Below are 57,671 nucleotides of genomic sequence, written 5' to 3'. Positions count from 1 at the left end.
TGCTGCTACCGCGGTTACAGCAAAAGATATAGCGAAATTGCCTGTCAACGGTCGCAATTTTACTTCGTTGATGGATCTATCTCCTTTAAGCAAGGGAGATAATATAGGAGGCCAGCTGGGGTCATCTACCAATTTTACCATTGATGGTATGAATGCCAAAAATCCGACTTCTGCAGGTTCGACAACCAGCCGTAGTGGCGCTCCTTTCTCCATTTCAATAGAAGCCGTTCGTGAATTTAAAGTGGTTACCAATCAGTATGATGTGACTTATGGAAGAGCTGGAGGGGGAACAGTGAGTGCGGTGACTAAACAGGGGACAAATCAAACGCACGGAAGTGCATGGCTTTATTCGAGGGCGGATTGGTTATCCAGTCCATACGATATTAGAGGGAATAAACGGAGTAATGATTTTTCAACGTATCAATATGGGTTTACATTAGGCGGTCCGATCATTAAAGACAAATTGCATTATTTTGTAGCTTGGGATCATCAGCGCGATGCCCGCCCCTTGATTATTGCCGATATCAATTCTGAAGCCGATGAGAAGAGATTTAATGTGACAAACTCGACCTTGGATGAGTTTGTCTCTATGGGACGTAAAAAATACGGATTGGGGAATGAGCGTCAATACGGCGCATTTGATAAGAAGCGAGGGTCTGATGCGATTTTTGGACGAATTGACTGGCAGATCAATGAAAATAACCTATTGACGGTCCGAAATAACTTCACAAGTGACAACAATAAGTTGGGCTTGCAGGATAATAAACCAATAACCTTGTATGAGTCTTATGGGAATGACAAAAACATTGATAATAGTCTATTGGCAACTTTGCGTACGACCATTTCCCCTAAGGTAACTAATGAATTGAAAGTACAGCATCTCTATACATATCAGAAAAGTAGTCCGGGAGATCTTTTACCAAGTCAAAATATTCCCCGTGCAATTGTAGAAGATGCAGTCTCAAAAGTAGCTGGAGAAGATAAAAAGACCACATTGCAATTGGGTGGACATCGTTTTGCGCAGGAATCATTTAAAAACAATGTATTTCAGCTCGTTGATAATATTTATTATAGTACCGACAATATCAATTATACCTTCGGTGTCGATTTGATGTATACCCATGCAAACTCCATTTATGGAAGTGAGGTTAATGGTCGCTTTCACTTTAGACCGAGTGATGGAAAGACGGCCATGCAAAACTTTGACGACATGAAGCCATATGCTTACTATCGTGAGGTTCCTTTGGTAAGTGACCCAGCTGTGGCCGGTAAGATATTTAATGCCGGTGTATATGGGCAATTACAAACGAAGTTGGCGCAGGGATTGGATCTAGTTGCTGGCCTAAGGTTGGATTACGGACATTATCCGACTTCTCCACTAAACGAAGAATTGCTGAAAGAAGTGGGTATTCGTACAGATCATAAGTTAAAATCCTTTGTGGTACAGCCTCGTTTCCAGATGACTTGGGATGTTAATGAAGAGCGAAAGGACTTTTTCCGGGTAGGAGCAGGTGTCTTCGCGTCTGATATTAACAATTATATGACCATCAACAATTTGACTTTCGATGGGAAGCATTTTGCGACGGTGGATGTTCGTGGAAGTGATGTGCCCGCACCTGATTTTGTGGGGTATAGAAAAGATCCGTCAAAAACACCAACCTTAGCACAATTTCAGGTGCCTACGATCAATACCTATGGACCTGATGCTAAAATTCCAGTAGTATACAAGGCCAATGTATCTTATACACATTTCTTTACTGAAAAGTTGAAAGCGAGTCTTTCAGGGTATATGAATTTAGGGCGTAACAACTACATGTATGTGGATCGTAACATGGTTCAGGATCCGTTTTTCAGATTGACGAATGAAGATAATCGTGGTGTGTTTGTTCCCGCAGCATCGATTGTTGACGGAGCACCGGATTGGAAAAAAGGACGGATTTCCAATAAATTCGGACGTGTACTGGAATTAAACTCTGAAGGAAAAGTGAATCAGTTTGCGGTTGTATTGGATGCAAGTTATCAATATTTCAAAGATGGATCTATATCCGTGAGCTATACCTGGAATGATGCCAAAGACAATACTTCTTTCAACGGAAACGTGGCGAATACAGCGACCTTATCGTTGGCTGTGAAAGACGATCCGCGCGATCTGAGCAAGATGAGTTATTCGAATAATCAGTTCCGCAACAAGATTGTAATCTATGGTACCTTGCCAACATTCTATGGCGTTAGTGTGGGGGTACGTTACTCAGGTATTGGTGGTACACGATATAGTTTATTGGCCGGAGGAAATATCAATGGAGACTTTGTGGCGGGAGACAATGATCTGGCCTTTCTCTTTGATCCCAACAGTCCCAATACGTCAAAACAGTTGATTACAGGGCTGAATAATTTGTTGAATAATCCAGAAGCGAGTCAAAGCCTTAAAGATTATATCAAAAAATATGAAGGAAAAATAGCCGAACGTAATGGTGGCGTAAATGGTTTTTACGGTTTAATTGACCTGAGAATTGCGAAAAAATTCAGTTTATATAAAAACCACGCATTGGAGATATCGGGCGATCTTTTCAACGTTGCCAATTTATTCAAAAAGACTTGGGGCGTCAATGAGTCTTTGGGTAATCAAAATCTATATGCTTTGGGCGGAAAGGACGCCGCCGGAGAGAAATTGATTCCTTTTGACGTTACGAAGCAACAGTTTAATTATAATGTAAACAACTCTGGTATCGTATCACCTTCGGGTAACCCGTATCAATTCCAATTGGGATTAAGGTATTCGTTCTAAAAGAATGAAAAATAGGGAACACTATGTTTTAAAAATAAAACGCACCTAGGGGCCGCTGATTGCTCCTAAGGGGCGTTTTATTTGTTTATTAAATAATCCTGATCAGGCAACAAGGGATTACTTAAAACGATTTGCCTTGGTGCATCATTATGCTCGAGGGCTAGCTCAGGACTTTTTCTTTTGGAAGAAAAACTTCGGCCATCATGTGGCGTACACTTCCGCCACCACATGTTTCGATCACGTGGAGATCCTGGTGAATAATTTTACCATGCTTCTCTAACTGCGCGGTTTGGTACAACGTCAGTGAGGATAATGCCTGATTGCTCAGGACAATAAAGCGATTCCCATATTTATTTCTCACCTGGAGGCAGTTTGCCGCAAAAGATTCAAGCTGGTTTTCATTGATCTCGATAATCTCCTTGCCTGTGTCTTTTAAACTCTTCAAGAGGGTGTTTAGTTCAGACGGATCGTCAATTGCCTGTGGACATAAGATGGCAAAATCTTCACCTACCGCGAGCACTACATTGGTGTGATAGATCGGTCTGCGCTGTCCATTGACCGTTTGAAAAGCATGGAATACAACCGGTGTATAGTTTTCGGTCCGGCAATATTCATCGAGCATATCGCGATCTGCCCTTTCTGACAAAGCGCAGTAGGCTACACGGTTGGCTCGGTCGAGGACAAGTGCGCCGGTACCTTCCAAATATTGTTTATTGTTTTCGGCATCACTCAAATCTTTGGTCAGTTTTACATAATAACCGTTCTGTTTCAATGGACCTTCGAAATCCAATAAATGTTCTTTTCGGCGATTTGGAGCGAACATGGGATAGAAGATTATTTTTCCATCCTGATGAAAGGATACAATATTGTTGGGAAAGATACTGTCGGGACTTTCTGATTTTTCGTCGTCCTGAATGACTGTCACTAATATGCCGTGTGACTTCAACTCATTTACTAGCGCATCAAACTCTCCTTGGGCTTCTTTATTGACCTCTTCGATGCTGAGATTTTCAATATCCCTTTGGAAGAAATTGTTGACTGTAGTCTGTTCATTTTTGCGGAAGACAGAGGGCCTTACCAAAAGGACGCTGTCTGTTACCTGTTTTCTCATGATTTATAATCGTTACTTCGCTGTTTATAATTGTTAAATAGAAATGATATTCATTTTTTTTGATTATTTATCATTTGTCAAAAGAGGGGCTTCCCTCGCTGGATAATGGTTTCTTTGTTAAGATTTCTTGATAACGCAATACGTCGTAGATATCAGGATTTCTTGGCAAAAATTACCTATCGTTATTTCCAAGCCACTTTACAATTGGTACATATACTAATTTATTGAAAATTCATTGGCATTGCAAAAAAGAATAGGAATGTAGAGGAAAAAATTCATGGAGATTGCAGCAGATAATAGCACTTTTTTTAAAATTGTAGCAAGTGATCGGTCGGTTGTTTGTTATATTTATAATGATCAATCTTTATTGTTGTGTTTATTCTAAAAATAACGTATTAAACACAATCGATTGCATTTTAATAGTCGAGTAAAACTGACTTTTTATCCACTTTTTTGCTTCGTTTTCAGTCATTTATTTTGCTATCTTTGCTCATCCAAAAAACGACTGTTTATAAGAGAGTTAATTGCCTAATTATTATGTCGCTAACTATCATCTATAAGCGTTAACTTTTTGCACACATGAGCAATATACACTTCCAAGAAAAATTCGAAAATCGCCACAATGGCCCAAGTCCAGTTGAAGCGAATGAAATGTTGGCCAAATTAGGCGTTTCGTCAATTGACCAACTTATTGACCAAACGGTCCCTTCTCAAATTCGTGCTCCAAAACCTTTAAATCTTCCTAAAGCATTGTCTGAGGTCGCCTATTTAAAGCGTATTGCGGAAATCGCTGAGAAAAATAAAGTTTTTAAATCTTTTATTGGTCAAGGTTATTACGATGTAATCCTTCCGGGCGTAATTCAACGAAATGTATTTGAAAACCCGGGATGGTATACGCAGTATACTCCTTATCAGGCGGAGATTGCACAAGGTAGGTTGCAAGCATTGTTGAATTTCCAGACTGTAATTTGTGATTTCACTGGTTTAGAAATAGCAAACGCATCTTTGTTAGATGAAGCAACAGCTGCAGCTGAAGCTATGTTTATGCTGTATTCAGCCCGGAAAAATAAAGATGCAAATGTATTCTTGGTTTCTGATAATGCCTACACGCAGACGGTCGATGTATTGAAGACCCGTGCGTTGTCTTTTGGTATCGAGCTGAAAATTGCGGCTATTGCTGAATCAGAATTGACAGATGATGTATTTGCCGTATTTGTTCAATATCCTGCAGCTGACGGTTCCATTGTTGATTATAAGTCGTTTACAGCATCAGCTCACAGTAAAGACATTACCGTGTGTGCGGCGGCTGATTTGATGAGTTTAGCCTTATTGACGCCTCCGGGAGAATGGGGAGCAGATGTTGTTGTTGGTAATTCGCAGCGCTTTGGTGTGCCGATGGGATTTGGTGGTCCTCACGCAGCCTATTTTGCAACACGCGACAGCTTTAAACGTAACATCCCTGGTCGTATTATCGGTGTTACTTCCGATTCGAATGGCAAATATGCGTTGCGTATGGCTTTACAGACGCGTGAACAGCACATTCGCCGCGATAAAGCATCGTCAAATATTTGTACTGCACAAGCCCTTTTGGCCATTATGGCTTCTTTTTATGCCGTGTATCATGGACCTCAAGGAATTAAAAATATAGCATCACGCATCAATGCGTTGGCCAATCTGTTGGATCAAGCGTTACAATCATTGGGCTATAGCCAAATGAATACAGCTTATTTTGATACATTACGGGTAGACTTAGGTGCTCATGCAGGTGCACTGAAGTCAGAAGCGTTAAACAATGAATTGAACTTTTATTATAATGGTCCAGAAGTTTCAATTGCTATCGACGAAACAACGACTTATGAAGATATTAAAACGATCGTCAAAGTATTTGCTAAAATTCAAGGTAAAACATTGAATGATGTCGATTTCGATACATTGGAAGAAAACTTAGGTTCTTCAATCCCTGCCGATCTAGTACGTACTTCCGCCTACTTAACCCATCCAAACTTTAATAGCTATCACTCTGAACACGAGATGTTACGGTACATCAAATCGTTGGAAGCAAAAGATTTATCACTTTGTCATTCGATGATTCCTTTGGGTTCATGTACCATGAAATTAAATGCTACAGCGGAAATGGTACCCGTTACTTGGGCTAGATTCGGTGGTTTGCACCCATTTGCTCCAGCAGATCAAACTTCTGGATATATGCAAATGATTGGCGAATTGAATGATTGGTTAGCTGAGATTACAGGTTTTGCGAAGATGAGTTTCCAACCAAACTCAGGAGCGCAAGGGGAGTATGCAGGTTTGATGGTTATTCGCGCTTACCATGAGAGCCGCGGTGATCACGGACGTAATATCTGTTTGATCCCTGCTTCAGCGCACGGAACGAACCCTGCGTCTGCTTCTATGGCAGGCTTGAAAGTGGTTGTCGTAAAATGTGATGAATTTGGAAATATTGATATATCAGATTTAAGAGCGAAAGCAACTGAACACGCTGCAAACTTGAATTCACTGATGGTAACTTACCCATCTACACACGGTGTATTTGAAGAGTCTATTATTGAAGTCTGTGAAATTGTGCATGCCAATGGTGGACAGGTTTATATGGATGGAGCCAACATGAATGCACAGGTTGGATTGACAAGCCCAGGTCATATTGGGGCCGATGTTTGTCACTTAAACCTCCATAAAACATTCTGTATCCCTCACGGAGGTGGCGGCCCAGGTATGGGACCTATTGGTGTTGCAAAACATCTGGTTCCTTTCTTGCCTAACCACGAAGTGGTTTCTACTTCCGGTGAAGAAGGTATCTCTGCTGTTTCGGCAGCCCCATTTGGTTCGGCTTCGATCTTACTTATTTCGCATGCTTACATCTCCATGATGGGGGGCGAAGGTCTCACAAATGCAACTAGAACCGCGATATTAAACGCTAACTATATCAAAGCACGTTTGGAAAACGCCTATCCAGTACTTTATTCGGGTAAAAATGGACGTTGCGCACACGAAATGATCTTAGATTGTCGTGGGTTTAAAAACTTTGGTATTGAGGTTGCAGATATTGCAAAACGTTTGATGGACTATGGTTTCCACGCACCGACCGTTTCTTTCCCTGTTGCGGGAACATTGATGGTTGAACCTACCGAGTCAGAGTCTAAAGCTGAATTGGATCGTTTCTGTGACGCCTTAGTTGCTATTCGTGAAGAGATCGCTGCGGTTGAAACCGGGGCGGTAGACCGAGCGAATAATGTACTGAAACATGCACCACATACCGCTTCGGTTGTAACGGCAGATGAGTGGGATAGACCTTACAGTCGTCAAACAGCTGCATATCCGTTGGAGTATGTAAGAGAACGTAAATTCTGGCCTTCAGTGGGACGTGTAAACGATTCTCAAGGTGACCGTACATTGATCTGTTCGTGTCCCTCCATTGAAGAGTACGCCGAAGCATAATTTCGGATACTATAGAAAAAGGGCAGTCCAAAATTTTGTTGGACTGCCTTTTTTTATGTCATTTGATATGTAAGCTCAAATAACAGCCTTAACTTTTTACAACAAGCAACCATTTTTGTTCCTCAGGAGGAGAAGAAGGAGAAGGAGAAGGAGAAGGAGAATAAAATAAGATGTTGTGCGTCTGCAGTGCAACTGGATAAGGGGAATAAATTTGGTTTTGTTCGCAAATTTGTCTTAGTTTGTGCTGAAACATTTCAATATGAACATACTAAAGTTATCCCTAAATTTTTGTGTCACGGCAGTATTCTTGGCTTCCTGTGCAGGAGGAAAATACGCGAAGACTGAAAAGGTATATAAGAAGCAGGCAAAGGAGTTTTCAAAGCTGTACAAACAATCGCCTGTAACCGGTCAATTGGAGAAGGTGAATGTCAAAGATCAACAATGGATTGCATCGATTAATTTTGGTATCCGTAAACCCAATTTTGTCGTTATTCATCATACAGCTCAGGATTCATTAGGGCAGACCGTCCGCACATTTCATTCCGCGAAAGCAGGCGTAAGTTCCCATTATGTGGTCGGTAGAGATGGAAAAGTAGTGCAGATGGTCAATGATCTCTTTCGTGCGCATCATGCTGGATTAGGAAAATGGGGCAACGATACAGATCTTAATTCTTCTTCTATTGGCATTGAGCTGGACAATAATGGGACCACTGATCCTTGGACTGACGCACAGATAAATGCCTTGACGCAGTTGTTGACTTATTTAAAGACAACCTACAGAATTCCGCAGGCCAATTTCATAGGACATATGGATCTAGCACCAACTCGGAAAAACGATCCATCGCGTTTCCCATGGAAAAAGTTGGCCGATCAAGGCTTCGGTTTTTGGTATGAAGACTATTTAGAGACGCCACCAGCAGACTTTAATCCAAAAATGGCATTACGTATCATCGGATACGATGTGAGCAATGTCGATGCAGCAATTAAAGCATTTAAGATTCACTATGTCCAGCAGGATGTAAATACGGCGTTTTTGGGTGATAATGATCTTAAAATCCTTTATTCCATCTATAAAAAATTCTTATAGGCTGTGCCTATGCATTTTTCTGACTTTTAGCTCAGAGAGCAGCCATTTGTATAAAATCGGACCGAATGATGTTGCTATTATCTACTTTGTCCGTTGTTGTCCTCCAATGATACATTTATTAGCGTCATGAAGGTTCAAAATAAAATAGCCCAATTTATTCAATTGGGCTATTTTATAACTTGTAATTAGCAGAACACTTATTATACGGTTTTTACAAATTTCTCATCGTAATTTTCAATATCAATGATGTATCCATTTTTAATTAAAAATTCAAAAAGCGGTTTCGCTTCTTCAGAAACTGGCATATTATGCGTGGTAATAATCTTATTTTCTTTTTTAAGGAGGTAAGGATAGGCGTAGAGTTTCACATTTTTATTGAACATTCCTGAAATATAGGAAAGAAGTTCATTGGTGTATAGTTCTTTATTATAATTATCGGAATTGAAAATATTCTTTAAATTGTAAACGTTTGTTGCAATACCGATATTTTTGGGTTTAAAGTTACTTATAAACTCTGCCAAGTGATTGTTTCTTCTAAAGTTGCTGACGATAATATTGTTTCCTGTAGCACATAATTCATCCGCCCTAGATGCAAATTCTTGCAGATCTTCATCTGTAATTTCATGTGTATCTTCCAAAACATTTCCCATCAGTACCTCAATTAATACAATAGTATCGGTGTCTGTTGCGCCGGTATTTTTTTTGAACTGTTCAACGGCAAGATTGAATAGATCAAAGTTTGGAAGTGATTTTTGACGGTATTTGGTACGGAGTAAAATAATGTTCTTTTTGTACAGGTAATCTTTGATTTGTACTGCTTTGCCATCTGGTTGAAATATTGCAGCTTTGGCAAACCCTTTTGCAATCAGATATAAATTGATGAGACGTTGGTTGACATTTTCAAAGAGTGGGCCGTTGAGTTTAACCAGGTCAATTTCTACAGATCCAACAGAAAGATTGTCAACTAATGATTCAATCATCGTCTGCACATTCTCTGCGTAATAATAAGCAGCAAATAATAGATTGACACCAATAATGCCTAAAACTTTTTGTTGCAATTGGTTGTCGCTGTCTAGCAGTCTGACATGGACAATGATATCATTCGTAGGACCTCCAACTTCATGTTGGAAGCGAAGTCCGATCCAACCGTGAGGTTCATTTGTCTTCGTGAAATTGAGTGTTGTTACGGTATCTGCAAAGGCAAAGAACTTTTTGTTACAGTATTTGTCGCCATGAAGCCTTTGTGTAAGAAGATTGAACTCATGGGAGAGCATTTTTTTTACACGCGTTCTGCTGACATATCGGCCATCCGCTTCCTCACCATAAATTGCGTCACTAAATGCCATATCGTAAGCTGACATTGTCTTAGCAATTGTGCCTGAAGCGGCGCCTGCGTTGAAAAAGTTGCGTGCGACTTCCTGTCCAGCACCGATCTCTGCGAAAGTACCATAAATCTCTGGGTTTAGATTTATTTTCAGGGCTTTTCGCTTAGTTTCAAAAATTTCTCTTGCCATGATGCAAAGGTACAAAAATCAAAAGGCTAGTGAAAATTAAAGTATGAACGAAAAAAACAGAATAAAATTAGGCTTGTTTTATAACAAGCCTAATTTATTGAAAGCGTAGAATAAAGCACTAGCGTGTAATGCTTGACTGAATTTATTGTCCAGCAGCATTTCTTTTGCTTCTTCAAGCGGGATGAGGTAAACATCGATTTCTTCGTGTTCATCCAATGCCTGTTCCTGAACTTTTTTACCTCCTGTCATCAGATAGGTATAGGTAATATTGCCACTCGTTGCAGGGTTGGCATAAAGCGTGGCGATCTCTTCAATCTGGTCAAATGCATAGCCTGTTTCTTCAAGCATTTCACGCACAGCTGCATTTCTGGGGTCTTCTCCCGGCTCTGTAGTGCCCGCTGGAATCTCCACCGAAATGATGCCTGCTCCGTGTCGGTACTGTTTAATGACCAAGAGCTCATTCTCCTCAGTAACGCCAACCATATTTACCCAATCGGGGTATTCCAGTACATAATAATGGTCGTTGATTCTTCCATCAGGGAGCTCACATGCATCTCTTCGCAATGTCGCCCAAGGTTCTTTACAGATATATTCAGAAGATAATAGCTTCCACTTTTCCATTAGTTTACAATATCTTTCATCATACGGTCGACCTTCTCTTCTAAAGCTTTTTGTACATCGGCATAGTCTGCGGTGTCCTTTAAGCTTTCTTTCACAGAACAGTAAAATTTGATTTTAGGCTCAGTCCCCGATGGGCGTGCCGAAATGACATCACCATCGACTGTTATGAACTGCAGCACATCCGATTTAGGCAATGCGATCGCAGTTTTCTCGCCGGTACGCATATCAGTGGTTTGGGAAAGTTGATAATCACGGATCTCCTTGACCTGAACACCTCCAAGGCTAGTCGGTAAATTAGCGCGCAGCCCCGACATCATAGCCTGAATTTCCTCGGCTCCAGCTTTTCCTTTTTTTGTCAAAGAAATCAGTTTTTCCTGGTAGCAGCCAAATTCTTTGTAGATATCCATGAGCACCTCATAGACTGTTTTGCCTTTTGATTTGAAATAGGCGGTCATCTCGGCCAGAAAAGCACAGGCATTTGGTGCATCCTTGTCACGTACAAGATCACCGACAAGGTAACCATAGCTTTCTTCCCCGCCTGCCAGATAGTTTGCCGAATCGCCTAATTTGGTCATCAGTTCGCCAATATATTTAAAACCAGTGAGCGTTTCATAGCAGGGCACACCAAAATGTTCTGCAATGTCTGCCTCCAGGTTTGTTGTTACAATCGTTTTAACAATATATGGATTTGATCCCAGCTGCTTAAGATCACTTTTAGCGCTAAGGACGTAGTAGATCAATAAACTACCGATCTGATTACCATTGAGCAGCTGAAACTGTCCCTGGTTATTTTTTACGGCAATTCCCACACGGTCAGCATCCGGGTCTGTTGCCAATACAAGATCAGCATCAATTTCTTCCCCTTTTTTCTTCGCTAAGGCCATGGCATCTTCCTCTTCGGGGTTCGGATAAATTACCGTTGGAAAGTTGCCATCAGGAGTAGCCTGCTCAGAAACAACGGACACATTTTCAAAGCCCCAGGCTGCTAGCATTTTAGGAACAATGGTAATGCCGGTGCCGTGTATCGGAGAGAAAACAATTTTTAAGTCTTTTTGCGCTAATACAGCTTCAGGATGAATGCTTAGTTTTTTATTGGCGTCGATGTAGATCTGGTCGATTTCTTCCCCGGCGGGAATGATATTTTGTGTATTTCCGTCAAATTTGATATCATCGACTGAGCGGATTGCATTTACTTCCTCGATTACATTTTTGTCGTGCGGGGCAGTTAGCTGGCAGCCGTCATTCCAGTAGGCCTTATAACCATTGTATTCCTTTGGATTGTGCGAAGCCGTTAGCATCACACCGCTCTGACAGCCAAAATGACGGATGGCAAAGGACAACATGGGGGTTGGTCGTAAAGACGTGAACAGATGCACTTTGATGCCGTTGGCTGCAAACACGTTGGCAACGAGCTGCCCAAAAGCCTGTGAATTATTGCGGCTATCATAAGATACCGCTACCTTGATCTCCTGGTCTGGGAACTGTTTTTTAAGGTAGTTAGACAAGCCCTGCGTTGCTTTACCAATCGTGTACTTATTCATCCGATTGGAGCCTACGCCCATAATGCCCCTCAAGCCTCCGGTTCCAAACTCCAGATCTTTGTAAAAAGAATCGGTAAGTTCTGTCTCCTCATTACTATCGATTAAATCCTGAACTTCCTTTCGAGTTCTTTCATCATAACTGGGCGTTAACCAATCTTCGATTTTCTTTTGTATGTCTTTATCTAAATTTTTCATTATCGTTAAGTTTGGCTAAAATGTACAAGGTATTATGCATCGCAACCGGCATAGGCGCGGTCTATCACTGTAATAAACCATTTTTCTCCTTCTTTTGTCACATGAAAAACAAACGGTTCTTCGTGCTCATTAGAAGTCATTATGGCTCTATAACTTTTGGATTCTAAATTTCTTAGTCGCTGCATTTCAGTATTATTTATTTTGGCATCAAGAATTTCATTCATGAACTTTGCCGTTTGGGACAATTCATTAGGTCGAGATTTTCTATCATAATAGAATCCGAGTTTGTCCCACTTCATCGTACCACAATCAAAAATAGGTAGTTTTTCTGACTTCAATGGTCCCTTGTATATTAACTTTTCATAAGCATGGTATTCCGGTACGGGTTTAGAAAAATTGAAACTGTTTTGATGTACATAAGAGTCTAGTGCGCCTGGGCGATAGATAATGTAAATCCCCAGTTTGGGATGTATATACGAATTTATTGTTTTGCTATCTTGTTCTGAATAAGCCTTTGCAAGTTTCTCGAGCACTTCTTCCAATGTTTCTGAGTTCTGTTTCTTTACTTCTTTTTCAAGAGTATCGCGTTTTTGTATCGTATCCACAGGAACTGAATCCTGAATGATTTTTACAGCTTTATCTTCTTTTTTGTTATTTCTACAGGAGATAGTTGCTGCTGTGAGACAAATAAGAATAAAGAAAAAGACATTTCTCATGATGATTTTGTTTTAAATTACTTCTTTGAAGTCAAGTTTTCAATGATTGACTTTAAAATAGAGCGTGTTGACGGAAGCCACCACTGTTCGAGAATACGCTGGATTGTCTCTTCTCTATTCTCGCGCAATTTAAGGATTATTTCCTTTCGGAAGTTCAGTTTCGATGTTGTCCAGGTTTTTTGGTTGAACTGTGTGATCTGTTTTATTTTTTTTGTTGCTGTATTGAAGAGTATATTTGATGGAACAATATCGTCTACAAGGCCCTGATTTTTGGCTTCTACGGGAGAAAGCAATTTCCCTTCTAGCAAATTCTGATACGCAGTCCTTTTTCCGATCCAAAAAGCATATAGCTCAAATATACTTTCGGGGACGATAAGCCCGACAGGAATTTCATTGAGGCCAATTACAAAATTACCTTCGGCCATAATCCGGTAATCGCAGCAAAGGGCGAGTACGCACCCTCCAGCAGGGCTGTGGCCTGATATTGCAGCAACGAGCGGTTTTGGAAAAGCAGCTAAAAGTGATGTCGCTTCTAGGAATAAATTCCAGAACTCCCTAATTTGTTCTTCATCATATTGGAATAAAGTGATAAGATCGAGTCCTGCGCTGAAGAAGTTTTCCTTTCCAATCAATATGGTGCCATAGATAGCTTCATTTTGTTGGGATGCTTCCAATGTATCGATCAGTTCCTTCAGTAGTTGCGTGTCGATGGCGTTAGACTTTCCTCTGTCGAGGAAAATACTTAAAATATGATCGTCTATTGTGGTCTTAATATGTTGCATATTCTTGTTTTAATGATAACGATTTGTTTGCGCTGCTATTGTGGCTTTACCTCTATCAAATATTCGAAGTGTGCAATTTTTCCATCCATGCTTATTCCTTCCACAATTATTTTATAGTTCCCCAGTTCATCCGATGTGAAAAATTCAAACTGTGTTTTTCCATCTTTGGAAGTAATCAGATTGGGTTCCCAGGCGATTGTCGTTCTTAGATCACGTCGCAGTTCATTTTTGTTTGTCACATCGTATTGAGGTTTAAAAAAAGTTCGGTTTACATGTAATCCCTTGGGTACAATTGTGACGATTCCTGTAGGGGTATACGATGAAGAAAGCGCATCACCCGATTTGCTTGTTATCACAATCACACCATTGCCGCCATACATGCCATATATGGCCGTATTGCCGATACTACGAAGCACTTCTATACTTGCAATATCTGCCACATTAATCATATTAATTTGATCAGCTTCAATATACATGCCATCAAGGACAATTTGCATCGGGTTCCCACCATTTAATCCCATGGACCTCGTGCTATACGGAACACCATTTCGAAACATAACACCAACTAATCGTCCAGCAAGGCATTGTTCCAGTGTTGTACACGCGGAAAGATCTTCGGCGGATATGACTTGATCGGCGTTTCCCGGACCATTCAGGTTTCTGGAGTTCTTGTCCGCTTTAGTTGTTCTTACCCTATTGACCTGAACCTCTTCCAATCGAATGCTCTTCTGGATAATGCCCGCTGCTTCCAATTCGCCAAGAAATTGTTGACTATTTTTTAGTTGTGTAAGCAGATTGGTATTGATGTCATTAATCAACAGGGGTTGATCTTTACTTTTATTTAGTGAAGGGTTAAGCGGTTCGTCGATGATAATATCCACTCTTTTTTTCTCTTTGGGACCATCGCCTGTTACAATAAACTTGACACTATCAGCAAAGAATAGCTCGTCAAAAGCAAATCGACCATTACTATCGGTCAGTGTATCTAAACTTAGCAACATGTTGCTTGTGGGTATAATGGTTACTTTAGCGTTAGGTACAACAGCCTTACGCGCCGTTTTCTTGACGGTTCCAGATACCGTAAGCCCTTTTTCTGGAAGAAACGATGCGGCCGGGGTATTTTCATAGCTTTTCCAATCCAATTTACGCCAGCCCTGGATCAACATGAGATTGTCCAAATCGTTAATTTTGATATTGGTTAAATCCTCGAAGTAATAATTGGGGCGTTCGATAAAGCCGCGAAGATCAGCTTTCAGCAAAAGTTCAGAGACAATAGACGAATAATAGCGGTCTGTCGTAGAATCCACCTTACTCAGGTTGACAACCGAAGCCGAGAGTGCGGCAACTTTTGACGTGTCACGGTCGCCGTAGTGAACATTGAGGTTTGCGATTACCTTATCACGGATTGTGAAGCTGGATTTATTGAGTGCTATTGAAACAGGCAGTAAAGTTGACTCGGTATTGTAATTAAATACAAGTCTTTCTGCGAGGGGCGCCATTTGCGCGGTCAAAATGGTCAATTGTAATACACCGGAGGGAAGATTTTTCTTCGGAATATTAAATAAGACCTCTGCTGCATTGAATTTTTGTTTGGCAGCATGGAAGACAAGACCATTATATTGCGCGACTAAATAAATTTCTTGGCCATTGACTAAATCATCAGTCGCGGAGAACTGGGCAGCAATCTTATCCTTCAGTGCTGAATTTACCGTTAGCACATAACCCGAGTTCAATACAGCGGGCAATGAAGTGCTCGTTGAAGAGCCGTCTTCAAAAAATGCTGTTGCTATGTATTTTTTCCCTGTCTGCAGCAGAAGGGGGGTACTTCCCATTCCTAATGAATTGGTTTCAAATTCGGCAATGGAAGTTTGATTTTCCTCCTTTACGGTTATTTTTGCCTTTTTTCCTAAGCCAGTAGGAGTGAGTGTTTTGAAGCCTGTTTTGCATAAGATGTTATTGACAAAATCACCACTTTCGGGAAAAATCTGCAGGCTATTTTGGCTGTTTGGGTCAGGGATAATAAAACTTTTTAACACACGTCTTTTGTCTAGAGAAAGAAATTGTAACGATAGCGTTCCTCCCTTAAAGTCATCTTTCAATTCCAGTGCTATGGTGCCATTTTCATTTGATTTTAATCGCCCAGATTTTTCTTTGTTATTATTTTGTTGTAGGGTATAACTAATGTTGTTGTTGATTAGGGGCGCTCCTTGGATGGTTTTGAGATTGATCTGGAAGATGTTTTCAGTTCCGTTTTTAATGAGGCTACTTTTCGTCATTACATTATCCGATCGGCCATTTGTGACAGGAATGACACGCTCATAGAAATTAGCTGTCGAGTCATTTTGCATCCATCTGGTGAATGATCGAATTCGATAGGATCCTTCTTCCAGCGTATCCGGCAAGTTGAGGTCTCCTATGCCGAGGCCGATTGTGACCGGGATTTTGATGCTTTTAATAATTTTATTTGTGGGGGAGATCAATTCCACATTGGCTATTTTACTGATATTGCTCAAATAGTTAAAAGGAGCTGTGGTGCAGTATAATTTGAACCAGATCGTTTCTCCTGCCGAATAGTCATTTTTATCCACATGGAGATAGATTTTTTCCTTCACGTGTTGTTCGTGGTAGGTTTCTAGCTTTTGTAGCGTTTGGTCGATCTGAGCCGGTGCCAATAAAGCGAATAATAGGAAATTTATTAAAAGCAGTAATTTAGGATACATATGACTAATGTTTTATGAAAATTAGAAAATATTTTTCCTTTAATCAATTTATAAATTAAATATTAGTCTTATTTAAAACCACTGATACCTTAAATTAGCATAAAAAAAATATCTTTGTGTTATGAATATCCTAATAATCGGTTCAGGAGGTCGTGAATCGGCCTTTGCCTATAAATTGTCGAAAAGTCCACGTTTAGATCAATTGTTTATTGCTCCAGGCAATGCAGGAACGGGTGCGTATGGTCAGAATGTAAATATTAAGGTTACTGACTTTGCAGCACTTGCTACCTTCGTTCTGGAAAATAATGTGCACATGGTGCTGGTAGGTCCGGAGGAGCCCTTGGTTAAAGGTATTCATGATTACTTCTTAAACCGGGAAGACTTAAAGCATATCCCCGTTATAGGACCGCAACAGGAGGGTGCTCAGCTGGAAGGCTCAAAAGATTTTTCAAAGCAGTTTATGGATCGCCATGGTGTACCTACAGCAGCTTCGAGGTCCTTTGATGCGACATCCTTGGACGAAGGGCTGGCGTATCTTGAAACGCAAAAATTACCTATTGTGCTGAAGGCGGATGGTCTGGCTGCAGGTAAAGGGGTACTGATTTGCGAGACCCTAGAGGATGCTCAAGCTGAGTTAAAGGCGATGATTGCAGATTCTAAATTTGGGGAAGCGAGCCGGGTTGTGGTTGTTGAAGAATTTTTAAAAGGAATTGAATTGTCAGTTTTTGTTTTGACAGATGGCAATTCGTATAAAGTGCTTCCTTCTGCAAAAGATTATAAACGTATTGGGGAAGGCGATACAGGTCTAAACACTGGAGGCATGGGGTCGATATCTCCTGTTCCTTTCGCGGATGAGACTTTTTTGAATAAAGTTGAAGAGCGCATTATCAGACCAACAGTAGAGGGACTTAAAAAGGATGGTATTCCTTATAAAGGGTTTATCTTCATTGGACTGATGAATGTGGAGGGGGAACCTTATGTGATCGAATATAATGTTCGTATGGGGGATCCGGAAACTGAATCCGTATTGCCACGAATTGAATCGGATCTGTTGGATTTATTGGAAGGTGTTGCTCAAGGCAATTTGGATCAACGCTCTTATACAGTATCGCCTCAAACTGCAGTAACAGTGATGTTGGTTGCCGGCGGTTACCCCGGAGATTATGAATCTGGAAAAGAGATAACCAATATTGAAAATGTCAAAGAGTCCATCGTATTTCAAGCAGGTACGAAGGAAGTAGAGGGCAAGATCGTTACAGCAGGTGGGCGTGTCATTGCCGTGACCACATTACAGGATACTTTGTTTGAAGCCCTTCAACAGGCTACAGCAGATGCGGGAAGAATTTATTTTGAAGGAAAATACTTCCGAAGAGATATCGGTTTTGATCTTATTTAAAAAATATTAAAATTATTTTTGGAATACTGATTTTAAGGTCTATATTTGCAACTCCAAAAACAACAATGTTATTGGAATTGCCTAAAAGGCCCGTTCGTCTAGGGGTTAGGACGCAAGATTTTCATTCTTGAAACAGGGGTTCGATTCCCCTACGGGCTACAGATCTAAAAGTCAACACATAGAAAAGCCTGCAAATTAAATATTTGCAGGCTTTTTTGTTTTTCAGCTTTTTCTTACAGAGTATACGGGTAGAAATAGCGGCCCTTCTCTAATCTCTTGAAAAGACCATTATTACTTTGGAACGAAAGCTATCCTTGCCGCTATAGCTGATTTCCTGCTGCAATTTTAATGAATTTTCATCGACGGATATATCCCACCAATCTATATCTTTCCTGAGCTTTGGGTAATAATCTGCGAGGGAATCGACAATTCCTGTCGCAGGGTTTCCCCATTTCTCTACCCATGCGGATGGATTAAATGTCTTGTTTTCCTTAAGCAAGAGATGGTTTCCTGCGACCTGATAATAATATTTGCGGTAATAAATAGGTTCTCTGGTCTGGATTCTACCGTCTTTAATGCTTACATCTGCGCCTGGTAGATCCCATTTTCCGCCATCTTCGGTACTAATTGAACCGATAAAATACGGCTCCATCAACCGTAATGAAGCACTGTCACGACCATCAAAAATCAGATATTGGTAAGGTAGGTTGTCTGTCTGAACATTACTGTTTCCATTTTTATCACCCTTGGAAAGGGTAGTTTCATAACTTTTTAAGTGCCATTTTCCTTTCAGGAGGTTAGTCATATCCTGTCCAGAATTTTCTTTTTTGCAGGAAACAAACAATAGGGCAAAAACGAGCACAAGGATCAATCGGTTTCTCTTCATGGCATAATAACGGTTCTTGAATGGCTAAAATAAGAAACCTAAATATGAGTTCAAAATCTATGAAGACTTAGCTTTTGGGCTGCGGTAGTGGGGATAGAAGATTTTTTAATTGGGACGCTTTTGGTAGGTATAATTTTGAAATTTATTATTTAATTTATCGATTGAAAATGGAAGCCATGCCATATCTGCGATTAAAACCTACAGCCAACCAATACCAGACCAATTCCTGCTCTTTTCCCAGCATTGCTCGAACTTTCTTCGGGCGGGCTTCGGATCTGCCTCGGGTAAAATTCGAGGAAAAGCCGAGACCAATTCGATAAAAGTTAGAAGTTAATAGGGAGTTAGTGATGAAACAGTCCCCTGAAGATGATATCGCTACATCGTCGGATAGCCGTTGAAACCGCCTCTGGATTTCTTTGAGAAGCGTTCGAGACAAGGTTGGCTCACCTTGGACTGTCGAACTGCTCGTATATCAATGTTCTGGTTATAGGAGCTGATTTTGTTTGCAAAAAAAATGAGCAGAATCAAAATATGATAGATTTAGCCAAACTATTTGTACCGAAATGCAGTTTTTTACCTATCTAAATAGGGGTAGCTTTATGAAATGAGCATAATATAGTGACCATAAACTTGCACAAAACACACAGCCCTATTAAAAGAAAGGTAAAAATCTAAAATATACGTATGAGCACCCCAAAGCCGAGCTACCTGAACTTTGATAAAAAGCACTACCCTTGGAAGCCCGATATTGATTATCGTTTGAAACCAGCCGAATACCGAGTTGGTAAAGGAGAACAGGGAGTGTTGATCTGTGAACCGTATAAATCGGAAATTGGTCGTTATTGGCGCTTTAAAACTGAGGCCATTGCCGAGGAGAGCAGTGAGAAGATTTTCAATTTGTTCGAAGATTATCTAAAAGCGGATGACTTTGTTGGAGCAGACATGGCACGCAAGTATCTGCAGATGGGATACACGCGTGCACGTCGCTACGCCAACTATAAAGGAGGGAAAAAGTACGATAAGGAAGATGATTATGCGCTAATGGAACGTGGGACGGGTGATAGGGAGAAGGCTGCAGCGGCAGAAGTGTTCTATAAACGATGGAAGCAGGCAGAAGCCAATGTGCAATACGGTTCGATGAAAAAACAATGGAAAGATGAAAGGGGTTAAAAAGCAAGATCTACCGCAGAAGATTTGCGCGACCTGTGGAAGGTCATTTACCTGGCGTAAAAAATGGGAGAAAAATTGGGCAGATGTCAAATATTGTTCAGAGCGTTGCAAGAAAAAGAAGACATAATAACTTGTCTATTGACGCTACGACATACTTAAAAACGATACCTAAAGTGTTCAATTAAAAACTTCAAGAAGCTTTTCTCTGTTACTACACTATGAAGCAAGAGGCAATAATTGAAAGCATCTTATCAGCTGCCGAAGCCCGTGGTAGCGAAAAGACATTCTGTCCTTCTGAAATTGCCAGGGAACTTTTTCCAAAGGATTGGCGTGCACATATGCAAGAAGTTGTCAATGTAGCTATTTCATTGCAGAATCAGGGGAAAGTTTTGATCACCCAAAAGGGAAAGGCCATTGATCTCAATGATATCAAAGGCCCCATTCGTATTAAAGGCGTCTAAATGTGTATTAGAATACCAAGCATATAGATAATCACTAAGGTAATTAACGAATACCTATAAACGCTGAAGCAAAAAAGTTATTAGATGGCATACTATAACGTCACCATAAAATAATAAACGAAATAAGAGATGAAAAAAATGTGGATATGGGGCAGTGTTGTATTACTAATTGCTGTCGGATTTTATGTTTTTCTTTCAAGTAAAAAGTTAATAATAGATCATAATAGTCAACCTTTGGATGTTAAGTATTCTGATTTGCAGGAAATTAACGGGGATTACAATTCTGATATTTTTGAGGTAAGGTTGATTGCTGAGGTCGAAGTTACAAGTAGTGCCTCTCCAAATCCTATTCGTATCTTCCCCTCGGTTAATGGTCAATTGATCCTAGAATGTGATGCGAAGGTAGATGATGAAACGAGCTTTGATTACCGTTATTATAAAATAGATAGAACCGGGGTTGTAACAGATTCCATTTATTCATCTTACAGCGATTATCAGGTGCAGTTCATTGATGATTTTATGGTGTATACAAGTGACAAAGATGGGCATTATACGACCTGGCCGCTTAATGGCGACACTACTAAACGTCGTTTGGTTGAGCTAAATACTGATCTGATCTGGGCGGATGAAAAGGTTGAGGCCATGACAAGGGAGATAAATAAGAGTGCGAAATATTGGTTTTCTAGCTCATTTGGAAATGATAGCGTCTGGTATAGAAAGACCTACTTTTATGCCGATGGAAAATGGAAGCTGTTATGGCAGAAACTGCTAGGTTATACAAATGTATCGGATGAGGAGAGTGGAAATAGATATCGTAAAGATGTTTTCCGGAGTGGAGAGGTAGGTTTTGAAATGCCTAAAGATGTGAGGCTTCTATATTTCTATCCAGAAGATAAGATGAAATATCACCATATCATTGGCGGGGGAGCTGGAGGTTTTAGTGTGTACAATTGGCGTGGCCAAGGTTTTTTTGAAACCAATGTCGCTGGTAAAAATTTTAGATTTAAGGTTCCCCGATTGGTGGTGGAGAAAGAAAAGTATAATGGATTTAGACCCAGCCTCTATACTGTCAGTGAGGCCGGAGGCTCAGCAGAGATATACAATCCCGCTTTCTATCATTCGCCAAACGGTTTTTCTTTCTATTCACCCAACTCACAACAGATGTTTATCATCAAGATGAAGAGGAGACAATTAGATTGATCGTCTTAGGCGATACAAGTCGAAAGGCCTCAGGAATAACATCTGTTAACAGCTACTAGCCCCCTTTATGTAGTCATGATACAAATCCGCATATTATTGAGATAATTCTATCCTATCAGAATCGTTACAATCTCTAAATTTGATTAATCAATTATAGAAAGAAAAACCTTAGAGAAGCATTTAGAAAATCAAGTCAGAAATTAATCATCCATCTTCTTTGTGAAGAAGCTAGTGCAAATCTTGGGAAAGGTAATGTTGGAGGTCAATATGAATTGCGGGAATCAATTAGAAAATTATTAGAACTATAAATTTAAAAAACCAGAAGACTTTGAAACTATTGTCGTAAAGTCTTTTTTTAGCTTAGGATAGCTAATACCATTTAGCTTTAAAAAAAATAACCAATTATGTATACGTCAAAACTAAGCGTTCGCCCGATAATAGGGCGGGCATCAATCCGTTCGTCTTAAAATTACCCTAAAATAGCTGGTATGTATTGCTAAAAAATGAATGAATATGTACCAAATCGGTGAATCAAGGATTCATGGAAGGTGATATACTCATGTTTATAAAAATAAACTCTAATCAATTAAAAACCTTATGAGAACTAAACAGATAGCTGCTAATAATGGATTCCTAAATCGGTTGATTTGGGCCATTACAGTGCTTATTTTGGGCTTTGGAAGCTGTAAGAACGACAATATTGGCAGCATTTCAGAGGGTGTGCCATTTGATCCTTCACAACCTGTTGTTGTCTCGGACTTTGCGCCTAAATCAGGTGGTATGGGGCAACGACTGGTGATTTATGGGAAAAATTTTGGAAACGATCCAAAAAATGTACAGGTATTTATCGGGGGCAAAAAAGCTGTGGTAATCAACGCTTTGGGTGAATCCCTTTATTGTCTGGTACCAAAACAGGCATTTAAAGGGGATATAGAAGTGCGCGTTGGCGCTCAAGAAAAGCCTGTTATCGGTAAGGCGCAAGAGCCTTTTGACTATCAGCGTAAATTGGTGGTGTCGACCCTAGCAGGTTATCGAAATTCACGTGGCGATGAGCCTTGGAAAGACGGGAAGTTTAAAGATGCTGATCAGAACAAGATGGCAAGTGGTTTTTGGCTTTCTTCTTTTATGAAGTTTGATCCCCTAAACCCAAAGCATCTTTGGATGACCTTCGATAATAATAATGGCCTGTATCTGATCAATTTCGAGGATAGCACAATTACTAAAAAACGGTCGGATTTTGATCGCCCTCGTAGTGTCGACTTTTCTGTAGACGGCAATTATATGATTGTTTCGCAGGATCGTGGTGGCGAAAATGATGAATCTACCTTATTGTTTTCGCGAGCAAGGAATTTCCTCGATAAGGAAGTCCTGACAAGAAGTAAACAATGTAATGGAGCGTCAATTCATCCCGTAAATGGTGAAATGTACTTTAATAGCTACGCAAAAGGGGAATTTTACCGTTTTGACCTCAATCAATATTTCACAGATAAGACAACGAAGGCAGAGTTTCTATATGTTATTCAGGATCCACAATGGGAATACCGCGCGTTGATTCATCCAAGTGGTAACTATGCTTATATCTTGGTGATCAACCAGGGCTATATTATGCGTGCCGATTACAATTGGGAAAAGAAACGTTTTAATCAACCTTATCTGGTTTGCGGAAAAGTTAGGGAATCGGGGTACAAAGATGGTGTAGGTTCTTCCGCTCGTGTAAATGAACCATACCAAGGTGTATTCGTGAAAAACCAAACCTACGTAGAAGCGGGAAAACCTGATCAGTATGACTTTTATTTTACGGACCAGATGAATCATGCGATTCGTGTGCTTACACCAGAGGGAGCTGTAACCACATTTGCTGGTCGAGGAAGCTCAAGCCTCAATAGCAACCCTTATGGTTATGTCAATGGTGATTTGAGAGAAGAAGCGAGATTTGACCGTCCATCAGGTATCGCTTACAATGAGCAAGAGGGAGCTTTTTATATTGGCGACCGCGAGAATCGACGCATCCGTAAAATCGCGTTAGAGGAGATGGATGAAAATAACCAAGATTAACCTGTGATAAGATGATGAATAAAATAGTATTTACATGTATGTTACTCCTCTGTGCCACTTTCGGTGCGCTGGCACAGGATGTTTTGGAAGTAACGGGTGTCGTTGTCGACGCCCAAAAGGCACCAATTATTGGTGTCAGCATCTTTGTGAAGGATGCGCCGGGGTTAGGAACAACAACAGATAATAAAGGGAGTTATCGGATAAAAGTAGAGCGATACAAGACGCTGGTCTATTCATCTGTTGGTTACAAAAAGCAGGAAATACTGGTGAAAGATAATCGCGTTATCGATGTGACACTGAATGAATCGGAGACCAGTGTGCTCGATGAAGTTGTCGTAACCGGTACGGGTACACAAAGAACACTGACATCGACTGCAGCGACCAGTAGTGTTAACGTCAACGATATGAAAGGAAATCCAACATCGAGTATTAGTAACGCTTTAATTGGAAATGCGCCTGGAGTTTTAGGTATGATGCAGTCTGGTCAGCCAGGAAAAAATATTACCGAGTTTTGGATCCGCGGTATTTCGACCTTTGGTGGAGGTGCTTCTGCTCTTGTTTTGGTCGATAATATCGAGCGGAATATCAATGACATTAATATCGAAGATATTGAAACCATTAATATCCTGAAAGATGCCGCTGTGACCGCAATCTACGGTTCCAGAGGGGCAAATGGTGTCATTTTAATTACAACAAAGCGCGGTAAAGATGGTAAGATCAGTATTAATTTTAAAGATGAGAATATCTATAATAGCCGTACCATTACACCTGAATTTGAAGACGGCGTTACCTATGCAAATCTATTGAACGAGGCACGTATTACACGAAATTTTGCCCCGATTTATCAACCTGAAGAATTGGAAATACTACGTTTGGGATTGGATCCGGATCTCTATCCCAATGTAAATTGGAAAGATTTATTGCTCAAAGACGGAGCGATGACTTACCGGGCGAATCTGAATATGACAGGCGGTGGAGCCACAGCACGTTATTTTCTGTCGGGAAGTTATATCGATGAAGGTGGTATGTATAAGACCGACGAAACGCTACGGAATGATTACAATACCAACGCAAATTACAAAAGGTATAATTATCGGTTGAATACAGATATTAACGTAACTAAAAGTACCGTGTTAAAAATAGGTATTGCAGGCTCTCTCAATAAAAGAAATAGTCCAGGTTTAGGAGACGATGATTTTTGGGGAGTGTTATTTGGATATTCTCCCATTCGCACGCCGGTAATCTATTCAAATGGTTATGTTCCTGCCATTGGAACAGGAAATCAGACCAATCCTTGGGTAGTTGCTACGCAGACAGGATACAATGAAAATTGGCAAAACAATATACAGACCAATATCTCCATTGAACAAAATTTTGACTTTATAACTAGGGGGTTACGTTTTAGGGGAATTATTGGATATGATACCAATAACGATAATACAATATCGCGACGTAAATGGCCTGAACAATGGCGCGCAGAACGCGCCCGTGATGAGAATGGTAATTTGATCTTCACACATATTTCAAATCCGCGAGAGTTATATCAGGCCAGCAGTGCCAGTGGCGAGCGACGCGAATTCTATGATATGATGTTTAACTATGATCGTAGTATCGGGAATCATACTGTTGGTGCCGTGGCCCGTTTTACCCGTGATGCACTTATTCGCACAGTCAATCTTGGCGATGATATCAAAAATGGAATTGCAAGAAGAAATCAGGCCTTAGCTGGCCGGGTAACGTATAATTGGAAGTCACGTTACATCGCTGATTTTAATTTTGGCTATAATGGTTCGGAAAATTTTGCCCCGGGTCGACAATATGGTTTTTTTCCTGCGGTTTCTGCAGCCTGGAATATCGGCGAAGAGCCATTTGTGAAAGATAATATTTCGTGGATGAATATGTTCAAGATCCGGTACTCCTGGGGAAGAGTAGGTAACGATCAGTTATCCGGTGGCGCACGCTTCCCTTATCTATCGACAATTAGTGAAATCGGACGTTTTGAAGACCAGGTATGGATTCCCGAAGGGGGGTATCAGTGGGCAGACTATGGTTTCGACCGATACTATGGCGGAATGAAATATAGTCAGGTATCTTCCTCCAATGTGACCTGGGAGATGGCGACTAAAAAGAACCTGGGATTTGATCTGGCGCTTTTTAAAGATAAGATAGTTGCCAATTTAGATTTCTTCAATGAGGAACGTACGGGCATATATATGGCTCGAAATTATTTGCCTGCGCTAGTCGGATTAGAATCTATACCAAGCGCGAATGTGGGAGCGGTAAAATCAAGAGGTTTTGATGGACGCCTACTATATAACCAGAAAGTGGGCGAAGTCAATTTAACTGCCAGAAGTAATATTATCTATAGTAAGAATGAAATCACGGAGATCGATGAGGAATATAACGTGTATGGCTATCAAAACCAAAAAGGCTATCGGGTTGATCAGGCAAAAGGACTCATTGCTTTAGGCCTATTCCAAGATTATGATGACATACGCAATAGTCCTAAGCAAACATTTGGCAACTACCAACCAGGCGATATTAAATATAAGGATGTTAATGGTGATGGCATCATCGACGACGGTGATCGTGTCGCTATCGGAGCAACAAGACGTCCGAATCTAGTCTACGGTGTCGGGGCGTCAGCAAGCTGGAAGAACCTGGATATTAGTGTGCACTTTCAGGGATCTGGTAAATCGACGTTCTTTACCTATGGAAAAACAGTTTATGCGTTTAGTGAAGGTGAATGGGGACAAGTGTTGAAGGGGGTAATGGGCGATAACCGTTGGATTTCGGCTGATATATCCGGTGATCCATCGACAGAAAACCCGAATGCTTCTTATCCGAGGTTGAGTTATGGTCCTAATCCGAATAACTTTAGAGAGTCAACATTTTGGTTGAAGAATGGGCAATACCTTCGTTTGAAAACCTTGGACATCGGGTATACCCTGCCAAAGCAAATGACCAACCGGATAAAAATCAATAGCATCCGTTTGTTTTTAGTTGGTTCAAATCTGCTGACCTGGTCAAAGTTCAAGCTTTGGGATCCGGAGCTAGCGACGCCAAGGGGTGAAGATTATCCATTGCCTAAGTCGTTTACATTTGGTATCAATGTCAACCTATAAAATCAAGAAAGATGCAAAGAAATAAAATATGCGTAGCAATGCTGCTTGTGCTGGGAGCAAGTTTTGTCTCATCCTGCAAAAAGGATTATTTGAAATCCGATCAATATTTTAAGGATCGACTTAATATAGAGAAGACCTTTAAAAGTAAGGTATATTCGGAAGAATGGTTAGCGCATGTATTTGAGGAGTTTAAAGGAGAGAATGCTGATGTTGCCAGTAAAGGTTTGACGCCGCATTGTTTTGCTGATGACATGTATTACGGTGATCGAGATAGAGATTATGATCCCTCAAAAAATGAACTCTCTTACAACATGTTCAAAATGGGCCAATATACTGAAAGTGATAAACAGGGTACATGGACGCAATCCTACCGGGGCATTCGTAATGCGTCGACCTTCATTCAGAACATATACATGAACAGTGAGATGTCGGCAACTGAAATTTCGGATTATCGTGGGCAAGCACGATTTGCTCGGGCATACCTTTATTGGCTGTTGCTCCGTAAATATGGGCCCATTCCGCTGTTGCCGGATGAAGGACTGGATTATACGGATAGCTATGATGATCTGGCGATTCCGCGGAGCACCTATGAGGAGTGCGCAACCTATATCAGTGATGAACTGCTGCAGGCAGCTAGAGAAATGGAGTCTTTAGGGATGAAGCGCGGACAAGATGGCTCTGCTCGACCAACTGTGGGGGCGGCGTTGGCTGCCCGTGCCAAAGTCTTACTCTACGCCGCAAGTCCATTGGCCAATGGTAATAACTCCGGTTATGCAGCATTATTGGTCGATAAAAAGGGTAAACGCTTGCTTTCAGCAGAATTCAAGGAAGAGAAATGGGCGAAAGCTGCAGCTGCCGCACGAGACGTAATCGAGCTCGGCGTGTACAAGCTGTATACAGCGCCTTTTCAGGAGACTGGTGATGATGCTACCGTCAAACCTCCCGAAGATCACAATTTTTCAGCTAAAAGCTGGCCTGAAGGATGGGCAAATATTGACCCCATGAAATCGTATGCACAGGTCTTCGACGGTACGTTGTCTGCCTCAGGCAATCCGGAACTGATATTTACCCGTGGTAGCAACCAGCCCAATGAAGGGATTGACCAAATGGTTATTCATCAATTGCCACGCTCGGCGACAGGATGGAATACCCACGGACTGACACAGAAACTAGTCGATGCGTATTATATGAATGATGGTACAGATGTACCGGGTAAAGATAAGGAAATAGGTCGAGGTAACGGCTCAAACAGAAGTACGGGATATGTTACCCAGGACGATTATAATGCAAAAAAATACCGACCACTGCGCGCAGGTGCTTCTCTGCAATATGCGAATCGTGAACCCAGGTTTTACGCCTCAGTAGCTTACAGCGGAAGTTTTTGGACGCTGCTGAATGAGACAAAAGAGGAAAATCGTAATAAGCAAGTTTTTTATTACAGTGCAGATCCCAAAGGCAATGGCTTTAACTCCGCCAATGGGTATTGGTTGCGTACGGGTTTTGGTGTTAAAAAGTTTGTTCACCCGAGTGATACTTACGAAGGTGGTGTAGGGTCACGTGTGGTACCCAAGGCAGAGCCTGCAATCCGTTACGCAGACATATTATTGATGTATGCCGAAGCATTAAATGAATTAAGTGGTTCTTTTACAATTCCATCGTGGCGGGGGGGGAGTTACACTTTAAGTCGTGACATCGCTGAAATTAAAAAAGGTATTCAGCCTGTACGGATCCGGGCGGGAGTTCCGGATTATCCGGAAAGTGTATATGGCAGTAAAAACGAATTGCGTCGTACGATTAAGCGTGAACGTTTCATCGAGCTGATGGGCGAAGGACAACGTTATTATGATTTACGTCGCTGGATGGATGCTCCAGTGGAAGAAGCCCTGCCGGTTTATGGCTGTAATGTCTTAATGAATGAAAAAGAACGTGATCTCTTTTACCAACCCGTTGCGATTTGGACACTGAAAACGACCTTCGCAGACAAAATGTGGTTTTGGCCAATCAGCCATACAGAACTTAAACGCAACAAGAATTTAACACAAAATCCTGGTTGGACTTATAATGATTAATCAATTATAAAATTTATGAAAAAGTCATCGATACAGCTTTTTTTCCTGATGGTGTTATTCGTCTGCAACGCCTGCAACGACGAATGGAAAGAGGAGCAATTTGAACATTATGTCTCATTTAAGGCCCCTCTGGAAAGTGAGGGAGTCGCCAATATTTATGTCCGTTATAAAGACGGACAAAAAACTACATTTTTACAGCCGCTGGAAGTGAGTGGATCGACAACAAATGATATGAATCTTTCCGTACGCGTTGGTGTAGACGCTGATACATTGGGCATATTGAATTATGAACGTTTTCAGAACAGGCAAGATTTTTATTACAAACAGCTGGATAATAGCTATTTTTCTATTCCCGAAACGGTGAACATAAAAACAGGAGAGAATACAGCATTGATGGCTATTGATTTTTCGTTGAAAGGAATTGATATGGCCGAAAAATGGGTGCTTCCGCTGACGATTTTGGAAGATCCTGCTGCGCAATACAAAATCAATCCCAGAAAACATTACAAAAAAGCATTACTACGTGTCAATCCATTTAATAATTATTCAGGAACGTACAGCGGGACAGCCTTAAAAGTTGTGATGGATGGGCATGAAAGTGAAACACCGATTGTGAAAAGTCAAATAAGAAGTTACGTGGTTGATGAAAATACGATTTTCTTTTATGCGGGAAATATTGATGAAGATCGTAAAGACAGGAAGAATTATAAAATCTTTGCAACCTTTAGTGAAACCGGAGGGGTTACTTTTCGAGCCGAAAATCCAAATATGAAGTTTGCTGTTAAAAAAGACGCAAGTTATACGATTTCGGAACAAATGGATGCTGTCCGTCCTTATTTATTACATCGTTATATTACTTTAAATAATGTCGATTATGAATTTACCGATTATACCTTAGTTTCTACCACAGCAATTAAATTTAAAGTTTCAGGATCATTAATCTTAGAGCGGCAGTTAAATACACAAATTCCTGATGAAGATCAATCGATAGAATGGTAATTTCTCCAAACCATTTTTGATGCTATTGGTTATATCATCGATATAATAATAGCATTATGATTGGTATAGTCGGTGGACTTGGTCCTTACAGCGGCCTAGATATTACAAAAAAAATTATTGATGAAACAGCGGCAAGATCCGATCAGGAACACTTGCCGCTATTATTGTTCTCATGTCCTCATTTAATCCCGGATCGGAAAGCCTATTTATTGGATGCATCCAATGAAAATCCTGGAAAGGCCATCGCTTCGGTGCTACAAAAATTGGAAATGGCGGGCGCGACCATCGCAGCAATTCCGTCAAATATCGTACATGCAGAGCCTATTTTTTCTGTCGTTAAAGAGGAAATTGCACGCACCGGAAGCACGTTACAACTATTGCATATTGTTCATGAGACCGTGCGATTTGTGGACGAGAACTACCCTGATAACATGGTGGGTGTTATTTCTACTGCAGGCGAGCAGCTATATAGTTTATATCGGGAGGCTTTTATTGAAAAGGGCTTTGATGTCGTCACACCAGAAGGAACGGAACAGGAAAAGGTAAATAATGCAATCTATGATGCTGAATATGGAATAAAAGCGCAGCCTGTACCGATTGCGAATAAGGCGAGGGAGGATTTATTATCGGCCATGGATGACTTGAAGAAAAAGGGCGCACAAGTCATTATCTTGGGATGTGCGGAGTTACCTTTGGCTATTCCGGAACGAGATTACAATGGTATGATCGTCATAGACCCGAATAGAATTTTAGCGCGTGCACTCATTCATGCGGTTGCTCCCGATAAATCAAAGCCCTTGTAGTCTATTCTTTGCTTCGCAGAAAAGTGTACATCAAATGGTTGAAGGTCTTCTATAATCTTATATAATTTTGATGAAATTTCTTCTTTAATAGAGAGGTCATTTGATAGATCTCTCTATTCTTCTTCATTGGTCTCTTCTGCTGGTGATATTTTCTGTAATAAACTATTCACCTCTTCCTCTGTCGCCGTTAATTTGGCTTTACAGACCTGAATAAGGTCTGATGCTCTTTTAATCTTTTCGGCGAGTTCATCAATGTTTGTTGAACCATTCTCAATTTCCCTTACAATAGTTTGTAACTCGTTAAAGGCATCTGTATAGGTATAATTCTGTTCCATTATGATATGCTTTCTTTAAATTTTTTTGCCAATCGCTAAATTATGCATTGTCTTCGTCCAATTCCTGTTTTGGAAATTTATCCGTCACTGTGCTTAGCAATTCTCCATCTTCGAGTATGGTTTGTATGACATCGCCGGGTGATACTTGGGTAATCGACTGCAGCAGTTTTCCATTAACTTTTGTAATTGAAAATCCCTGTTTTAATAATCGAATTGGATCAGCCAGCTGAATAATTCGCTCGGTATGCGCCAGCGCTGTCTTATGCTCGTAAAAGCGCAATTTTATCAAGGCGCTAAGTTCATGCTGAAATTGCTGAATGGCCGTTCTGGCGCTTTGTATTTCTCTTTTTCCGACCCATTGAATATGCGTTGCGGTTTGAGATAGCATGTTGCGCTCTTCTTTAAACCGAGTAGCAATAAGTTGCTGTATTCGCTCCGCTGCCTTATCGACCGGAATAGCGAAATTGTGAAACTTTTGGATCAAAAAGTCGGCGAGCTCACTGGGGGTGATCGCATTCTTATAAGCGACCATTTCGCTGACCGTATAATTTGTTGAATGTCCAATACCGGTTAATACTGGAATTGGAAACATCGCGATAGCCCGCGCCAGTAAATAATTGTTATAACTAGAAAGACCGACTTCACCACCCCCGCCCCGGATAATGGCAACGACATCGTACAAGCTGATTTTTTCGGCAATAACGGCAAGTTGGTTGATAATGGAAGGCACTGACTTGTCACCCTGTAATAATGCGAGGAAGAGTGTGCATTCGATGCGGTAACCCCAAAGGTTTTGATTAATAATCTTGTAAAAATCAGAAAGCCCCTTACTTGTTTCTACCGAAATGATCGCTAGTCGTTTGGGAACGGCTGGAAAGGCCAACAACTTATTAGACTCATAAATGCCTTCTGCCTTCAGCTTTCGAATACTGTCCAACTTCTCCTTTTCAAGTTCGCCTAAGGTAAATGTCGGATCGATGTCAACAATGCGCAGGCTCAATCCGTACATCGGATCATAGGAGATACTTGCCTGAAATAACATCGTAATTCCTTCTCGTAACGGTTCTTGAGCAATCTTAAGAAAACTGTTGTTGATACGGTTGTAATCGGTTTTCCATAAGATAGACCGCATTTCAGCGACAATTTTACCGTCCTGTTTTTCGACTAGCTCGGGATAACAATGGCCAGAATGGGTATAATGATTGAGCTTGTTCATTTCCGCTTTAATCCAGTACAAACTCTTGTACCGCTCTGCAAGTGTCTTTTGGATACTGCGGCTAACTTCCAGTAAGGAAAATATGGTTTTATCTTGAATCAATTCTGGCATTAGTCAAACTTACAGAAAAAACCCTCAGGATGCAATCGGTACCCGGCTAATCAAAGGCTATTTGAAATTCGCTTAAAGATTGCTTGTACCTCTAAAGTTAAAGGAAAAAGACATTTTAATTCGAAGACAGTTTTAACGTAACAAAATTGATTTTTTTTAACCGTCCTGTATTCCTTGTGTATTTAATTCGTATTTTTATTTGATAGAACCTAAAAAACGATAAAAGCAGAATGAAAAAAGGACTTTTTGGGGTGTTATTTGCAGGTTTGTTCTGTATTAGCCCCCTGTTTGCTCAATATAAATCTAATGTTAAAAATGAAACAATACTGTTTAATAACCGCGATCAGTTGCTGCCTTTGAAAAATCTAGATCGGCTTCGCATCGCTGTTGTTGTTCCCAATGCAGTAAAATATAATGTGTTTACAGAGCAGTTGGCCCGTTATGCAGACACTAGAGTTTTTGATTTTAGTAAATTCGATGAAGATATAAAATACTATAATACAATTATTGTCGCTGGAAAGGAAGATGACTTGGATGCAGATTGTCTCGCCCAGTTGAAACAGGCCGTATTAAACAATAAGAAAGTCATCCTTTGTCATTTTTTCGAAAATGAAAAAAGCAAAAAGACACTAACTGAACACATATCGTCTGACTTGATCGAATTATTAGCCCCTTTTTCAGAAACTGGACAACGTCACGTCGCAATGTCAGTTTTTGGTGGAGTTCCCATCACTGCTGGTGATGTTAAAACTACACAGACAAGACTGCAGTACGGCTCTGCGTCAAGCGCTCATCTGAATCTGTCGAAATTGACCAAGAAAATTGATGCTATTGCCCAAGAAGCCATTGATAAGCAAGCAACGCCTGGAGCTGTTGTCATGATCGTAAAAGATGGACAGGTTCTGCTGGAGAAATCTTATGGATTCCACAGCTATTCCAAAGCTATTCCTACAAAAACAAATGATATTTTCGATCTGGCATCTGTCAGTAAGATAGCAGGCACAACACCTGTAATTATGCGCCTTACAGAGCGGAATGTGATCAATTTGGATAGTACCATGGGCCATTACTTATGGCAGGCCAAGTATACCAATAAAAAGGACATTAAACTGCGTTCCGTCATGTTGCACGAGGCCGGTTTTACACCCTTTATTCCCTTTTATAAATATCTGAAAGCTGGAGACGTCGTTTCAGTTCCGGATGCTAACCATCAAGTAAAAATGGCGGATAATAGTTATATTCTCAACGATTATTACCGTGATTTTATGTGGCCAGAGATGTTAAAATCTCCCGTAAAGCCCACAGGAAATTATGTATATAGCGATATCAGCATGTATGTGATGAAGGAAGTTGCAGAACATCAGACGGCTGAGCCAATGCAAGATTACGTGCAGGAGAACTTCTATAGGCCATTGGGCATGACGCGTGCTGGTTATCTTCCCAGAATACGTTTTGCAAAAGAAGAAATTGTTCCTACCGAACAAGATACCTCTTTTCGAAAAACATTGTTAGAAGGCTATGTACACGATCAAGGTGCGGCAATGGCTGGAGGTATTGCCGGGCATGCCGGACTATTTGCTACCGCAAACGATTTGGCGATCTATGGTCAGCTCTTACTCAATAGAGGAGAATACGGTGGAGAGCGCTACTTTAAAACGGAAACAATAGATTTATTTACATCCAGGCAATCGACAAGCAGTCGCCGGGGATTGGGTTTTGACCGTTGGGATCCCAATCCTAAAAATGAATATCCATCGAAGTTAGCAAATAGTTCCGTCTTTGGTCACACAGGCTATACTGGAACATGTATCTGGATTGATCCACAAAATCAATTGATCTATATCTTTTTGTCCAATCGGGTACACCCTCAAGTGACGACCAAGCTTTTGGATCTGAATATCAGAAGCAGAATTCAGGATGCTATTTATGAATCGATCAATGAAAGTCAACGATGATTAAGAGCCTCATATTACTAGGGCTAGCAATGACAGCAGGTACTTCTATTGGATATAGCCAAAACTATAAAAAAATCCACCAGAATATGGTCGTCGTCGATGGACACAATGATGTGATTTATGCATCCATTTTTCAGGGGAAAGATATTGGCCAACGGTTAAAAACAGGTGCTACTGATTTGCTGCGGCTACGGGAAGGTGGTGTCAATGTGCAGGTATTTGCGGTATGGTCCGATGATGCTAAATGGAAAACCGGTGCATTCAAGCACGCAAATGACCAGATAGATGCCTTGGAAAAAATGATTGCGGCAAATACCGATAAAATAAGTCTGGCAAAGTCTTCACAAGCTATCGATTCGATAGTAAAAACAGGAAAAATAGCCGCTTTGATCGGTGTGGAAGGTGGAAATATGATTGAAGAAAGTCTGGATAATCTTGAGCAACTGTATGCCCGTGGTGCCAAATATTTAACCTTGACCTGGAATTATAATTTGTCTTGGGCAAGTTGTGCCGCGATGGAATCAGACAACATGGATTCCAAGGATAAAGGGTTGACGGAGAAAGGTCGAACAATTATCCGGAAGATGAACGAACTGGGCATGATGGTTGATTTGTCCCATGGTGGCGAACAGACCTTTTATGACGTGTTGGCGGTATCGACAAAACCGATCTTGGTTTCCCATAGTAATGCCTTTGAATTATGTCCACATTTCCGAAACCTGAAAGACGCACAGTTGGAGGCGCTGAAAAGCAATGGGGGTGTGGTTGGTGTAAATTTTTATTCGGGTTTTTTGGATCCTGCCTATGAAGCGAGGCTTAAGGGTTTGTATCTAAGCAAATTTGGTGATGATGGGACATCAAAACTGAGTACTTGGTCTATGTATGAAAAGTTGCCAAAGAAACTTCAGCGACAGGCGGATGCTCCATTGTCGAAATTATTGGATCATATCGATTATCTGGTCAAAAAAGTTGGTATTGATCACGTTGCGGTAGGCTCAGACTTCGATGGCATAGAATCCTCACCGCAAGGTTTGGAAGATGTTTCTAAGTTTCCGCTATTGACTAAAGCACTGCTGGAGCGAGGGTATTCACATGTGGATATAGCGAAAATTATGGGACAAAATTTCTTGCGAATTTTGAAAGAAAATGAAGAATAAACACTTCTTTTTTTTTTAAGGCTTTTCAGTAACGTTCCGGTATACATGCCGCATTATTGAGGTATGTGTAATAGCTTGGGTAAGATGTAATGCGTGCGGCCATGTCATTACGCTTTTAACAGCTATAAATTTGTAAATTCGTAGCATGGCAAAATCAAAATCAGCATACTTCTGTCAAAATTGTGGCTATGAATCTCCCAAATGGATGGGACAATGTCCTTCCTGTAAGCAATGGAATAGCTTTGTTGAAGAAGTGGTCGAAAAAGGGAGTTCAAAAGTCCCCGAATGGCGTAGTTCTACAACTGGGGGCAATACGAAAAGGGCGAATAAAGCGGCTATTATTCACGAAATTGTTTACCAAGATGAGTCTCGTATATCCACGCCTGATCAGGAGTTTAATCGGGTTCTTGGTGGCGGGATTGTTCCGGGGTCACTGGTGCTTATCGGTGGAGAACCTGGGATTGGAAAGTCAACGTTAATGTTGCAGTTAGCTTTATCCATTCCACAAGTCAAGACACTTTATATTTCCGGGGAGGAAAGTGAGCAGCAGATCAAGATGCGGGCTGAACGACTGTCACAGTCATCCAAAGCTAATTGCTATATCCTGACGGAAACATCCACGCAAAATATTTTCAAGCAGATCGAGACGGTACAGCCCAATGTCATTGTTATTGACTCGATACAGACTTTACATTCCGCACAGATTGAATCCGCTCCGGGTTCGGTTTCTCAGGTTCGCGAATGTACCGCTGAATTGTTGCGGTTTGCCAAGGAGACGAGTACTCCCGTCTTTATTGTGGGGCATATCACCAAGGATGGATCGATTGCTGGGCCCAAGGTATTAGAGCATATGGTGGATACCGTACTCCAATTTGAAGGCGATCGTCACCATGTCTACCGCATTTTGCGGGCCGTAAAAAATCGCTTTGGATCGGCTTCAGAACTGGGCATTTACGAAATGCAGGGGTCAGGACTGCGGGAAGTGTCCAACCCTTCTGAGATTATGATTTCGCAACGTGACGAGCCAGTCAGTGGAGTTTCCATTGCGGCAATGCTGGAAGGGATGCGGCCAATGATGATCGAGGTGCAAGCGCTGGTGAGCAACTCAGCATTTGGTACAGCACAGCGTTCTTCTACGGGGTACGATACGAAACGGTTAAATATGCTTTTGGCCGTTTTGGAGAAACGCTTTGGCTTTAGACTGAGTGCACAAGATGTATTCCTGAATATCGCCGGTGGACTGCGCGTAGAAGATCCAGCAATCGATCTGGCCGTAGTGGTAGCGATTATTTCTTCACAGCAAGATATACCGATTCGCTCTAATCTGACTTTCGCAGGTGAAGTTGGATTATCGGGCGAGATAAGAGCTGTAAATCGGATTGAACAAAGAATACAAGAGGCTGAAAAGTTGGGGTTTGATGGTATATTTATTTCTAAATTCAATACCAAAGGCCTGGATGCGAAAAAATATACTATTGCAATTCGGCCTGTCGCCAAGTTAGAGGATATATTCAGTGCGTTATTTGGTTAGTAGAAGCGCCTTGTTTGGTTGGTAAATAAGCGTCTAGTAAGGATTACGGGATGTATTTTACGCATCAGTTTGTGCAGAAAACGTTTTGCTGTAGTTTGCGTTGAGAAACACCGTCGTCATTAAACCTAAAAAGACCATGCGCTCTTAAAGGCATGGTCTTTTTATTGGAATTGGTCATCTATAGGTTACTTTTTCAATACTTCTTTCAATTTTGCACGTAAAGCATCACCGTGTAAATTTTTCGCCACAATTTTTCCATTGGGATCAATCAGCACGTTCTGGGGAATAGATTTTACACCATATAGCGTTCCGACATCATTCTGCCAACGTTTTAGATCCGAAACATGTCTCCAGTGTAGTTTATCGGCATGAATGGCTTTAATCCAGGAGTTGCGGTCCTTATCAAAGGATATTCCCAATATTTCAAAGTTTTCACCTTTGAATTGTTGGTATGTTTTTACAAGATCTGGACTTTCTACGCGACAGTCCGGACACCAGGAGGCCCAAAAATCAAGAAGCACATATCTCCCTTTAAAATCCGAAAGTTTGACGGGGTTTCCGCTGGTGTCATTTTGGGTAAATGCTGGTGCTATTTTTCCAATTTGAACGGTTTCTAACGTATTTAAATAATCTTGAAACTCTTTCCCTTCACTTGAGTTTTTTACAGTATTACTCAAGGAATTATAAAGTGCCTGAAGCTCTGTGTAAACAGGATCATAACCTCCGACTCTACGCAAGTCAACCAACGTCGAGATAGAATCGGGAGCAGCCTTAACACGAGCAATATACTCTTCTTTGGTAAGTTCCTTTTTTTGCGCTGATCCGAAAAATGGCAGAATCAAAAAAAGTAGTGTGATGTATTTTATCATATTACTATTCTTATATATATTTACAAATATAAGAAAATCCACTAATTTAGTAGATTAATAAAATGTCAAAAAATGAACTTCAACCTAGCCTCTAAACTTCCGCATGTTGGTACGACGATTTTTACTAAGATGACCATGTTGGCCAATGTGCATCAGGCCTTAAATCTTTCCCAGGGTTTTCCCGATTTTGAAGCCGATCCGAGGTTGGTAAAATTGGTTACTGAGGCGATGCTAAAGGGATACAACCAATATGCACCAATGATCGGAGCACAGTCTCTACGGGATGCGATCGTCAAAAAATATGATCAGATTTATAACGTTGAGGTCGATGCAACGGAAGAATTAACCATTACCTCAGGGGGGACGCAAGCCATTTTTACAGCTATTGCTACCGTAATTAGACCGCAGGATGAGGTTATTATATTTGAACCTGCATACGATTGTTATGCGCCAACCATCGAACTGTTTGGCGGTAAGGTTGTGCCCGTCCGATTATTGGCGCCCGATTTTCAGATTGACTGGGATTACGTAGCAACATTAATGAACAGTAAAACGCGACTGATTATTATCAACAATCCGAATAATCCAACGGGGAAAGTATTGGGCAAGGAAGAACTGATTAAGTTGGGAGCGCTATTGGAGGGGACTAACATCCTGTTGCTGAGCGATGAGGTATACGAGCATATTGTGTTTGACGGGGCAGCGCCGCAGTCGGTACTGGAAATACCTACTCTGCGTGAACGAAGTTTTGTTGTCGCCTCCTTCGGTAAGTTGTTGCATACTACAGGCTGGAAAATTGGTTACTGTATTGCCCCGCCGAAATTAACCCACGAATTCAGAAAAGTACATCAGTTCAACGTATTTAGTGTCAATACCCCTATGCAATATGCTATAGCAGAGTATCTAGCCGATATAAGTTATGTAAAAAGTCTATCGGACTTTTTTGAGCGTAAAAGAAATCTACTGAAAGAAGGATTAAAAGGTTCACGTTTTACGATTCTTCCTTGTGAAGGGACTTATTTCTTGAATATAAATTATAGCGGCATTAGCAATGAAAAGGAATTTGAATTTGCCTGCTCCTTAACAACACAACATAAGATAGCAACAATTCCACTGTCCGCATTCTATAAAGAGGTTACAAATCAGCAGGTTTTACGCGTTTGCTTTGCGAAGAGGGATGAAACATTATCAAAAGCGATAGCGATTTTGAATCAAATTTAAAGGTATTTAGGCGCTAAAAATGTAGCTAAAAGGTTTTATTTAAAATATTGCTAAGAAAGAAGTACTTTATTAAAATTTTACTTCAACTTGAGTCACTAATTTTATAAATTTGTAATTCACGTTTATCAATATACCCATAAAAAAATGGCTAGATTAAATTTATTGGAAGAGACACGCTTCGAAAGAGTCCCCGTGAGCGTCTATCCAGATCAAAATTCAGCTTCGAAAAACGTTGCAAATCGTATAGCTGAAATTATTCGTGCAAAGCAAGAGAAAGGTGAGAAGGCTGTTCTAGGCCTTGCTACTGGCGCCACACCGGTAAAGGTCTATCAAGAACTGATTCGCTTGCATAAAGAAGAAGGTTTAAGCTTTAAGAACGTGATTACCTTCAATCTTGACGAATACTATCCTATGCAACCTGATGCGGATCAGAGCTATGTTACGTTTATGAACAAAAACTTGTTCGACCACGTAGATATCGATCCGGCAAATGTAAATATTCCAGATGGTACCTTAGCTCCTGATCAAGTAAATGCATTCTGTGCGGCTTACGAGCAGAAGATTACAGCGGCAGGAGGGTTAGATATTCAATTATTAGGTATCGGCCGTACAGGCCACATCGGGTTCAATGAACCAGGCTCTGCGCCTAATTCAGGCACACGTGTGGTCACCTTAGATGATTTGACTCGTCGTGATGCTTCCCGTGCTTTTGGTGGAAAAGAAAATGTACCAACAAAAGCAATTACCATGGGAGTGGGAACAATCTTCAAGGCAAGAGAAATCATTTTAATGGCATGGACTGAAACAAAAGCTGAGATTATTAAAAAAGCCGTTGAAGGCGAAATCTCCGCAGAGATTCCTGCAACTTATCTTCAATTGTCTGACCATGTTGAATTTGTATTGGATGAAGCCGCTGCTTCGTTGCTGACACGTTTTGATCTTCCTTGGTTGGCAGAAGACGTTACTTGGACACCTTCGCTCATTAAGAAAGCCGTTGTTTGGTTAGCGTTAGAAATCAAAAAACCAATCTTGAAACTTACCGATGAAGATTATAATGCACATGGTATGGCGAAGTTGGTTACAGAGACTGGCCCTGCATATAATATTAATATCCGTATATTTAATGAACTTCAGCATACGATCACTGGATGGCCCGGGGGCAAACCCAATGTCGACGACTCACAACGTCCTGAGCGTGCCAATCCAGCTAAGAAAAATGTGATTGTATTTTCTCCACACCCTGATGATGATGTGATCTCTATGGGGGGGACATTTATTCGTCTGGCAGATCAAGGGCACAATGTCCATGTTGCCTATCAGACGTGTGGTAACACGGCGGTTTGGGACGATGATGTGATACGTTATCTGGAGTTTGCCGAAGATCTCGCTAAACAGATCGGAGCGGACTCAGAGGCGGCCCAGATTGGTCGGATTTATGATGAGGAGCGAGCAATTTTTGCAACAAAAAAACCGAATCAGATTGACACCGAATTGGTCCGTAAAATCAAAGCATTGATTCGTAAAGGAGAGGCTATCGCGGGAGCTCGTTTGGTAGGTTTGCCGGATGAAAATATCCACTTCCAGGATCTGCCTTTCTATGATAGACAGAAGTTTTCGAAAAATGTATCTTTCGAAGACGATATTCAGCAAACAATGGAGTTATTGCGTCATGTAAAACCACATCAGGTGTTCGCTGCAGGTGATTTTGCTGATCCACATGGTACACATAAAGTATGTTTTGACATTTTGTTTGAAGCATTAAATAGGTTGAGCAAAACAGATGAGTGGACCAAAGATTGTTGGTTATGGTTATACCGAGGAGCATGGCATGAATATCCTATTCATGAAATCCAAATGGCCGTTCCTTTATCTCCACAAGAAGTTTATCGTAAGCGTTTGGCTATCTTTAAGCATCAGTCTCAAAAAGACTTACCTGTATTCCCTGGTGATGATCCACGTGAATTCTGGGTACGTGCAGAAGATCGCACGAGCGAAACAGCAGCTTTATATGATCAATTAGGTCTAGCAAATTACGAAGCCATTGAAGCATTTGTAAGATGGAAATTTGATTAGATTAACACGTTAGTTTATACGCAAGAATATCTATAAACAAAATCCCTGCTTCAAGATCGAAGCAGGGATTTTTGTTTATATAACCATTAGTATTGATTCAAAAGTACCCTATAAATAGATTAGGGTAAACTAGTAGCTGATCACATCACCGGATCGTCCTTTGGCGTCATATACTTTAAATACGTATTTCTTTCCAGTCTGGAATGGTATCGGGCCATTCACTGTTTTGGATTTTTGTGTTGGTGTACTGCCGTTGTCGCTATAATAGACTTTAAAACCAGGATAATCGGTATTGATAAGGAGTTGGTTGCCCTCTTTCTTAATTCCAATTTTTGGAAGTCGATAAGTATAGCCTCCATTTATCCTATCCAGTTTTCTCAATTCATCCTCGCCTAGCTTTTTGATAAAGGCAGTATACGATCTGCGATACGTAGCTTCGTCAAAAGAATTCCCTTTTTCCCAAGCTTGTTCTGGGGCCCAGGCGCGGTCAGCAATCGCAATTAAACGTGGAAATATCATTTCTTCGAGACGTTGGTCAGTAGCGATCTTTTCTGACCATAAAGCACCTTTGATCCCGAGGAGATTTTTCTTCCCTTCCGCTGTAAGCTGTTCTTTATTGGTGTATGCCTCTGGTTTAAAGTCTTTTCCCGTATCATCCTTTCTTAAGTTGATAAAGAAATTTTCAGGGGAGAAGGAATAAGTTCTATTCAGATTGACAGTGCCTACCCAACTATGTCCTGGATCTGCAAAGTCACGATCCCATGACATATCCAGGTAGTTATTTGCTGCACTCGTATAAACAACTTTATAGCCAGCATTGGCCAATCGATAGGCGAGGTCTTCCTGTCCTTGTCCGGGTAGATTGTTCCATACATTTAAATGGATGCCTGATTTTCCCAGATCCGCATTTACAACCATGCCATTGCCTTTGTTGCGCATGCCCATCTCTTCCCATCCCGACATCGTCAGTCCTTTTTCTTGAACCAGGGCATTAATCTTGGAAATATACAGTGGCCATACGTCGAGTACATTTGCGATATTATTTTCCTTCATAAAGGCCAATATTTTCGGCGATTTCTCCCAAACACCACTTGGAGTCTCGTCACCTCCCAAATCGATAATTTTCAGTGGAACCCCTGCTTGATCGTGTATCGCTTTAATTTCATCGATCACCTTGCTTAGGAAGCGGTATGTTGAAGGTAGCGCTGGGTTCATAACGTTATCATTCCAGTTTTGTGCAGAATTGTAAACGGATTTGTCTTCTGCATCATCCAGTAAATATTCTTCTGCCTTTTGCTGATCGCCAAGTTTTGAGTAATGGGCAAAACGTGCACGCATGGCTTTGATCGCTGCGCGAGCATGGCCGGGGGTTTCCACCTCTGGAATCACATCTATGTGTCTTTCCTGAGCATATTTTAAAATTTCGATGTAGTCGTTCACACTATAGAATTGATGCGGCTTGGCTGTCGCTCCAGATCCATAAGCAGGTTGTATTGCTTTACCGTCTTCAAAATTAGCCGAACGGTTGGCTCCGACAGCTGTGAGTTCAGGTAGGGATGGAATTTCCAGTCGCCACCCTTCGTCGTCAATGAAGTGAAAATGGAACTTATTCAACTTATAAGCAGCCATAAGATCCAATATTCTTAAAACCTCGGCCTTACTATGAAAATTACGGGCAGCATCCAGCATAAATCCACGGTACCCATAACGTGGGCTATCTTCAATATTGCTGTGCGGTAAAGCAATGGATTTTGTAGCTTTATTCCACTGATCATGATTGATTAATGATTTTAAAGATTGAATGGCATAGAAAGCACCAGCTTTATCTGAAGCTTCTATTTTTACACCATCAGCAGTAATCGATAATCGATAGGATTCGGGCTTTAAGGTGTTAACTTTTACGATTTCAATACCGCGCTGCGGGCTAGTTGAAGCCGTTAGCTTAATACTTGAATATGTTGAAAAGAAATCTGTCAGGAATCTCGCTTCGCTAGCAAATTCATTATCTACAAAAAGTTTTGTACCTGTTGATAAATTAAACTTTTCGTTGATGTTGACATTAATGTGGCTTGGTAAGGGGATGATACTTTGTGCGGTGACACCTTCTACGAGCTTGTTTTGGTCGTATTTATATGCGAAGTAGTCTGTTTTTTCAGCTTCTGATTGAGGAGCAGTTCTAACAGCAGAATAATCTGAAATAGTGGTGGCAAGCCCAGTCTGGTTATTTTTTAGATATAGACCAATGGGGCCATCTGTGTAATTGACTAGCCCCGTCGTTATAAAATCGATGTGGACACTATCCTGAGCTTGCAATACAAAGTTGTTTTTCTTAAAGCTTACCTGAAAAAGATCGCCGTTTCGGTGGTCTATTGCGAAACGTTTGTCGACCTTGTCGGGATCAATAGATCGGATAAAATTAAACCAAAGGCTCCAGTCGTTGAGTTGAACAGCACTTTTTCCTTTGTTTTTTAAGATAATGGTGGATACCGGGTTTTTACGGATATGCTGTCCTTCCTGAACCCTCCAGGTGAGTTGCAGCTGATCTGCGATTGCTCCCGTTTTTTGGGCATAGGCTTCCTGACTTAATAAAGCCAAGCCCAGTCCAGCATAGAGTAGCGGTTTTTTAATTTTTTTAAAATTAGTCATGTTGGTTACTTTTTCAATGACTTTAAATATAGCTATTCTAGGGATTTTAATCATCTATTTCAAAAAAAATGAATAAAAAAAACAGAATAATTTTGACAGATTTATAAATATTTCTATATTTGCACACCGAAACAAAAATCGGCCCGTTCGTCTAGGGGTTAGGACGCAAGATTTTCATTCTTGAAACAGGGGTTCGATTCCCCTACGGGCTACGAGTCGAAAGATTAAAAATTAAAAAAGCTTGCAAATTATATTGCAAGCTTTTTTGTTTATAGCACTTTTATTAAATCCTTTACTTTATTTTCGCACTATAGTGCGGTGGAAAGAACCGTAAAAATTACACGTATTTAGCCCTGTTGGTAATTAAAATGTAACATATTAATTTTACTTTTAATATTCCAAATAATAAAATCTTATGAAGGCACATACGTACGAAACACAATCGACGATTACACCGGAAAAGGCATTGGATTTCTTGAAGGAGGGAAATCAACGCTTTGTTAATAACCTAAAAGCAAACCGCGATCTTCTGGAACAGGTGAACGCTACTCGCGAAGGGCAGTGGCCATTTGCTGTCGTGCTGAGCTGCATCGATAGCCGCACATCAGCAGAACTTATATTTGATCAGGGATTGGGCGATATCTTCAGTATTCGTATTGCAGGAAATTTTGTCAATCAGGATATTTTAGGTTCGATGGAATTTGGTTGCAATGTAGCGGGCTCAAAACTTGTTGTTGTGCTTGGTCATACCAAATGCGGGGCATTAAAAGGAGGATTAGATGCTGCGCAAATCGAAGGAATGGGGATGGATAATCTAAACCACCTAATTAATCATTTTGATCCAATCATCAATGAAGTGATAGACGAGGGTGAAGAGCGTTCGTCAAAGAATAGTGAGCTGCTTGAAAAGCTCAATCAACAAAACATTAAACATGCGATTAGAGACATCCGTAGACAAAGTTCGACACTCCGTAAATTAGAAGAAGAGGGTAAAATTAAAATTGTGGGAGCAAATTATGATGTTGAAACCGGTAGCGTAAGCTGGTTATACTAGCTGGCCGCCGGTTTTTTATGATACTGAGTAGAGTAGCGCCTTATCTAACTAATGGAAGGTTAGATAAGGCCAACTTGAATTGAAGTTGAACTATTCAACGATCTTCTGCAAAAATTTCTTACAATCGTGCATCTACCAATTTTCGATCAAGTATTCCCTTGATATCAAATACAACAGAATTCTCTTTTTTCAGGTTGCTGAGGTCTAAATGTAAGAATTCTCTATGGCCTACGGCGAGTATAACAGAATCATAGTCACCAATTTCTGGAAGAGTTGATAATAATTCAATATTGAAATGTGATTTTACTTCCTCTACATTCACCCACGGATCGTAGGCGTCTACCTTTAAACCGAACTCTTGAAGGTCGTGGATCATGTCAATAACCTTACTATTTCTTATATCAGGACAATTTTCTTTGAATGTAACACCTAATACCAAAGCTTTGGCTCCATCAAATTTGATGTTTTTCTGAATCATCAGCTTCACAACTTTTGAAGCAATGAAAGAAGCGATCTGATCGTTCACCTCCCTTCCAGATAATATAACGTGTGGATGATAACCCAGTTGTGTAGCTTTTTGAGCAAGATAATAGGGGTCTACCGATATACAGTGCCCACCGACTAATCCTGGCTTGAAGCGGAGGAAATTATATTTTGTGCCCGCTGCATCCAATACATCCTGCGTATCTATACCTACACGATCAAAAATCAGAGCAAGCTCATTCATAAAGGAAATATTAACATCGCGCTGAGCATTTTCGATCACCTTGGCAGCTTCTGCTACTTTAATTGAGGGCGCTAAGTGGGTTCCGGCCTCAATAATTTTTTTATATAGTCCATCCACTGCTAACCCCGCTTCCGGAGTGCTTCCTGAGGTTACTTTGACCACTTTCTGAAGCGAGTTAACTTTATCGCCCGGATTAATCCTTTCAGGAGAATAACCAACATAAAAGTCTTGATTGAACGTTAATTCCGAATATTTCTCCAAAACCGGTATACATTCCTCTTCCGTACAACCAGGGTAGACTGTGGATTCATAAATAACTAGATCTCCAGCAGTTAATAATTCGCCTATCATTTTTGATGCTCCGATCACTGGCGATAGGTCGGGTGAATTATAGCGGTCTATGGGAGTTGGTACAGTAACGATATAGACATTTGCATCTGCAATGTCTGCGGTTGAGCTACTTGCATCATAGCCCTTACTTTGGTTTGACGTAGCATATAAATCTCTAACGCGAGCCAATTCTTTTTTATCGGTCTCTAGTGTACGGTCAACTCCCTGCTTAAGTTCCTCAATACGTGTTTTATTGATGTCAAATCCAATCACCGGGAAAAAATCTGAAAATGCTATTGCTAATGGCAACCCAACATAACCCTGGCCGATGACGGCAATCTTTTTTACCTGAAAATCTCTCATATATAGCTATAAATATACGTTCTTTGCATTAATTTTATCCCCTTGTCAACCAACCTCTACGTCCTGCTGTTGCTATCGCATATGGTGTAATCCAAAATAAACTGAAAGCATAGAATATACTGTAGCTATAAGCCCAGAAAGCTTCTTTGGCGTTTGCATTTTTAGAGGCAAAGAAATATGCCTGGATACTGGAGAATATCAAGATACCAACCAATGTTGAACTTAAGAACATCAGTGGATAATGAAATACAGTCCACAGCATAAGCAACAGCATTGGATAAGATAACAATACTTTTTTCCATTGCATAAGCAATAAGATACGCGCCCCCCATTTAGGACCTTGACGGAAATTCTTAAATGCGAATTTACTCATGGCGATGTTCTCGCGAACGTTGCTTCTTTCCCAACGGATAAACATCTTGTATAGATTTTTATAACGTACAGGTGTGTCTGTGTAAACATATGCATTTGATTGAAATAAGACATGATATCCTTGTTTCAAAATCATATTGGTCATCGCACGATCTTCACCGATATCAGAAGGCTGCCCCATAAATGTTTGGTTGATCCAATCTTCTAAACAGTTCATGACAGCTTCTTTGCGGTATCCCGAAAGCGCTCCTGGTGTACACATCACAGTACCTAGCATACTTTGTGCAGAACGTACAAATTCGAAGCTAAATACGAAGCTAACATTTAGCATACGTGGAATGATCGCTTTTTTGGTATTTAGTACACGCACATTTCCAGCTACTGCCCCACATTCCTTGTTTGTTACAAACGGGCTTGCCATATTACGTATGGTGTCTTTTTTTACAATAGAGTCACTGTCCACTGTAATAAAGATCTCTCCTGTTCCTAACTTAAAACCACGGTATAAGGCATGTCTCTTACCCATATTCTTAGGCTGTTTGTAAATCTCAACACGCTCGCCCAGTTCCAATTTGGCACGTTGTATCCATTCAAAAGTATTATCCTTACTACCGTCGTCAATCGCAATAATTTGCAGCTTTTTTTCTGGATAATCGCTGCTTGCTAAACTATGTAATGTATCATAAACCAGTTGTCCCTCATTATACGCCGGCACAATAATAGTACACGTTGGCAATTCTTCATCAGACACCGATGCTATTGGCTTGTATTTACGGTGAAGTACAATCAGAAAAATCAAAAAGCTGATTGCAATAACGGCAAGAAGTATACCGAAACCGATCAAAAATGTTCCTCCAATACTATCTAAACGTTGGAAACGTAACGCATCAAAGTCGGGCTGAAGCATATATACGCCAAAGACCGACGCAAATAAAATGAAAAATGTTGCTCCAACAATACCATACTCTTTAGGACCAAAGTTACTTTCTTCCTCTTTGCGAACTTTATTTTCAGATCGCTTTTCTGCTGCATTTACATCGTATACAGCAGGCTGCCATTGCTTGGTCATCTGCTTGGATACGATCGAGTTTTCTTTCATGTAATTCATAACCGTTCTATTTTAGATACACATTCGTTTTTTCAATCTTTAATTTAATATCGCTTTCGATATCTTTTGTAATGAAAATATTACGATTCCATAAACGCAAAACACATGCCTTTATTTCATGCCAAAAACACGATGCAATCCATAATTGTAACGTTATTGATACAAAAAGATTATATGTAAGACATTGGTTATTAGTTGTTTGATTTCGAATTGTAAAGGAAATTACTTAAAATGTGACTTCATTCTAATGAATGGATTTTTAAGATTTTTTAACATTTGCTATCTTTTTGTTAAAGGAAATTGACAGTTTTTGTCACTAACTGTGTAGCAAAACGGCCACCATTATAATGGAAAGGAGAAGGCAAAAAAAAAGACGCTCGCTAATGCGGGCGTCTTTCAAATGATCAATTTCTAATTTCTTTATCCGCCAAATTCCATCAGGTAATTTTTCAGAAAATCATTGAGATCACCGTCTAACACAGCTTGTGTATTGGATGTTTCGTAATTTGTCCGTAAATCTTTAATTAACTTATACGGATGTAGGACATAGTTTCGAATTTGGGAACCCCATTCGATTTTCTTTTTGTTTCCTTCAATAGCAGCTGTAGCTTCTTGGCGTTTACGCATTTCAATCTCATACAACTGTGATTTCAATAAACGCATCGCATTTTCCTTATTTTGTAATTGCGATCTGGATTCCTGATTCTTAATAATGATGCCCGTGGGTTTGTGGTGTAATCGAACTGCGGTTTCTACTTTATTTACGTTCTGCCCACCTGCACCACCAGAGCGGAAAGTATCCCATTCAATTTCAGAATCCTTCACATCGATCTCAATATTATCATCGATCAAGGGGTAAACGTAGACTGATGCAAAAGAGGTATGGCGTTTTGCGTTAGAATCAAATGGGGATATCCGAACGAGCCTATGTACACCATTTTCTCCCTTGAGGTAGCCGTAAGCAAAATCACCGGATATCTGCAGGGTAACACTCTTGATGCCGGCTACATCACCTTCCTGAGAATCTTGCTCGGTTACTTTATAACCATTTTTCTCGCCCCACATAATATACATCCGCATCAGCATGGCAGCCCAGTCGCAGCTTTCAGTACCGCCTGCACCGGCAGTAATCTGTAAGATTGCATCCAGCTGATCCTCTTCAGCACTAAGCATATTTTTAAATTCGAGCTCTTCGACTTTTTCTAAGGCGAGTTGATATTGTTCGTCCACTTCCTTTTCGCTGGCGTCGCCCGATTGGTAGAATTCATACATGACATAGGCGTCTTCAACCGCCGCTGCAACTTCGTCGAAGTGGTCTGTCCATACCTTTTGGGTTTTTATGGCCAGAAGTATTTTCTCTGCCGCTTTGGAATCGTCCCAAAAGCTTGCTTCAAGCGTAATCGCTTGATCTCTCTCTATTTCTTCTTTGCGTGCATCGATGTCAAAGATGCCTCCTCAGGGAAGTCACACGATCCCTCAAGTCTTGAATTTGTTCTTTTGTCATATCCGCTAAAGTATAAATTTTAATTAATAAATTCATGCCTCTGCCGAAGAACTTAACGTTGAATATCCGTTGGTAAATAGGGATATGTGACCTTTTTTTTTTAGTTTTGGTATTGTCAGCAGAATAAACCTTCATGTGAGGATCTACACTCGGTGTATTATAGCGATCTAGAAGACTTTTGTTGACGTTTAAAACAAATATTTTAGTAAAAACAGATGTTTCCAAAAATTAACTTTACACAGACGCAAGCCTATAAGGATCTCACCCAGCATTTTGGATCTTTATTTGGGCCATATAGTAATGATTTCAAAGATTTACGCCAACTTTTTGCAGAAGATCCTGCACGCTTCGATAAATTTTCAATAGCATTTGAAGATATTCTTTTAGATTATTCCAAGAATAGCATTACGCAAGACACGAGAGCACTCTTGGTGCAGCTAGCTAAAGAATGCGGTCTTGCTGAGGCAATAGGGGCGATGTTTTCGGGCGAGCGTATTAATGTCACCGAGAATAGGCCCGTGTTACACACGGCCTTGCGGAATCAATCTGATCAACCCGTTTACGTGGATGGTCAAGATGTGATGCCTGATGTTAAACGTGTATTGGCGCAGATGAAAGCTTTCACAGAAAACATCCTATCTGGTCAGTGGAAAGGATATACGGGCAAAGAGATTACCGATGTGGTCAATATCGGCATTGGCGGTTCAGATCTTGGTCCCGTGATGGTAACAGAGGCTCTTAAGGCTTATAAAACACGTTTAAATGTACATTTTGTTTCTAATGTGGACGGGACGCATATTGCTGAAACTTTGAAAGCTGTAGATCCTGAAACCACGTTATTTCTGATTGCTTCAAAGACGTTCACCACACAGGAAACAATGGCCAATGCCCATACAGCCAAAGACTGGTTTTTGGCAAGTGGCGCTCTTGAGGAAGACGTCGCTAAGCATTTTGCGGCATTGAGCACCAACACACAAGCAGTACAAACCTTTGGAATAGATACTCAAAATATGTTTGAATTTTGGGACTGGGTTGGCGGACGTTATTCGCTTTGGTCTGCAATAGGTCTTTCTATCAGTCTGGCAATAGGTTTTGACCGTTTCGAAGAGCTGCTAAAAGGTGCCTACGATGCCGATGTTCATTTCAAAGAAACTGCTTTTGAATCCAATATTCCGGTCATATTGGCTTTGCTTGGCGTATGGTACAATAATTTTTTTAAATCCGAAAGCCATGCAATTCTTCCCTATGATCAATATCTACACCGTTTTGCTGCCTATTTCCAACAAGGGGATATGGAAAGTAATGGAAAATATATTGATAGGAATGGCGAACAAGTGCAATATCAGACCGGCCCAATTATCTGGGGTGAGCCCGGTACAAACGGACAACATGCATTCTATCAATTAATCCATCAGGGAACCAAGTTGATCCCATGCGATTTTATTGCACCTGCAAATAGCCTTAATCCAATTGGAAATCATCATCAATTGTTACTGTCCAATTTTTTTGCGCAGACCGAAGCGCTAATGAATGGTAAAACAGCGGAAGAAGTGGTTGCCGAATTAAAGAAAGCTGGGAAATCAGATCAAGATATAGAAGCGCTTAAAGCTTATAAAGTTTTTTCGGGTAATCGCCCGACGAATTCCATCTTATTGAAAAAAATGACTCCACGCACATTGGGAAGACTTATTGCATTTTATGAACATAAAATCTTTGTCCAAGGTGTGATCTGGAACATCTATAGTTTCGATCAATGGGGCGTTGAACTAGGTAAACAGTTGGCCAACCAAATCCTTCCGGAATTAAATGATGACAACACGGTGTCAAGCCATGATTCTTCTACCAATGGATTGATCAATGCCTACAAGGCTTGGCGGAATTAAAATTTCTTACTCGATCTGAAGTAGATCATGGATGAAACATAGGAAGCGGGGCTGTTCAACTTTGGACAGCCCCGCTTTTTTTAATTATGGATGTATTCTACTACAGTATTTTTCAGTGCTCTAATTTCTACAAGTGTTACGATCTAATTTTTTGGATAACGTCATTTTCATACTTTTTTATGCTGTATTCTTATAGCATTCAAAATCGCCAAAAGGGCGACTCCCACATCCGCTATGACCGCTTCCCAAAGTGTTGCAACACCACCGGCCCCAAGGATCAAAACAATGACCTTTACGCCCATTGCCAAGATTACATTCTGCCAGACAATATTGCGGGTTATTTTTCCGATTTTGATGGCCGATAAGATCTTGTTGGGCTCATCGTTCTGGATTACGATATCAGCTGTCTCTATCGTCGCATCAGCGCCGAGTCCACCCATTGCGATGCCTACCTGTGCTAATGCAACTACTGGAGCATCATTTACACCATCACCGGCAAAGGCAACATGGCGTCCTTGATCGAGCAGTTGCTGTACATGGCTAACCTTATCCTCAGGGAGGAGGTCGCCATATGCCTCGTTTATCCCCAGCTCTTTGGCTACCATGTTTACTACCGCTGTTTTATCGCCAGATAACATGACCGTATAAAGACCTTGCGCACGCATTGCCTGAATAACGGCCTTCGATCCTGCTTTAATCCGGTCTGCAACGGTTATATAACCGGCATACTTGCCATCGATGGCAAGCATCACAATGGAATATACCATTTTCCTCAAATCATCCGGGTAGCTAATGTTGTATTTGTCCAATAGCTTGCTGTTGCCTGCTAGTGTTTGCTTTCCATTCACCGTGGCACAAAGTCCATGGCCTGCAATTTCCTGAATATTTTCCGTTTTTAGGGCTGTGCTGCCTGGATTATAACTGGCTATCGCCTTCGCAATGGGATGTGTGGAATGTACCTCTATCGCTTTCGCATAATCCAATAATTCTTGTGGCTCTCCATTGACTGCAACAACCTCCGTTACTTCAAATACACCCGCTGTGAGTGTACCTGTTTTATCCATTACTACAGTATCAACTGCGGTAATGGCATCGAGGAAGTTGCCTCCCTTAAATAATATTCCGTTTCGCGAGGCTAAACCTATTCCGCCAAAATAACCCAAGGGGATAGAAACAACTAGGGCGCAGGGGCAACTAATTACCAAGAAGACCAAACTCCGGTAGAACCAGTCCTTAAAACTATAGTCTTGCACAAAGCATAGGGGCACAATAAGCACCAATAGCGCAAGACCAAAGATTATGGGGACATATACTTTAGCAAATTTGGCAATAAACAACTGCGTTTTGGATTTACGCGCTGTAGCATCTTGTACCATTTCGAGGATTTTGCTCAACTTGCTATCCTCAAATTTGTTGGAGACCTCGATTTCTACAACCGTTTCCAAATTAATCATCCCCGCAAAAACCGTTTCACCCCTATATTTTGTATCAGGTTTACTCTCTCCCGTCAAAGCGGCGGTATTAAATGCGGCTTTTTCTGTATTCAACTTACCATCAAGAGCCACTTTTTCACCCGCTTTTACAAGGATGATTTCGCCAGTTGTGACAGTCTTTGGGTTTACCTGTTGCTGTTGGCCATTTCGTAATACAGTAACGGTATCGGGACGGATATCCAAGAGTGATTTGATCGATTTCTTGGCATTGTCTACGGCAGTGTCCTGAAACCATTCTCCGATTTGGTAGAATACCATTACCGCAACACCTTCTTCAAATTCTCCAATAGCGAATGCACCTAATGTTGCCATAGTCATCAAAAAGAATTCATTAAAAACATCAGCCCTTTTTGCCTTACGGAAAGCCATCAGGATAACAGGTATTCCCGCAAGCAGGTAAGCGATGCTATTTAGGGCTAAACTGATGCCAAACGGAAGAGTGATCTTGAAAGCATATTTCAATAAAAGTAAAGTAAGCAGGATGACAAGAGCGATGAGCAACTTGCTCTGGGCAATCCACCAAGGCTGCTCCTTTGTGGTAAGGGAGTGCTCTTTTGTGGCATTGCTATGCTCATGGTTGTGTTCACACATATATCAGCGTTTCTTTTTAAAAAATTAAATTTAACGATTTCTGCCGTAAATAGCGAGAGGAATGCGGATGGGTGTGTAATGTCAGTAGGCTGAGGTAAGGAATAAGAAATAAAAAAGGCGTTCGTATCAATTGATTTGAACACCTTTAACTACGTAATATAATGTATCTTTAATCTTTTGACATACTGCCAACGATCATCTCTAATACGGCAACGACAATGGCAAACAGCGCGGCAGTCCAAAAACCATCTACATCAAATTTTGAACCGAGTAGCCAATCGGACAGCAGAACCATTAATACTGTAATAATAAAGGATACCAAACCCAGTGTTAGCCAATTTAAGGGGAACGTAAATAACCGTAAAATCGATCCTACAGTTGCATTGACAAATCCAATCACGAGTCCGGTAACAATGGCCCAGCCAAATCCAGCAACATGAGCTCCAGGTACAAGCCAGCAGGCAACCGCCACGACCAACCCGGTAAGTAAAAGACTAATAATAAATTTCATAATATGTGCTAATTTTTGTAAGTAGTTAAAAAAAAATAATCTGATTATAATGTTGCAAACCCAATGCCAAACTTTATTGACGTATGAATTCTAGGTATTACGATAAAAAGGCTTTCTGCAGGTTAATGGTCAGATACATTAAGGATATTTTGTTGTTAACTAAATGTAGTTTTGATATTAAATATATGCGAGCATAGTAAATATTTCTTATCTTTATTTATAACGAGCTTCACTTGCTCATAAAAATAATAAACCCATGAAGAAAATTATGATGTCATTCCTAATGTTGCTGATTACGGTAACATTATTTGCGCAAACAGATCCCATCATCGGAAAATGGGAAAATCCAAGTGGCGAAGGCCGTGTTGAAATTTACAAAAAAGGCGATAAGTTTTTTGGTAAACTGTATTGGCTGAAATTTCCTAACAACGAAGCGGGTCAGCCAAAGAAAGATATAAAAAATCCAGATAAAGCATTACAGGGTAGAAACGTACAAGGCCTGGAGATCTTGACCAATTTTGAAAAAGATGGCAGTACCTATGTCGACGGAAAGATTTACGATCCCAAATCAGGCAAAACATATAGCTGTAAGATGACGCTTAAGGGAGATAAGCTTGATATCAGAGGCTATATGGGGGTGAGCCTGCTCGGTCGTACAGAGACATGGAAAAGAATTCATTAAGAACTGTAATAGCCGCTAAATCGGCATAATCCGCTAGCATGCACAGCTGCGGTCTCAGTCAAAAAGGCAATTTATTCCATGGCAGTAAATTGCCTTTTTGGTTTTGTGCGGGAATTACAGTATTTTCATCCCTACAAATCCTAAATATTAGCTTTATGGCCGTAAAAATGTCTTATGTTGAGAATGTCAAGCTTGCACTACAATCTATTGTAGGGAATAAGCTGCGCACATTTCTGACAGCACTGATTATTGCCATAGGAATGATGGCCCTTATAGGGGTGTTGACCTCGATAGATGCCATGAAGAACTCCCTGACAGACTCCTTTTCATCGATGGGGTCAAACTCTTTCAACATCCGCAACCGCGGGCTCAATGTTCGCATCGGGAATGAGGGGACGCGCTCCAAAGTCTTCGCTAATATAACCTATGCACAGTCCGTTCGATTTAAACAAGATTTCCACTTTAATGCATTGACATCAGTCAGTGCCAATGTGAGCTGGAATACGACTGCAAAATTTCAATCCAAAAAGACAAACCCCAATATTGGCCTGATAGGCACCGACGAAAATTATCTGCAGACATCGGGGTATGTTGTCAACGAAGGCCGTAATTTTTCCACCAGAGAGGTAGAAACAGGTAGTGGTGTTATTATCATTGGCAGTGAAGTTAGTAAAATGCTTTTCAATGAAATCATTGATCCGGTGGGGCAGTTTATTACCGTTAACAACATCCGTTATTTGGTTATCGGCGTATTAAAAAGTAAAGGTTCCTCTGCGGGGATGGGTGGCGATAGGGCATGTTTTATTCCGCTGATCAAGGCAAGGGCAGTGATGCAGGGTGCTGAGCCCTCCTATGTGATAACTGTTTCATCCAACGATCCTATGCGATTGGAAGCGGCGATTGGTGAAGCTACTATCGTATTTAGAAACATCCGCGGATTGGCCTCCAGGCAAACCAATGATTTTGAAATTACCAAGTCCGATGCGGTTGCCCAGATGCTGATGCAAAATATGGCAATGGTGACTTTAGGGGCTGTAGTGATTGCTTTTATCACCCTTGTGGGCGCTTCAATTGGATTGATGAATATTATGCTTGTTTCGGTCACGGAGCGGACACGCGAGATCGGTATACGTAAGGCGATCGGAGCAACACCGAGTGTTATCCGTAAACAGTTTTTGATGGAAGCAATTGTGATTTGCATGATCGGTGGTGTTGCCGGGATCTTTATCGGTATTCTGATCGGTAATATCCTGGCCCTGCAGCTCGGTACATCTTTTATAATACCGTGGGGAGCAATTATTATGGGCTTTGCAGTATGCGGACTCGTCGGTATGCTGTCGGGTTATTATCCAGCTTCAAAAGCATCTAAATTGGATCCGGTCGATGCGCTCCGATACGAATAAACTTTCTCTCTGCTTTCAGTAATTTAATTGCCTTTAAGAAAGATAAGAGATTACTTTTAAGAAAGATAAGACCTATTGTTACACGATGGCTTTTACGCGTATTCGTGTCTTTTTTATTGGAGCTGCAGAGATGGGACAAACGCGTATTTTATGCAATCGGTTTAATGTTACCAAATCATTGATTTGGGATAAATTCTCCGTGAATAACGTCCATCAGGGAAGGTAACACAAGTTATTCCAATGAAAAAACTGTAATATTGTATAAAAATTAAAATCGAATTATGTACACAACATTACAACCAGTTTTAGCAAAGGAATTGGAAGCAATCAAAGAAGCGGGATTGTATAAACAAGAGCGCGTGATCGTTACTCCGCAGGGAGCAGATATCAAAGTAAGCACAGGGCAAGAAGTTGTCAATTTTTGTGCTAACAATTATTTGGGTCTGTCTTCGCACCCAAAAGTAATCGAGGCTGCTAAGAAAGCGATTGATACGCATGGTTATGGAATGTCCTCAGTACGTTTCATCTGTGGTACCCAAGATGTGCATAAAGAATTAGAGGCAAAAATTTCTAAATTTCTCGGAACAGAAGATACTATTTTATATGCGGCTGCATTTGACGCTAATGGTGGAGTGTTTGAGCCCTTATTTGGTGCTGAGGATGCCATCATTTCCGACGAATTAAATCATGCTTCTATCATAGACGGTGTTCGTTTGTGTAAAGCACAACGTTTCCGTTATAAAAATGCGGATATGGCTGATCTGGAAGCGCAATTGCAGGCTGCATCCGGTGCTCGGCACAAAATCATTGTTACAGATGGAGCGTTTTCGATGGATGGATCTGTCGCTCCACTGGATAAGATCTGTGATCTAGCAGATAAATACCAGGCGCTTGTGATGATCGATGAATCGCATTGTACTGGATTTATCGGAGCGACGGGACGTGGTACACATGAGCTTTTCAATGTGATTGATCGTGTAGATATCATTACTGGTACGTTGGGTAAGGCATTAGGTGGAGCATCAGGTGGTTTTACTTCCGGAAAAAAAGAAATTATCGATTTGTTACGTCAGCGTTCACGTCCTTACCTATTTTCAAACACCCTAGCACCGGCTATTGCTGGAGCTTCCGTTGCGGTATTGGACATGCTGAGTGAGACTACTGCATTGCGCGACAAGCTGGAATCAAATACCATCTACTTTCGTGAAAAAATGACCGCTGCGGGTTTCGATATCAAGCCAGGTTTCCACCCGATCGTGCCTGTTATGCTCTATGATGCGAAATTAGCGCAGGAGTTTGCATCAAAAATGTTGGAGGAAGGAATTTACGTGATTGGCTTCTACTATCCCGTTGTACCTCAAGGAAAAGCTCGTATTCGGGTGCAGATTTCAGCTGGACACGAGCTTGCACACCTAGATAAAGCAATTGCCGCCTTTACTAAAGTAGGTAGAGAATTAGGTGTAATTAAATAAAATACACATAGTTATAAAATTTATGGTGCAAAATGTTTATCTTTGCACCCTGAATTTAAAAACAAATTTACTTGCTAGATGCAAAATATTAGAAACATAGCGATTATCGCTCACGTCGATCACGGTAAAACTACGTTGGTAGACAAAATCTTACACTTCACAAATCTTTTTAGAGATAATGACGGTACAGGTGATTTAATTCTGGATAATAATGATTTAGAACGTGAACGCGGTATTACTATCGTCGCTAAAAACGTTTCTGTAGAATATAAAGGTGTAAAAATTAACGTTATTGATACACCTGGTCACGCCGATTTCGGTGGTGAGGTTGAGCGTGTATTGAAAATGGCTGATGGTGTTGTTTTGCTTGTGGAT

41 protein-coding genes and 2 tRNA genes (2 of these 43 only partly in view) are annotated in these 57,671 nt (G+C 40.8%); 26 read left to right on the top strand and 17 right to left on the bottom strand.

Annotated features, from left to right (window positions below; genetic code table 11):
* A protein-coding gene (locus B3139_RS04320) for a TonB-dependent receptor (RefSeq protein WP_209577037.1) crosses the window boundary here: on the top strand, positions 1-2,785 show its 3' portion. The gene continues 395 nt to the left of window position 1, outside the view; 2,785 of the gene's 3,180 nt are visible here — the last part of the coding sequence; its start codon lies beyond the left edge, outside the window; its stop codon occupies positions 2,783-2,785.
* Positions 2,786-2,945: 160 nt separating this feature from the next.
* Here B3139_RS04320 and ctlX read toward each other — a convergent pair whose 3' ends face one another.
* Positions 2,946-3,896 carry a citrulline utilization hydrolase CtlX gene (ctlX, locus tag B3139_RS04315; protein ID WP_209577038.1) on the bottom strand — a complete coding sequence of 317 codons (951 nt, stop codon included), beginning with the start codon at positions 3,894-3,896 and terminating at the stop codon, positions 2,946-2,948.
* A gap of 579 nt (positions 3,897-4,475) precedes the next feature.
* Between ctlX and gcvP the strand changes: the two genes are divergently transcribed.
* On the top strand, positions 4,476-7,349 hold the full coding sequence (gcvP, locus tag B3139_RS04310) for an aminomethyl-transferring glycine dehydrogenase (protein ID WP_293880126.1): 2,874 nt from the start codon (positions 4,476-4,478) through the stop codon (positions 7,347-7,349).
* Between the two features lie 259 nt (positions 7,350-7,608).
* Complete coding sequence (locus B3139_RS04305) at positions 7,609-8,436, top strand: N-acetylmuramoyl-L-alanine amidase (protein WP_209577040.1); 828 nt, start codon at positions 7,609-7,611, stop codon at positions 8,434-8,436.
* 200 nt (positions 8,437-8,636) lie between these two features.
* Here the strand turns inward: B3139_RS04305 and B3139_RS04300 are convergent, their stop codons facing one another.
* From B3139_RS04300 to B3139_RS04275, 6 genes are all read right to left on the bottom strand, one after another.
* A complete protein-coding gene (locus B3139_RS04300; protein ID WP_209577041.1) occupies positions 8,637-9,950 on the bottom strand; it encodes a nicotinamide mononucleotide adenylyltransferase in 1,314 nt (437 codons plus the stop codon).
* A 78-nt stretch (positions 9,951-10,028) separates the two neighbouring features.
* Complete coding sequence (locus tag B3139_RS04295; protein WP_293880119.1) at positions 10,029-10,571, bottom strand: NUDIX hydrolase; 543 nt, start codon at positions 10,569-10,571, stop codon at positions 10,029-10,031.
* Positions 10,571-12,307: a phospho-sugar mutase gene (locus tag B3139_RS04290; RefSeq protein WP_293880117.1), complete on the bottom strand. Its 1,737-nt coding sequence runs from the start codon at positions 12,305-12,307 to the stop codon at positions 10,571-10,573. The genes B3139_RS04295 and B3139_RS04290 overlap by 1 nt, the downstream gene beginning before the upstream one ends.
* A 32-nt stretch (positions 12,308-12,339) precedes the next feature.
* Complete coding sequence (locus B3139_RS04285; RefSeq protein WP_293880115.1) at positions 12,340-13,023, bottom strand: hypothetical protein; 684 nt, start codon at positions 13,021-13,023, stop codon at positions 12,340-12,342.
* A gap of 17 nt (positions 13,024-13,040) precedes the next feature.
* Positions 13,041-13,805: an enoyl-CoA hydratase/isomerase family protein gene (locus B3139_RS04280; protein WP_293880113.1), complete on the bottom strand. Its 765-nt coding sequence runs from the start codon at positions 13,803-13,805 to the stop codon at positions 13,041-13,043.
* Positions 13,806-13,840: 35 nt separating this feature from the next.
* Positions 13,841-16,525 (bottom strand): carboxypeptidase-like regulatory domain-containing protein, encoded by a 2,685-nt coding sequence (locus tag B3139_RS04275; RefSeq protein ID WP_293880111.1) that lies wholly within the window; start codon positions 16,523-16,525, stop codon positions 13,841-13,843.
* 121 nt (positions 16,526-16,646) lie between these two features.
* On the opposite strand from B3139_RS04275, the gene purD reads away from it, so the two are divergent.
* Together purD and B3139_RS04265 are read left to right on the top strand one after the other, a co-directional pair.
* Positions 16,647-17,921: a phosphoribosylamine--glycine ligase gene (purD, locus tag B3139_RS04270; RefSeq protein WP_293880109.1), complete on the top strand. Its 1,275-nt coding sequence runs from the start codon at positions 16,647-16,649 to the stop codon at positions 17,919-17,921.
* 87 nt (positions 17,922-18,008) lie between these two features.
* Positions 18,009-18,080: transfer RNA gene (locus tag B3139_RS04265), tRNA-Glu, on the top strand.
* 109 nt (positions 18,081-18,189) lie between these two features.
* On the opposite strand, the gene B3139_RS04260 is transcribed toward B3139_RS04265, so the two are convergent.
* On the bottom strand, positions 18,190-18,807 hold the full coding sequence (locus tag B3139_RS04260; RefSeq protein ID WP_293880107.1) for a hypothetical protein: 618 nt from the start codon (positions 18,805-18,807) through the stop codon (positions 18,190-18,192).
* 684 nt (positions 18,808-19,491) lie between these two features.
* Between B3139_RS04260 and B3139_RS04255 the strand changes: the two genes are divergently transcribed.
* From B3139_RS04255 to B3139_RS04215, 9 genes are all read left to right on the top strand, one after another.
* A complete protein-coding gene (locus B3139_RS04255) occupies positions 19,492-19,977 on the top strand; it encodes a DUF4385 domain-containing protein (RefSeq protein ID WP_293880105.1) in 486 nt (161 codons plus the stop codon).
* Positions 19,964-20,104: a DUF2256 domain-containing protein gene (locus tag B3139_RS04250; RefSeq protein ID WP_293880103.1), complete on the top strand. Its 141-nt coding sequence runs from the start codon at positions 19,964-19,966 to the stop codon at positions 20,102-20,104. The genes B3139_RS04255 and B3139_RS04250 overlap by 14 nt, the downstream gene beginning before the upstream one ends.
* Before the next feature lie 91 nt (positions 20,105-20,195).
* A complete protein-coding gene (locus B3139_RS04245) occupies positions 20,196-20,438 on the top strand; it encodes a DUF3253 domain-containing protein (protein WP_293880101.1) in 243 nt (80 codons plus the stop codon).
* 129 nt (positions 20,439-20,567) lie between these two features.
* Positions 20,568-21,638, top strand: a complete 1,071-nt coding sequence (locus B3139_RS04240; protein WP_293880099.1) for a hypothetical protein — start codon at positions 20,568-20,570, stop codon at positions 21,636-21,638.
* A gap of 597 nt (positions 21,639-22,235) precedes the next feature.
* Entirely contained in the window at positions 22,236-23,693 is a 1,458-nt protein-coding gene (locus B3139_RS04235) for an IPT/TIG domain-containing protein (protein WP_293880097.1), read from the top strand.
* Between the two features lie 11 nt (positions 23,694-23,704).
* On the top strand, positions 23,705-26,818 hold the full coding sequence (locus B3139_RS04230) for a SusC/RagA family TonB-linked outer membrane protein (protein ID WP_293880095.1): 3,114 nt from the start codon (positions 23,705-23,707) through the stop codon (positions 26,816-26,818).
* 11 nt (positions 26,819-26,829) lie between these two features.
* Entirely contained in the window at positions 26,830-28,887 is a 2,058-nt protein-coding gene (locus B3139_RS04225) for a RagB/SusD family nutrient uptake outer membrane protein (protein WP_293880093.1), read from the top strand.
* A gap of 15 nt (positions 28,888-28,902) precedes the next feature.
* Entirely contained in the window at positions 28,903-29,886 is a 984-nt protein-coding gene (locus tag B3139_RS04220) for a DUF4973 domain-containing protein (protein ID WP_293880091.1), read from the top strand.
* A gap of 56 nt (positions 29,887-29,942) precedes the next feature.
* Positions 29,943-30,689: an aspartate/glutamate racemase family protein gene (locus B3139_RS04215; protein ID WP_293880089.1), complete on the top strand. Its 747-nt coding sequence runs from the start codon at positions 29,943-29,945 to the stop codon at positions 30,687-30,689.
* A 113-nt stretch (positions 30,690-30,802) separates the two neighbouring features.
* Here the strand turns inward: B3139_RS04215 and xseB are convergent, their stop codons facing one another.
* On the bottom strand, positions 30,803-31,024 hold the full coding sequence (gene xseB, locus B3139_RS04210; RefSeq protein WP_209577096.1) for an exodeoxyribonuclease VII small subunit: 222 nt from the start codon (positions 31,022-31,024) through the stop codon (positions 30,803-30,805).
* 40 nt (positions 31,025-31,064) lie between these two features.
* Positions 31,065-32,351 (bottom strand): exodeoxyribonuclease VII large subunit, encoded by a 1,287-nt coding sequence (gene xseA, locus B3139_RS04205; protein ID WP_293880087.1) that lies wholly within the window; start codon positions 32,349-32,351, stop codon positions 31,065-31,067.
* 230 nt (positions 32,352-32,581) lie between these two features.
* Here xseA and B3139_RS04200 point away from each other — a divergent pair, with 230 nt between their 5' ends.
* The 3 genes from B3139_RS04200 to radA all read left to right on the top strand — a co-directional run bounded on the left by B3139_RS04200 (position 32,582) and on the right by radA (position 36,994).
* Entirely contained in the window at positions 32,582-34,306 is a 1,725-nt protein-coding gene (locus tag B3139_RS04200) for a serine hydrolase domain-containing protein (protein WP_293880085.1), read from the top strand.
* A complete protein-coding gene (locus B3139_RS04195; RefSeq protein WP_293880083.1) occupies positions 34,303-35,463 on the top strand; it encodes a dipeptidase in 1,161 nt (386 codons plus the stop codon). Before B3139_RS04200 ends, B3139_RS04195 begins: the two co-directional genes overlap by 4 nt.
* A 145-nt stretch (positions 35,464-35,608) precedes the next feature.
* Positions 35,609-36,994, top strand: a complete 1,386-nt coding sequence (gene radA, locus B3139_RS04190) for a DNA repair protein RadA (RefSeq protein WP_293880081.1) — start codon at positions 35,609-35,611, stop codon at positions 36,992-36,994.
* A gap of 185 nt (positions 36,995-37,179) precedes the next feature.
* Here radA and B3139_RS04185 read toward each other — a convergent pair whose 3' ends face one another.
* Positions 37,180-37,863 carry a peroxiredoxin family protein gene (locus tag B3139_RS04185; RefSeq protein ID WP_293880079.1) on the bottom strand — a complete coding sequence of 228 codons (684 nt, stop codon included), beginning with the start codon at positions 37,861-37,863 and terminating at the stop codon, positions 37,180-37,182.
* A 72-nt stretch (positions 37,864-37,935) separates the two neighbouring features.
* On the opposite strand from B3139_RS04185, the gene B3139_RS04180 reads away from it, so the two are divergent.
* Both B3139_RS04180 and nagB read left to right on the top strand, forming a co-directional pair.
* On the top strand, positions 37,936-39,084 hold the full coding sequence (locus B3139_RS04180) for a methionine aminotransferase (protein ID WP_293880077.1): 1,149 nt from the start codon (positions 37,936-37,938) through the stop codon (positions 39,082-39,084).
* A 144-nt stretch (positions 39,085-39,228) separates the two neighbouring features.
* Positions 39,229-41,157, top strand: coding sequence for a glucosamine-6-phosphate deaminase (gene nagB, locus B3139_RS04175; protein ID WP_209577109.1), 1,929 nt, complete (start codon positions 39,229-39,231; stop codon positions 41,155-41,157).
* Between the two features lie 129 nt (positions 41,158-41,286).
* Here nagB and B3139_RS04170 read toward each other — a convergent pair whose 3' ends face one another.
* Positions 41,287-43,803 carry a family 20 glycosylhydrolase gene (locus B3139_RS04170; RefSeq protein ID WP_293880072.1) on the bottom strand — a complete coding sequence of 839 codons (2,517 nt, stop codon included), beginning with the start codon at positions 43,801-43,803 and terminating at the stop codon, positions 41,287-41,289.
* 140 nt (positions 43,804-43,943) lie between these two features.
* Here B3139_RS04170 and B3139_RS04165 point away from each other — a divergent pair.
* Both B3139_RS04165 and B3139_RS04160 read left to right on the top strand, forming a co-directional pair.
* Positions 43,944-44,015 (top strand) — tRNA-Glu (locus tag B3139_RS04165).
* Between the two features lie 203 nt (positions 44,016-44,218).
* A complete protein-coding gene (locus B3139_RS04160; RefSeq protein ID WP_293880070.1) occupies positions 44,219-44,857 on the top strand; it encodes a carbonic anhydrase family protein in 639 nt (212 codons plus the stop codon).
* A 118-nt stretch (positions 44,858-44,975) separates the two neighbouring features.
* On the opposite strand, the gene B3139_RS04155 is transcribed toward B3139_RS04160, so the two are convergent.
* The 3 genes from B3139_RS04155 to prfB form a co-directional block, all read right to left on the bottom strand.
* On the bottom strand, positions 44,976-46,277 hold the full coding sequence (locus B3139_RS04155) for a nucleotide sugar dehydrogenase (protein WP_293880068.1): 1,302 nt from the start codon (positions 46,275-46,277) through the stop codon (positions 44,976-44,978).
* A gap of 34 nt (positions 46,278-46,311) precedes the next feature.
* Entirely contained in the window at positions 46,312-47,757 is a 1,446-nt protein-coding gene (locus B3139_RS04150; RefSeq protein WP_293880066.1) for a glycosyltransferase, read from the bottom strand.
* Between the two features lie 420 nt (positions 47,758-48,177).
* Positions 48,178-49,261, bottom strand: a protein-coding gene (gene prfB, locus B3139_RS04145) for a peptide chain release factor 2 (RefSeq protein WP_293880361.1) whose coding sequence is annotated in 2 segments (ribosomal slippage) — positions 48,178-49,200 and positions 49,202-49,261 — 1,083 coding nt in all. Because the reading frame shifts where the segments join, the coding sequence is not laid out codon by codon here.
* Positions 49,262-49,476: 215 nt separating this feature from the next.
* Here prfB and pgi point away from each other — a divergent pair.
* Positions 49,477-51,144, top strand: coding sequence for a glucose-6-phosphate isomerase (gene pgi / locus B3139_RS04140; RefSeq protein WP_293880064.1), 1,668 nt, complete (start codon positions 49,477-49,479; stop codon positions 51,142-51,144).
* A gap of 167 nt (positions 51,145-51,311) precedes the next feature.
* On the opposite strand, the gene B3139_RS04135 is transcribed toward pgi, so the two are convergent.
* Positions 51,312-53,228: a heavy metal translocating P-type ATPase gene (locus tag B3139_RS04135; RefSeq protein WP_293880062.1), complete on the bottom strand. Its 1,917-nt coding sequence runs from the start codon at positions 53,226-53,228 to the stop codon at positions 51,312-51,314.
* Positions 53,229-53,397: 169 nt separating this feature from the next.
* Positions 53,398-53,739: a phage holin family protein gene (locus tag B3139_RS04130; protein ID WP_293880060.1), complete on the bottom strand. Its 342-nt coding sequence runs from the start codon at positions 53,737-53,739 to the stop codon at positions 53,398-53,400.
* 256 nt (positions 53,740-53,995) lie between these two features.
* Here B3139_RS04130 and B3139_RS04125 point away from each other — a divergent pair, with 256 nt between their 5' ends.
* From B3139_RS04125 to typA, 4 genes are all read left to right on the top strand, one after another.
* Positions 53,996-54,421: a DUF2147 domain-containing protein gene (locus B3139_RS04125; RefSeq protein ID WP_293880058.1), complete on the top strand. Its 426-nt coding sequence runs from the start codon at positions 53,996-53,998 to the stop codon at positions 54,419-54,421.
* Positions 54,422-54,576: 155 nt separating this feature from the next.
* On the top strand, positions 54,577-55,824 hold the full coding sequence (locus tag B3139_RS04120; RefSeq protein WP_293880056.1) for an ABC transporter permease: 1,248 nt from the start codon (positions 54,577-54,579) through the stop codon (positions 55,822-55,824).
* Between the two features lie 281 nt (positions 55,825-56,105).
* Positions 56,106-57,296 (top strand): glycine C-acetyltransferase, encoded by a 1,191-nt coding sequence (gene kbl / locus B3139_RS04115; RefSeq protein ID WP_293880054.1) that lies wholly within the window; start codon positions 56,106-56,108, stop codon positions 57,294-57,296.
* Positions 57,297-57,374: 78 nt separating this feature from the next.
* On the top strand, positions 57,375-57,671 hold the 5' end (the start) of the coding sequence (gene typA / locus B3139_RS04110) for a translational GTPase TypA (RefSeq protein ID WP_209577176.1). It continues 1,509 nt past the right edge of the window; the window shows 297 of its 1,806 coding nt (coding positions 1-297); the start codon lies at positions 57,375-57,377; the stop codon falls past the right edge of the window.

The organism is Sphingobacterium sp. UBA1498 (genome assembly GCF_002325125.1).
GTDB lineage: Bacteria > Bacteroidota > Bacteroidia > Sphingobacteriales > Sphingobacteriaceae > Sphingobacterium.
Note: the sequence above shows the minus strand (reverse complement) of the source record. Positions and strands in the feature narration are given on the sequence as shown.

Coding starts and splice junctions, on each gene's coding strand:
- B3139_RS04305 (WP_209577040.1), top strand. CDS start 7,609: ATGAACATACTAAAGTTATCCCTAAATTTTTGTGTCACGGCAGTATTC.
- B3139_RS04260 (WP_293880107.1), bottom strand. CDS start 18,807: ATGAAGAGAAACCGATTGATCCTTGTGCTCGTTTTTGCCCTATTGTTT.
- xseB (WP_209577096.1), bottom strand. CDS start 31,024: ATGGAACAGAATTATACCTATACAGATGCCTTTAACGAGTTACAAACT.
- B3139_RS04235 (WP_293880097.1), top strand. CDS start 22,236: ATGAGAACTAAACAGATAGCTGCTAATAATGGATTCCTAAATCGGTTG.
- radA (WP_293880081.1), top strand. CDS start 35,609: ATGGCAAAATCAAAATCAGCATACTTCTGTCAAAATTGTGGCTATGAA.
- B3139_RS04180 (WP_293880077.1), top strand. CDS start 37,936: ATGAACTTCAACCTAGCCTCTAAACTTCCGCATGTTGGTACGACGATT.
- B3139_RS04280 (WP_293880113.1), bottom strand. CDS start 13,805: ATGCAACATATTAAGACCACAATAGACGATCATATTTTAAGTATTTTC.
- B3139_RS04195 (WP_293880083.1), top strand. CDS start 34,303: ATGATTAAGAGCCTCATATTACTAGGGCTAGCAATGACAGCAGGTACT.
- B3139_RS04160 (WP_293880070.1), top strand. CDS start 44,219: ATGAAGGCACATACGTACGAAACACAATCGACGATTACACCGGAAAAG.
- nagB (WP_209577109.1), top strand. CDS start 39,229: ATGGCTAGATTAAATTTATTGGAAGAGACACGCTTCGAAAGAGTCCCC.
- B3139_RS04240 (WP_293880099.1), top strand. CDS start 20,568: ATGAAAAAAATGTGGATATGGGGCAGTGTTGTATTACTAATTGCTGTC.
- xseA (WP_293880087.1), bottom strand. CDS start 32,351: ATGCCAGAATTGATTCAAGATAAAACCATATTTTCCTTACTGGAAGTT.
- B3139_RS04250 (WP_293880103.1), top strand. CDS start 19,964: ATGAAAGGGGTTAAAAAGCAAGATCTACCGCAGAAGATTTGCGCGACC.
- B3139_RS04170 (WP_293880072.1), bottom strand. CDS start 43,803: ATGACTAATTTTAAAAAAATTAAAAAACCGCTACTCTATGCTGGACTG.
- B3139_RS04135 (WP_293880062.1), bottom strand. CDS start 53,228: ATGTGTGAACACAACCATGAGCATAGCAATGCCACAAAAGAGCACTCC.
- kbl (WP_293880054.1), top strand. CDS start 56,106: ATGTACACAACATTACAACCAGTTTTAGCAAAGGAATTGGAAGCAATC.
- B3139_RS04255 (WP_293880105.1), top strand. CDS start 19,492: ATGAGCACCCCAAAGCCGAGCTACCTGAACTTTGATAAAAAGCACTAC.
- pgi (WP_293880064.1), top strand. CDS start 49,477: ATGTTTCCAAAAATTAACTTTACACAGACGCAAGCCTATAAGGATCTC.
- B3139_RS04130 (WP_293880060.1), bottom strand. CDS start 53,739: ATGAAATTTATTATTAGTCTTTTACTTACCGGGTTGGTCGTGGCGGTT.
- purD (WP_293880109.1), top strand. CDS start 16,647: ATGAATATCCTAATAATCGGTTCAGGAGGTCGTGAATCGGCCTTTGCC.
- B3139_RS04245 (WP_293880101.1), top strand. CDS start 20,196: ATGAAGCAAGAGGCAATAATTGAAAGCATCTTATCAGCTGCCGAAGCC.
- B3139_RS04220 (WP_293880091.1), top strand. CDS start 28,903: ATGAAAAAGTCATCGATACAGCTTTTTTTCCTGATGGTGTTATTCGTC.
- B3139_RS04285 (WP_293880115.1), bottom strand. CDS start 13,023: ATGAGAAATGTCTTTTTCTTTATTCTTATTTGTCTCACAGCAGCAACT.
- ctlX (WP_209577038.1), bottom strand. CDS start 3,896: ATGAGAAAACAGGTAACAGACAGCGTCCTTTTGGTAAGGCCCTCTGTC.
- B3139_RS04120 (WP_293880056.1), top strand. CDS start 54,577: ATGGCCGTAAAAATGTCTTATGTTGAGAATGTCAAGCTTGCACTACAA.
- B3139_RS04125 (WP_293880058.1), top strand. CDS start 53,996: ATGAAGAAAATTATGATGTCATTCCTAATGTTGCTGATTACGGTAACA.
- B3139_RS04215 (WP_293880089.1), top strand. CDS start 29,943: ATGATTGGTATAGTCGGTGGACTTGGTCCTTACAGCGGCCTAGATATT.
- B3139_RS04295 (WP_293880119.1), bottom strand. CDS start 10,571: ATGGAAAAGTGGAAGCTATTATCTTCTGAATATATCTGTAAAGAACCT.
- B3139_RS04300 (WP_209577041.1), bottom strand. CDS start 9,950: ATGGCAAGAGAAATTTTTGAAACTAAGCGAAAAGCCCTGAAAATAAAT.
- B3139_RS04150 (WP_293880066.1), bottom strand. CDS start 47,757: ATGAATTACATGAAAGAAAACTCGATCGTATCCAAGCAGATGACCAAG.
- B3139_RS04225 (WP_293880093.1), top strand. CDS start 26,830: ATGCAAAGAAATAAAATATGCGTAGCAATGCTGCTTGTGCTGGGAGCA.
- B3139_RS04275 (WP_293880111.1), bottom strand. CDS start 16,525: ATGTATCCTAAATTACTGCTTTTAATAAATTTCCTATTATTCGCTTTA.
- B3139_RS04155 (WP_293880068.1), bottom strand. CDS start 46,277: ATGAGAGATTTTCAGGTAAAAAAGATTGCCGTCATCGGCCAGGGTTAT.
- B3139_RS04290 (WP_293880117.1), bottom strand. CDS start 12,307: ATGAAAAATTTAGATAAAGACATACAAAAGAAAATCGAAGATTGGTTA.
- gcvP (WP_293880126.1), top strand. CDS start 4,476: ATGAGCAATATACACTTCCAAGAAAAATTCGAAAATCGCCACAATGGC.
- B3139_RS04230 (WP_293880095.1), top strand. CDS start 23,705: ATGATGAATAAAATAGTATTTACATGTATGTTACTCCTCTGTGCCACT.
- B3139_RS04185 (WP_293880079.1), bottom strand. CDS start 37,863: ATGATAAAATACATCACACTACTTTTTTTGATTCTGCCATTTTTCGGA.
- B3139_RS04200 (WP_293880085.1), top strand. CDS start 32,582: ATGAAAAAAGGACTTTTTGGGGTGTTATTTGCAGGTTTGTTCTGTATT.